This window comes from Labrys sp. LIt4 (assembly GCF_017813775.1).
Lineage (GTDB): Bacteria > Pseudomonadota > Alphaproteobacteria > Rhizobiales > Labraceae > Labrys > Labrys okinawensis_A.
The window spans coordinates 1-56073 of the sequence record NZ_JAGIPY010000022.1; the positions used below are offsets into that span (position 1 = coordinate 1).

The window sequence follows — 56073 nt, forward strand, 5'->3', positions numbered from 1 at the left end:
TCCGGCAAACGCGAATACTTGCCTGGCTAAAAAACTAACGCTGAATCAGCAGCTTGCGAGTTCTTCACGGACGACTTTGTGGGGAAGGAGGCGATCAACCAGTTCTTCGACACGACTGGCGAACCATTGCTTTTCGACATGATGCCGCTCGCTATAGCGCCAACTCGTGTCCGGGTAGACGCCCGGCAGTGGCGCGCCTTTTGGCGTCTTACGCGCATCTCCAACCCGACTCTGGATTTTCGGCTCAAGTCCGACCGCAGCCGTGATTTCCGCTGGATCGATGCTTGGATGTTTGATGAAGAGTTGGAGCTCGAACCGCCGTTGCGTCTCTCCTTCAGAGTCCGCTCCGTCTTGCTTTCTCCCACCGAAGGGCACGATGTTAGACACTGTCCGCCCCTTCGAGCCTCAGCTCTTGCCGATCTGGCGCGGAACCTGCACGAAATCCTCGAGGTTGAAGCCCTTTTCCGCGAGCAGGGCTTCCAGCACCGGCTGCAGGCGCCCCAGGCTCTCCTGCACGGCATCGCGCACGGTATCGACCACCACCTGGGTGTCGCGCTCGATCTCGATATTGAGTCGGTCGCCGGCCCGCTTGTCCTCGAACACGGTCATGCGACGGGTTTCGGGGATGAGCCAGACTTCGAACCAGCCTTCCTTCTTGTCGACTTCGGACACGGTCAGGCTGGCGCCGTTGATGGCGATATAGCCCTTGGCAAAAACGTAGCGCGCGAAATCCGGCAGGATGGCGATGCGGATGACCTTGTTGCCTTCCGAGGTGCCCACGGATTCGATGGTGGTGGAGAAATCGACATGCCCCGAAATCGGATGGCCGCCGATTTCGGCTCCGTCCTTGGCGGCCCGCTCGACATTCACGCGATCGCCGGCGACATAGTCGGCCAAAGTAGTGATCTTCAGGCTCTGCAGCATCACATCGAAGGTTGCCGTCTGCGCCGAGAGCAATTCAGTCACCGTCAGGCAGACACCGTCCACCGAGACGCTGGCGCCAATGGCGAGCCCTTCGCTGAAGCCCTCGGGAAAGCGCAGCGTGAAAGTGCGCAAGCCGTCATGGTCCTTGACGGCGTCGATGGTGGCGACGCCCTGAATGATGCCTGTGAACAAAGAAGAGGTCCTGTCAATGAAGCCGGAGGCCAAACGATGTATGGCCGCCTGGCCGGCGATATTTCCGTCATTGCGAGCGTGGCGAAGCAATCCAGAAACCGCCTACCATAAAACTGGATTGCTTCGCTGCGCTCGCAATGACGAGCTTAAATCATAGATAGGCATGGTTGGGAAAGCCGCCAAGCGCGAGCACCTTGCCAAGATGGCTTCCGATGATCTCAGCGGATCGCCAGCTGGCTTGCCGGATCGAAGAAATGCAGGCTGTCGGCCTGGATCCCGATCTTCACGGCATCGCCGGCCTTGCGCCTCGCACTGACGGGCGCGCTGATGCGCATGCGGGTGGAAATTGCGACCGGCGCGCTTTCGTCCAGTTCGTCCAGCCCTGCGCGCCTCTGCTCTGCGTCCGTCCCGGGCTCGACGAGATCGACATGGATGAGCAGGCTCGCCCCCAGATCCTCCTGAAAAGCAATGCGGGCGGAAAGCGCCTCGCCGTCGCTGTCGGTCAGGAACAGGTTCTCCGGCCGGATGCCGACCACCACCTCGCGATCGCCCTGGCTGGCAAGCCCGGGCCTCTCCTGCACGAAAGCAGCCGGCAAGGGCAAAACGAGGCCCGGCAGAGCAACTTCCATCCCCTGACCGCCTCGGCGCAGCCGGCCAGGCAGCAGATTGATCGGCGGCGCCCCGATGAAGGTGGCGACGAACAGATTGACAGGCCGGTCGTAGAGCTCGCGGGGCGGCGCCAATTGCTGCAGCACGCCAGCATTCATCACGGCCACGCGATCGCCCATGGTCATCGCCTCGACCTGGTCATGCGTCACATAGACCGTGGTGACCCCGCTTGCCCGCTGCAGGCGGGCGATCTCGGCGCGCATCTGGCCGCGCAGGCGGGCATCGAGGTTGGACAAGGGCTCGTCCATCAGGAAGGCGGCGGGCTCGCGCACGATCGCCCGCCCCATGGCGACGCGCTGGCGCTGGCCGCCGGACAACTGCCCGGGACGGCGGGAAAGCAGCTTGTCCAGCTCGAGCATGGCGGCGGCGGCCTTCACCTTCTCCTCGATCACCTCGCGCTTCTCGCCGCGCACCTTAAGGGCGAAGCCGACATTGTCGGCGACGGAAAGATGCGGATAGAGCGCATAGCTCTGGAAGATCATCGCCACGTTGCGCTCGCGCGGAGACAGGTCGTTGGCCACCTCCGTGCCGATCGAGAGCGTGCCGCCGGTAATGGTCTCCAAACCGGCGATCATGCGCAAGGCCGTGGACTTGCCGCAGCCCGACGGGCCGACCAGCACCAGGAACTCACCATCGGCGATGTCGAGATCCAGTTTGTTCACGGCCAGATGCCCGTCGGCATAGGCTTTGCTGACCTGGGAAAAGCTGATTGCGGCCATGGCAGAACCTTCAATGGGCCGACTTGGTCAGGCCCTGCACGAAATAGCGGTTGAGCAGGATCATCATCAAGACGATGGGAAGAGTGGAGAAATGCGCCAGCGCGCCGAGCATGCCCCAGGAAATGTCCTTGGTGCCATAGGCCGAGAGCAGCGCCACCGAGATCGGCTTGCTGTCGGCCCGGGTCAGGAACATCGAATAGAGGAAGTCGTTCCAGGAGAACATGATGCAGAAGATGGCGCTGGCGATGATGCCGGGCACAACGGACGGCAGGGCCGTGAACAGGAAGGTGCTCCAGTCATTGCTGCCGTCCGTCAGCGCCGCTTCCTCGATCGAGACCGGCGAGGCGCGGAAATAGGAGAACATCATCCACACCACGAAGGCGCTGTTCAGGGCCGTGTTGAGCAGGATCACCGCCCACCAGGTGCCGAGCAGGCCGATATCACGCATCATCAGATAGAAGGGGATCAGGGTTGCCACCGGGGGCACGGTGCGGATGGCCAGGAAGAAATAGGCGAGCCACACAGCTTTCGGATTCTTCGAGCGGGCCAGGGCATAGCCGGCGGGAACGCCCAGCAGCAGCGAAAGCAAGGTCGAGCCGATCGAGATGATCAGGCTCGATTTCACCAGCGACCACAGGTCGAACAGCCGGAAGACGTTTTCGAAATTCGCGAAGGTCGGCTCGAAGAAGGGCTGCGGCGGCGTGGTGAAGATGTCCCTCGCCGGCTTGTAGGCGGTTGCGAACAGCCAGACGATCGGAAAGAGCGCGATGGCGAGAATGACGACCAGGGCGGCGCGCCTTGCCCATAATCCCCTATCGGCAGCGGCCTCACGCATTGCGATTCCTCGCCGGCCTGACCAGGAAGATGAACATCGCCGCCATCACGCCGATGCAGGCGGTGATCAGATTGCTCACGGCCGAAGCACGGCCGATATTGAAGAATTCCAGTCCCTGCTTGACCCCATGAATCATCAGCGTGGTGGTGGCGTCGCCCGGCCCGCCGCTGGTGCTGACATAGATGATGTCGAAGACACGGAAGGCATCCATCATTCTCAGCACCAGGGCCAGGAAGGCCGCCGGGAGCAGGAGCGGCAGGATGATCAGGGCGAAGCGCTGCGCGCTGGTGGCGCCGTCGACCTGCGCCGCCTCGAGGATATCCGTCGGCAGGGACTTGAGGCCCGCCAGCAGGATCAGCGCCATCAGGGGCGTCCATTCCCAGACGTCGACGGCGATCAGGGTCGGCAAAGCGAGCAGCGGATCGGCGAGCAGGCCTCTGGGCCCGGAGATGCCTGCTTCGGCCAGGAAATAACCGAGCACGCCGTAGTCGGCATTGAGCATGGCCTTGAAGATCAGCCCGACGACCAGCGGAGTCACCGTGGCCGGGATCAGCAACAGGCCGAGAACGATGCGGTTGAACAAATCGTCCCGCCAGAGCAGCAGGGCGATGCCGAGCCCGAAGACGAATTCTATCGTCACAGCACCGATGGTGAAGACGAAGGTATTGATCAGCGCCTGGCGGGCGGTCTTGTCGCTCCACAGGGCGATGTAGTTGTCGAGCCCGACGAAACGCCGGCCCGCCGGGCGGACAAGGCTGTATTCCTGGAAGGAGTAGAAGATCCCCTGGGCCATCGGCCAGACGGCGATCGCCAGCACATAGAGTATGGCGGGTGCCGCCAGCAGGATCAGGAAAAGCTGGCGCTTGCGTGCATAGGACAGGCGCCGGGGCCGCGCCCTCGCTGGAGAGCCGCTTCTCGCGAGACTCGTTGAACTGCTTTCCAAATCCAGGCTCTCCGGAATCGTCGGCGACAAGACAGGCGCCAGCATGATCGCGCCGCCCTCGGTGGCAATGCAACCTTGCTTGAACAGGCTGTAAGGGAGTTTTTCCCGGGTGCGCGGAGGTCCCGTCCGCTCTTGAAACCCCTCCGTTTGCGGAAAAGAAGAGGCGGACGGAGCATCCGCGCACCCGGATAACCAGCGGTTCAGAACAGCTTTTCAGCCTGGGCCTGCGCCTCGTCCAGGGCCGCCTTGGGATCGGCATTGCCGACCAGCACGCCGTTGACGGCCGAGCCGATCAGATCCTGCAATTCCGGATATTGCGGAATGCGCGGCCGGAAATCGACATTGCCATGTTCGAAGGAGGTGGCCAGCACGGGCAGGAAGGGGAACTTCGCCAGGAGGTCCTTGTCGGTCATCTCGCTCTTGCGCAGATAGCTGCCGGCGCCGCGCAGATTGAAGTCCTTATGCACGGCCGGGCTGGTGATCCATTTGATGAAGGCCCAGGCCGCCTCCTGCTTGCGCTTGTCGATGTCGGCATTGATGCCGAGCCCCCAGCCGCCGATGCCGTATTCCGGCTGCTTGCCGGTCCGAGCCGGCGTCAGCATGATGCCGACCTTGCCGACCACCTTGGAGATCTCGGGATTGTCGTAGCCGGCGGCGCCGATCGACCAGGTCTGCATGTTCGCAACCATGCCCTGGCGGAAACTCTCCTCGCGCGCGCCCCAGTCATAATCGGCCGCGCCGGGCGGTGCCGCCTTGTCAAACAGCTTCTTGTAATCGATGACGCTCTGCAGGTTGGCCGCCGAATTGAGCGTGGGCTTGCCGTCAGGCCCCAGGATCGAGCCGCCGAGTTGGAAATTGTACTGCATCCAGTCTTGCGCTACGGCGGGGCCCTTCTGACCGTTGGCGACGAAGCCGAAGGTCTTCTTCGCCGGATCGGTCAGCTTGAGCGCAGCGGCGATGTAGTCTTCCATCGTCGCCGGCGGCTTCAGGCCGGCGGCCTCGTAGAGGTCCTTGCGATAGGCGAGCACATTGGCATAGCCGGCGAAAGGAAAGGCGATCTGCTTGCCCTTGTAACCTCCCAGGCCTTTCATCAGGCTGGGATAGATGTCGTCCACCTTGATCTCGGCGGCATCGCGCTTGATCCAGTCGGTGAGGTCGACGGTGTAGCCGGCCTCGGCGAACTGCCCCGACCAGACGATGTCGGTGGTGGCGATGTCGTAGCCCTTGGTATGGCCGACATAATCGGCCGTGATCTTGGTCAGCAATTCCGGATAGCTCAGGATCTCGACATTGACCTTGGCGCCGGTCGCCTTTTCGAAATCCGGCGCCATCGCGGCCAGGATCACCGCGAACTGGTCGTTCTGCGATGCCAGATTGAGCGTGACGCCCTCGAAACGCTCCTGGGCCTGCGCCGCTCCCGCAAACACCAGAAATCCCGCCAGCATGAGAGAGCGGCATTTTGCCGTCATGTTCATCGTGGATCCCCTTCGTTACACCCTCGCAACCGGAAGGCTATCATTGCATTTTTTGCGCGCAATCAGAATGTGAGAAATTCGAGCACACTCAAACATATTTTCGCAACTTGATTAGAGAACAGCCTCAAACACTCGCAATATCGAACAAATTATTACATAATTTTGTTTGGTTTGTTGCATCCAGCCCTTTTCTGCCCCGCGCGGACAGGGTAGATTCCAGCTGCGGCCGCGAGCAACCAAAAGGTTCCTCATGCCCCGCAGAGCAGGACCGGATGGGGAGGGTTCGATGTCGGCACCGCAAGAAGCGGACAGGAAGGACGATGCGCTCGCCCGTGCCATCGGCTGGTCGCAGCAGTGGAGCGCCGAATTCCCCTATAGGCTCGCCAATCATCTGCCGATGATTCTGGTCGCCATGCAGCGCATGGGCGCCGATGACCGGAGACTGGAAGAATTCTGCGAGATCTACCGCGTCCAGAACGGCCTCGTCCCCGTGCCCGCTCCCAAAGAGACGATCTCCCGGGAAAACTGGCGTGACGCCCTGGGTGATCGCGAACGGGAAGGTGACTATCGCAAGTTCTTCCAGGGAGAGGTCCGGCGGCTCGGTGCCACGCCGGCCGCCCGGCTCTATTTGCCGGTCCTGTTCGACGGCTTTGCCGCCAGCGCCATGCATGCCTTCATGCGCATGGCCTACGCCACCTTGACGGACAATGACGAGGAAACCGCCATCGCCCTCGCCTATTGGGCCGCGACCTATCTCGATCTCGGCACGGGCCGGGGTGAAGCCGGTACAACCGATGACCCTGTCGACGTGCTGGCCTACATGTATAGGCCTTCCTCCTTTCGCCATATCGTCACAGAATGCGACCTGCTCTGGCACAATATGCGCGCCGTCGCCGCCAAGCCGGAATTCGCGCCCGTTCACGACATGCTGGCCATCGGCCCCGATACCATGGACCGCTTCGCCCGCCTGTCGCTGGCGCTCTTCGCCGCGACGGGCGATTTTTCCCTCCTGCATGCCCTCACCGGCACGCATTGGCTGCGCATGATGGCGCCGCGGTCGCCAGACCCGACCGTGCCGATGCGGCGCTTCTGGCAGGCCATCGCCTCGCTCATACCGAAGATCGGCTTTCCCGACTTTCCCGCGGCCGAACAGGTCGAAGAATGGCGGCGGCAGAAAGTGCCGGACTGGCCGGAGATTTTCGCCGAAGCCATCAGGCACGACGACGAGCACGATCTCAGCCTCAGTTTCTCCGCCTCCGAGGAATTCAAGCTTTATCGCGATCCCCTCTACAACTACGTTGCCGCTAAACGCCTCGGACTGATGTGATGCTGCTTGCTGACGCCACCCTGCCAGACGGACGCCGGGCGGATGTTCTCATCGCCGACGGGCATATCGCTTCGATCGAGGAGCCCCGCCCCCGATCGAGCGATCCGGATCGGCGCGATCTTGCCGGAGCCCTGCTGCTTCCGGCCTTCATCGATGGCCATATCCACCTCGACAAGACCCATATGGGCGCTCCGCTGGTGCCGCATGTGCCGGGCGAAAGCGTGCGCGAGCGTATCGCCGCCGAACGTGTCGCCCGGCATGCCGTGCCTCTGCCCGTCGAGGCGCGCGCCACCAACCTTCTGCGACGCCTCGTCGCCAACGGCACCACGCGGGTACGCAGCCATGTCGACATCGACAATGACGTGAAACTCGCCAATCTGGAGGCCCTGCTCGCCGTTCGGGAACGATGGAGGCCTTGGGTCGACATGGAGATCGTCGCATTTCCCCAGAGCGGCGTCATGAGCGAGCCCGGTGCAGCCGACCTCCTCGATGCCGCCCTCGCCGCCGGTGCCGACCTGATCGGCGGGCTCGATCCCGCTGGTTTCGACCATGACGTGCCAGGCCAGCTCGACATCGTCTTCGCCCTCGCCGAAAAATACGGCAAGGGGGTCGACATCCATCTGCATGACGGCGGCGAAACCGGTGGCTCCGAGTTGCGCGACATTGCCAGCCGCACCGAGGCGCTCGGCCTGCAGGGGCGCGTCGTGGTGAGCCACGCCTTCGCGCTGGGCGATCTGTCGCCCGAGAGCTTCGCCCGAACCGCCGATGCCTTGGCGCGCGCCGGCGTGGCGATCATGACCTCGAGCCCGGCCGCCGTGCCGGTGCCGCCAGTGAAGGCGCTGCGCAGCCACGGCGTCACCCTTTTCGCCGCGTCCGACAATATCCGCGACTGCTGGTCGCCCTTCGGCAATGGCGACATGCTCGATCGGGCCGCCATCGTCGCGGCCCGGCAGGAATTTTACACCAATCAGGATTTGCGCCTGGCGCTGGACCTCGCCACCCTCGAGCCGGCCAAGGCGCTCGGCATTGCGGGTTACGGCCTGGCACCGGGCGCGCCGGCCGATCTCGTCGTCATCGATACGCCCGGTGCCGAGGAAGCCGTGATCAACCGCCCGCCCCGCAAGCTGGTGCTGCGGGGGGGCGTCGTCGTTGCCGAGAGCGGCGTCGTGGTCGAGGCACTGCCGATCTGATACCGGATCGCCTAAAGCTCGACCCGTCATTTCCGGCCCGGTCCTACATCCGCAGGCGCTGCCGCCTCATTTCCTCGGTTGCGGATGGATCGTCTCGCCGCGCTTGAGCATGGCGACGAAGGTCTCGATCTTTTTCTTCCGCCCGGCCTCGGTCTTGGTGTTGTGCATGCGAAAGGCGAGTGCGAAACGGTTCTGCGCGCTGAGCGTGCCCAGCATCTGCAGCGCATCCGGCTCGGCTTCGATCGCGGCCTGGAGATCGGCGGGAATTCTGAGATGCTTGCCGCTCTCATAGGCCCGATCCCAGCGGCCGTCAGCCTTGGCGGCCTCCACCTGCTTCAGCCCATGTTCGGTCATGCGCCCCTCGGCGACCAGCCGGGCGACATTGTCGACATTGATCCGGCTCCAGATGCTCCTGCGACCGCGCGGCGTATAGCGCTGCAGGAAGCTGCGCTCGTCGAGGGCCTTGCGCACCGCGTCGATCCAGCCCCAGCAGAGCACGACGTCGATCGCCTCCTTGGGCGTGATCGAGGCAAGGCCCGAGCCCACCTTGTGGATCTTGATCCAGACTTCGCTTTCGCTGTCGTGATGGTCGCGGAGCCAGGCGTAGAAGCTCTCGGCATCCGCGAATTCATGGATCTTGGCGGGATCGACGGTGACGGGCGGCATCAGGTTCCTCACGCTGGGTCAATGCAGGAGCGGCTTGGGTTCCAGGAGCGGCCAGCGCTTGATGATGCGATATTCCGTCTTCCCCACCCTGCTGTGAACCAGGCAAAAACTTGCGATGTGAATAGGGATCGGGTCGATCCGCTGTTCCAAAACTGAACGTTCGCCATAGGACAAGGTCAGATGCGGCGTGAAATCCGGAAAGGCGCGGATGCCGACCTTGGTCATGGCCGCGCCTAATGTTTCATGAAGTTCGACCAGACCCGGCCCTTCTCCAAGCAGGACGAGGGGATGGCGCAGGGCCCTGCCCGGCTTCGGGAACGTACCCAAACTCTTGAGTGCGTTGAGGGTTATCTCGAAAGCAGGCAAATGGACGAGTTCGCCGGCCAACTCCGCGGCGTAGCTACGCGATGCCTTGAGACGCTTGAAGTCGCCGATATGGTGGAGCGAGACATGAAAGCGATCCTGTCGCAACATGCTGCCGCGAAAATGGTTCGCTTCGAAAAAACTCCGCCTGAACTGTTCGATCCGGAGAGCGTCCTCCGCGCCGGGAAACACCGCGAAGAACAATCTCTCGCCCCGTACCGGCCCCCGCGGTAGCTCGCCATAGAAGTCAAACGCCAATTGCATGATGACCTCGCGTTCTCGATCGGCACTCTTGGTGCTTAGAACAAAAAGAGAACAATGGTCAACTGCTTCATGATTGGTTGTAAAGCGGCTGATAGCCGTCATCATAACGCTGCGCGGTGTGCCGATCTCTAGATCGGCATTTCCCTTCTGGCAAGCTCGGCGTTTCCACGATGGTCGATCTGGAGATCGACCCACCTGACGAGCGCCACGCTCAGCGCGGCGGCATCTTCTCGAATTTCGGCAGGGTTGGATCGAGATGGTCCCAGGCATAGCCGCCGCTGGTATAGGTCACCGCCTGCGGCTTGTAGCGACCTGGGTCGTCGAGGCTCGCAGCGCGGACTGAAAAGAATTGCGGCATGGACGAGAAGGTCAGATAGACCGGCGATCCGCAGGTAGGGCAGAAATAGCGGGTCTTCCTGACACCGCTGTCGGCCACCATGTCCCAGGGGCAGCCTTCCCCGGACAGGGTCACATTCTGCCGCGGAAAGGTCAGATGGGACTGGTGGCCCGTGCCGCTTTCGCGCTGGCAGTCGCGGCACTGGCAATCATTGCTGAACACCGGTTCGGCGGTGATCTCGTAGCGGATCGCGCCGCAGGCGCATCCGCCGGTATAGGCCTTGCTCATCTCGGTCCCCTCGCCTCAACCCTTGCTGCCGGCCACGACGGTGCCGAGGTTGCGCAGGACCTTCTTCCAGCCCTCGCCCATGTTCCTGAAGGCAGTCTCGTTCCTGGGCATGACGAAGCCGGAATGGACGAGGCGGACCCGCGTTCCGCCCTTGGCGGTCTCCAGCGTCCAGGTCACCACCGTGTCGAGGCGCGATCCGTAGCCAGCATTGCTCTCGTCACCGCCCTGCCAGGCATAGGCGAGGCGTTCGTTCGGCTTTACGTCCAGCACCCTGCAATGGATGACGCCATCCCAGGCGCCGGCCGGCGTGGTGCGAAAGGTAAAACGCTGTCCTTCCACCGCGGCGAAATCGGCGGGCGCCATCATCCAGCGGGCGATGAGATCGCCCGAGGTCAGCGCCTTCCAGATGGTTTCAGGTGCATGCGGGAAGATCTCGTCGACCACGATCGCCTGCGTATCCGGCTTGAGGGCTTGATCATTCACGGATCGATCTCCTTCAAAAGGGTTCTGAGATTGGCGAAGCGCTGGCGCCAGAACAGGCTGTAATGGCTCATCCAGTCGGCCAGCGGTTCGAGGCCGCCGGGCTCGGCGCGGTAATAGACCTTCCGCCCTTCCGGGCGTTCGGCGACGAGCCCCGCCTGTTTCAACGCCTTGAGGTGCTGGGAAACCGCCCCCTGCGTCACGCCGCTGCCCTGCGTCAGTTCCGCGACGGTGATCTCGTCGCATCCGACAATCCGCTCGAACACGGCTCGCCGGGTTGGATCCGCCAGGGCCCGCATCACGGCATCGATGGCAACTGTCTCGGTCATGACCAATCAATTAGCAATAGCTAATGAATTAGTCAATGCTAATATATCAAGGATGCCACGAAAATCCGGCCGTCATGATAGCCGGGACGCAATTCCGTCAGCGCGCCTGCGCAAGAGCCACAGCATCTCTATCGCCGCCGGCTCCCGGCCAGCGACCAGGAAGCAAGCGACTTCCCGATCTGTTGTCAGCGGCTGAGCTTTTTCCGGAAGTGCCGGAGCACGAGGCAACAGCGGAGCTGTTTCTGCCGCTGAAGTAGCGCGACGTTGGGGCCTGTCCATCCGGACGGCCGGCGGTGGACAGGTCGCTGTGCTTAGCGTCCAGTGGCCCCGTCGATGACCGCTATCGCGTCGACCTCTATGAGGTAGCCCGGGGACATCATCGCCACCCCAATCACCACATTCGCAGGCTTGTGATCTCCAAACAATGAAATCTGCGCCTCTTCGATGATCGGCACGTGTTCGTCGCGATTATAGCCGACAATATAGATCGTGATCTTGCAAACCTGCTTCGGCTGAGCGCCTGCAGCACGAAGCGCTCGACCGAGATTGGCGAACGCCAGGCGCGCCTGCGCCGCAAAATCGCCGTGCCCGACGAGCTTGCCCTGTAAGTCTTCGGGCTGCTGACCCGAGATGAAGACCATCCTGGATCCCGTCGCAACGACGACCTGGGTGTACATCTCGGGAACCGGCAGGTCATCCGGGTTGATGAGTTCGAGCGCCATTGGACAATCTCCTGCTTCGTTCGACTGGAATTGACAGTAGGGATCGGCGGGGCGCAGGGGCATGGTCGATGGCGCACATCGGCGAATCCCGCCGGATCTCGAGCGCCGTGCGTCGATACGCCTCTCCGGCTTGAGTACCCTTTGGATCGGCGAGGTGGAGGCGTGACTGAAGGCGCTGCCTTCCCACTAATTTCTAAAGGCCGGCTACGGGAATGTAGCACTCGGCGTGCGGCCAAGTGCTACACACGAAGGCTACAGCAGTGCGGCGCTCTCAGCGTGTTTTAATGGGCTTAGGGTTTCGACAATGGCAGAGTGAACAGCCACTGCTCGTGAATCGCCTCCACTGAGGCCTTTCACGATCTCGCCTAGCAACGCCATATCGAAACGTCGCAATGTCGGCACGAGGTCATCTGGATCGAAGTTCTCAGGTGGATTTGCAAAGAGCTTGATAAGGGCGCCGAATATCGACGCGCCATAGGTAAGAGGACGTCTCTCATAGGCCTCGGCTATGCTTGTAAGGGCAGCAGATACGATCGCCGGACCGTGCCGCCGCAACGCGGCCGCTATGGAGGATGTAAACGCGACCTCTCCGGCCTTCCATGCTGTAGATGACGTGTTGCGGGCCATTTGCAAGCCAGCTTCACTCACCAAGCGTTGAATTTCCATGGCATCTTCATCCGCCGCCGCCAAGGCGGCATGGAAATCGTCCAAACGATTCATAGGCTTCCGGGCTCGATTGGCAACGATGAACATTCGAGCCTCATCTTCGGGGCTGTCATAAGTAAAAAGGCAGCACGGCAAATGCGGCAGGTCGCCTCTTCGCATCGCTGCCGACCAGCGGTGTTGCCCGTCTATGATCACCTTCAATCCATCCGGCCGTCGCGAGACGACAAGCGGAGCACAGAGGCGCCAGTCAAAATTGGCGGCGATGCTTGCTATCAGACGCCTCGATCCTTCGTTGTCGATCGACCGCTGGTATGACTCGTCCACACTTAGCTCTGTGGTATGCAGCCACTCAATGCTCGGCGGTTTCCCGAGGGGGCCCGAAACCCGATCTTGCGCCCGCCCCCGCGCCTTCCTTGCTTTCCGGCTTTGCTCCTCGTTCCAAATTGAGCGTCCTTTCCAGGCCCGATGGCAGCGATAGGCAATGCCCCCTCTGCTTCAAACCCACCGATCAGTTGCGGGAGCTCCTCCGGTGAACGCGACCAGAGGCAACCTTGATACTCAATTACAACGTCGCCCAGATGCACCCGTGCCGTACCAACCGGCGTGGCGATAAGAAATGTTCCGTTGGATGCAGTATCGCCGGACATTTGCATCCGCACCCAATCTGGGATCGACGAACCATCGTTGGTCCAGTTCCGCATAGCTCGAAGCCGGCTGGAAGCGTATTGGAGTATCATTTTACGTCTCCTCTAAAGCCCACAAGCGTCATGCTGGCGAGCAAACCGGAGATACATTCGAACGTATAATCTGGATGGCTTAAGGTTCACCGGCTGTTGGGTAGGATACCGACGCGAAAAGCGAGACCGCGCTAGAATAATTAGGCTCAATACACTATATGACTATCTATATGGTCAGGAGCGCAACATGAATGTGACCACCCTGGCGGAGGCCAAGGCCCACCTGAGCGAACTCATCGACCGGGTTGAGGCAGGCGATTCCATCGACATTACCCGCCGCGGCCAGCCGGTCGCGCGGCTCACCGCTGTGGCTAGGCCGCGCAAGCCGATCGATGCCTCGCTGCTTCAATCCCTGACGGCGACAATGCCCCCCCAGCCTCAGAGCGCCGTCGATCTCGTGCGGTCGATGCGGGATGGCGACCGCTACTGATGCGCTATCTCGATACGTCGTTGATCGTCGCGGCGCTCTCCAATGAAGCGATGACGCCGCGCGTTCAGGCCTGGCTAGCAGAGCAAGACCCAACGCAGCTCCTGATCAGCGACTGGACCATCACCGAGATGTCTTCCGCCATGGCCATCAAGGTGCGGACCGCACAGATCAGCCTGGAACAGCGGGCAGCAGCGCTCTCCATGTTCAACAAACTGGTAGCCGAGAGCTTCACCGTGCTGGACGTGACTGGAAGGCACTTCCGGACAGCGGCCAAGTTTGCCGATCACCATGCTCTCGGGCTTCGTGCGGGGGACGCGCTGCATCTTGCCATCGCGTCGGAGCATGGTGCCACAGTGCATACATTGGACCAACGCCTTGCCGACGCAGGGCCTGCCGTCGGCGTTCCGGCGCGATTGCTGGCATAGTCCAAGCCTTGGCTGCTCTGCCTGAGGCGGTAGCCGCCGCTCAAGGGCGCGTAACCTGCGCCCGCCCCCGCTGCTTGCTCCTGCCGGGAGCTGGCCCGAGATGCTCGATCCGGCTCGCCCCCAACCCGGCCTCAGATGAAAAGTCCTGACGCCCGAACACTGGCGGCCAGGTGATCAATGAAGGCCTTAACGCGTGGCGGCGTTCGACCACCTCCGACATATATGGCATGGACCAGTTCCAGATCGCCTGGGTTGAATGGTTCGAGAAGCGGCACCATGTCGCCTCAAGCGAGATCCTCCGCCACCTGGAATCGCCGAGCCGTACGATCCCCCCCTCTAGCGCCAACTGGCGCAAGGTCTCGCCATTGTTGACGAGCACCGATCCCAGGACGGGTTGCTCGACGACCTCGCTCCCCACCTTCGTGGGCCAGCTGATTCGGCTCTTCCGGAAATTGAATCCGAGGCAGTTGTGGCACCGCAGGTCCGACGGCGATGAAGGCGTACCCTTGCGGTTGAGATAGGACGGCGCGGGCGCAGCACCGAATGATCCGGAATCGACCGAACCTACTCCGGGCCTACCCTCAAGCTTCCTTCCGAAACTCCGCCCGGGCTTTGTCGATCGCCGGGAAGTGCTCGAAGGCCCAGTCCACCATCGCCGAAAGCGGCAAGAGAAAACTGCGCCCCAATGGCGAGAGCTTGTACTCGACGCTTGGCGGGGTGGTCGGGAACACAGTCCGCTCGATCAAGCCGTCGGCCCGCAGGTCGCGTAGCGTCTGAGTGAGCATGCGCTGGGAAATGTCGCCGATATCGCGTCGCAATTCCCCGAAGCGATAAGGCCGTTCCGCCAGCGCCGAGAGGATGAGCACGCTCCACTTGCTGGCGATCTGGTCGAGCACGCCGCGCACGGGGCACTGGCTCGCGTCGGGATAGGTCCGGCGCGCTTCCTGCATGTTCTCCTTGAAGCTGAGCCCTGGCCGCATGGTGGTTCTCCGAAGGTAACTATGGGACCGAAAACTGCCGTCTTGTCTCTTCAGAGATGGTTACTAACCTAAAGCTACTCTCAAAACGAGACAAACAATCAACCTGATTATGGAGTATATGATGTCCCTTCCCACCCTCTTCGTGTCGGGCGCGGGCGGCAAGCTTGGCCGGCTCGTGATCGAGGCGCTGAAAAGCCGCGACTATGCCGGCAAGATCGTCGCCGGCACGCGCGATCCCGCAAAGCTCGCAGGGCTTTCCGGCGTCGAGGTGCGGCATGCGGATTTTACCGACAAATCCGGTCTCGTCGCATCGCTCCGGGGCGTTGACCGCTTCCTCATCATCTCTACCGACCAGATCGGCGACCGCCTCCCGACCCATCTCACTGCCGTGCGAGCGGCTAAGGAAGCGGGCGTGAAGGAAATCTTCTACACCTCGATGCCCAATCCGGAGGCACCCTCCGAGATCCCCTTCGCCCATGAGCACCTCGGCACAGAGGACGCCATCAAGGCCACAGGCATCCCCTACACCATCGTGCGCATGGGCTGGTACATGGAGAACCTCCTGGGCACCCTGCCGAACAATCTCGCATCCGGCCAGTGGTTCACCTCCGCGAATGGCGGCAAGACCAACCATGCGGCCCGTCTCGATTGCGCCCATGCCGCCGCGGGTGCACTGCTCAGGGGCGCCGAGAACAAGACCTACACGGTCACCGGCCCCGAGGCGTTGAGCAATGCCGAGATTGGCGCACTCGCCAGCGAAGTCACCGGCAAGCCGCTGAGCGTGGTCGAAGTAAGCGACGAGCAGCTCGCTGGCGGCGCCAAGGCCGCCGGCGTGCCGGATTTCGTCGTCGACAACTTCCTCTTGCCGTTCGAACGGTTCGCCCGCGCCGGCAAGGCCGCCTTGCTCACCGATACCGTCGAAGCGCTCTGGGGCGGGAAGCCGGTCTCTATGAAAGAATTCCTCAGCGCCAACAAGGCCGCGCTGACGCGCGCCGCCTGATCAGCCAAGCCGGCGCCGCGGCAGCACCATCCCTCTCCATTTGCAGGTGAACTGGATACCGCCGGCAGTGCAAACTGGACACTCCCGGCAGCATAAACTGGGCACCTGCCCCCCCCTCCGAGGGCGCGACTGCACGGTTCAAGGTGCAATGTCGCGCCTCACTTGCTGAACTTTTCCCGGAAAGGGGCGCGGCAAGGAAGTCGGTGCCGGTTTGTCGGAAGGCCCCGCGGGCGGCAGCGGCGGAATAGTCAGAGCCAGCGGCGAACCTCGGTCTTGTAGTGGCGGTAGTCGTCGCCGAACTTCGCTTCGAGATAGCGCTCCTCGCGGGCGATCACCTGCGTCTGGATCGCGATCAGCACCACCGGGAGCAAGGCCAAGGCGATCGGCCCGTCGAAGCCGATCGCAAGGCCAGTATAGATGACCGCCATGCCGAGATACATGGGATTGCGGGTCCACCGATAAGGACCGGTCGTTGCGATGAGGGTCGTTGGCTGCGACGGTCGAACATTGGTGCCCAGCCGCCGGAACAGCCCCGCCGCCGCAAGCATCAACGCCGCGCCTGCAACGAACAACAGCGCGCCCGCCGCGACCAGCAACCGCCAGTCGATGCCGAAAGAGCGCAGGGAGACGAACCGCTCCGCCGCCAGCCCCAACAGCAGCGCTCCCAGATAGACGAAGGGCGGAGGGAAGCGCACGCCCGCACTGTCCGGTTCGACGGCCATGCTCATCCTCCAATCCGCGCTGTCAAACCAGCATCGACTGCTGGGCAGAGATACCCGCCATCGCGCCGTGCGATGATGCCAGGGTGACCGATGGCGGCGTAAGGGGGTTGGCGAGGTCACCGGCGGCGTAGATGCCGGGTATGCTGGTTTCGCGGCGCTCGTCGACCTTGAGGATGATGCCGAGGGGCGTATCGACCGTGGCAAGGCCCAGTGATTGATGCAGGCTTGCTGACGGCTTGTTGCGCGGATGCGCGAACAGGATGTCGACCGCGACATTGGAGCCGGAATCGAGCTTGACGGTGGCGTCATGGCCCCCGTGATTGACGATCTCGATGATCCGGCCATCGACGACTGGTGTGTTGCGGCGCGCCAGGTCGGCCCGGATATCGGGCGGAATGTCATGACCATCGGCGAAGACCGTCAACCTGTCAGTCCAATCGTGGAACAGCCTGACCTGATTGTGCGACTGCCGGCCGGACCAGACGAGGCCCCAATGCTGGCCGGCGACTTCAAAGCCGTCGCAATAGGGGCACGGCACGATCGACTTGCCCCAGCCTTCGGCAAAGCCCGGAACATCAGGCATCTGGTCGGCGACGCCATAGCTCAGGATCAGGCGGCGCGCGCTGAGGCTTTCACCATCGGCAGTGAGGACGGAGAAATCGTCGATGACGCCGGAGATGCCGTCGGCCCGGGCATTGACCAGCTTGATGGTGGGATAGCGCGCCAGCTGCTGCCGCGCCTCGGCCAGGATGTCCAGCGGCGGCTTGTGATCGTGACCGAGGAGGCCATGCGAGCGGCCGGCGAAGCGGTTGCGCGGCAGGCCGGTATCCAGAACGGTGACCTTGCGGCGGGCGCGGCCGAGCTGCAGGGCGGCGGCGAGACCGGCAAAGCTGCCGCCGATGATGATGACGTCATCCATGGTGATCGGCTCCGAGTTGTAGAGGGAGGGGGTCGGGTTGGGCCTGACACGTGATATCGTCGAGCGATACACGCTCGAGACAGGCAGCGAGCAGGGCTTCGGCATCGGCGAGAAAGTCGCCCGTCACTGTGTTGACCGACCGGACGATGCCGCAGTCGATATCGACGGCGTCCCGGATTTGCAGGACATGATTGAAACCCACCTATTGGCTTGCACATTTCAGATACTGCGTGGTATCGTAATGCAAGCATTAGGATACTGTCAAGTACTGGAATTGCCGTGACCAAAAACAGCCAGGGCCGGCGCGGCCGGCCTGCCAACGAGGCGCTTGGCCAAACGATAGTCGACGCAGCGTACGAACTCTTTGTGGAATTGGGTTTTCAAGCGACGACCTTGGACAAGGTCGCCCAGCGGGCGAAGATATCCAAGCTCAGCATCTATCGGCACTTCGAGAACAAGGAGGCGCTGTTCAGCGCGGCCATGGCGGCCCGCTGCCATCAGTTCGCCCCGCAGGCTCTTTTTGAAGGCGTCGAGGGATCGGCCGAAGATCAGCTGATGGCGGCGGGATCATCCCTGCTTCGCACGCTGCTGAGCCCGGACGTCCGCAGTGTCGAAGCCATGGTCATGGCCGACAAGACAAATCAAAAATCGTTAAGCAAGCTCCATTACGAAGCCGGCCCCGCCCATGTCATCGCGCAAATCGAGGCCCTGTTGCGTCAGCTGCACGCGAAGGCGGTTCTGAACGTGCCCGCTCCTCGCCGGTCCGCCCGCTTGTTTGCCGCGCTTTTCAAAGGATCCGATCTCCTGATTATCGCACGCTTCGATGAGGCGAGAGCAGAGGACGACACCGAAATCGAATCCTATTGCCGGTCGGCCGTCGCCATGTTCATCGCCGCGCACGGTGGCAACGGCCACGCAGGCGGATAAGCATTTGATTGCTCCTGGCAGCTCGGCCGGGACCGTCGTCAAGGCACATCATCAAGCGCCTATCACAGCCGCTTCCCCTCACTCCCACTCAATCGTGCCCGGGGGCTTCGACGTCACGTCGTAGACCACGCGGTTGATGCCCTTCACTTCGTTGATGATGCGGGTCGCCGCCCGGCCGAGGAAGTTCATGTCGAAGGGGAAGAAATCGGCGGTCATGCCGTCGACCGAGGTCACGGCGCGCAGGCCGCAGACGCTGTCATAGGTGCGGCCGTCGCCCATCACGCCGACAGTGCGCACCGGCAGCAGCACGGCGAAGGCCTGCCAGATCTTGTCGTAGAGGCCGGCCTTGCGGATCTCGTCGAGATAGATCGCGTCGGCCGCGCGCAGCGTGTCGAGTTTTTCCCGGGTGATCTCGCCGGGAATGCGGATGGCGAGGCCCGGCCCCGGGAAGGGATGGCGCGCGACGAAGGCTTCCGTCAGGCCGAGCTCGCGCCCGAGCGCCCTGACTTCGTCCTTGAAGAGCTCACGCAGCGGCTCCACCAGCTTCATGTTCATGCGCTCGGGCAGGCCGCCGACATTGTGGTGCGACTTGATCGTCACCGAGGGGCCGCCGGAGAAGGAGACGCTCTCGATCACGTCGGGATAGAGCGTGCCCTGGGCCAGGAACTCGGCCGGTCCTTCACCTTTTCCTGCGATCTTGCGGGCCTCCTCCTCGAACACCTCGATGAAGAGGCGGCCGATGGTCTTGCGCTTCACCTCCGGATCGGTGACGCCGGCAAGCTCGCCGAGGAAGCGCTCCGACGCATCCACATGCACCAGGGGAATGTTGTAGTGCTCGCGGAAGAGGCCGACGACCTGTTCGGCTTCCCCGGCCCGCATCAGGCCGTGGTCGACGAAGACGCAGGTGAGCTGGTCGCCGATCGCCTCGTGGATCAGCACGGCCGCCACGGAGGAATCGACGCCGCCCGACAGGCCGCAAAGCACCCTGCCCTTGCCGACCTGCAGCCTGATCTTCTCGATCATCTCGGCCCGATAGGCCGCCATGGTCCAGTCCGACTCGATGCCGACGATCTTCTGCACGAAGTTCTTCAGGAGCTTGCCGCCATCGGGCGTATGCACCACCTCCGGGTGGAACATGGTGGTGTAGTAACGCCGCTCCTCGTTCACCGCGATGGCGAAGGGGGCGTTCTCGGAGGTGCCAACCACCTTGAAACCGGCGGGCAGTTGGGTGACGCGGTCGCCATGGCTCATCCACACCGGATAGCGCTTGCCCGGCTCCCAGAAGCCTTCGAACAGCGGGCTCGCCTCCAGGATCTCGACATCGGCGCGGCCGAATTCGGCGGCATGGCCGCCCTCGACCTGACCGCCGAGCTGGGTCGCCAGAGTCTGCTGGCCATAGCAGATCGCCAGGATCGGCACGCCGGAATCGAACACCGCCTGCGGCGCGCGGGGGCTGCCCTCCGTCGTCACCGAGGCCGGCCCGCCGGAGAAGATCACACCCTTCGGCTTCAGCTTCTCGAAAGCCTCGGCGGCGCTCTGGAAGGGATGGATCTCGCAGTACACCCCGACTTCTCGCACGCGGCGTGCGATCAGCTGGGTGACTTGAGAACCGAAATCGATGATGAGGATGGCGCTGTGTGTCATGGCAGGGAGGTAGTCGACCGGAGCTTTCGATGCAACCGAGGGAATGACGTTTTATTGCGAATTCGCAAAATAATAGAGCTATCAAAGGCGAGTTTTATGCAAAATCGACAGTGAAGATGACTACCATGAGGCTCAGTCCGCGCGGACCTGCCTGGCACATCCCTTCGCTTCCAGGTTCTCGCGCGCCCAGCCTGCATACGCCTCCGGCTGCATGACCTTCACTTCGATGGTCATGGCCTCGAACCCCTTGCCGGAGGTTTTCGTGGCACCTCCCATAAAACGCCCCGGTCTCGAAGTGTCCAGCCTGGCCACGTTCAGCCGGCCGGGAATGCCGTCAACCTCGATCCCGAGAGCCGGAACGCTCCATTCGTGGATGACGTCCTCGGAAGTCACCATGACATCGACGCTCTGCCCGAGCGGCACCGCCAGCGGTCCCGTGACGATGCAGGCCCCGGCCTGTTTCTCCTCAGGGGGTCCGGTATTCATACTGCCAGGCAAACTGCCGCCCGGTCGCGGTGATCGAAAAATCGGCCGCTTCCGCCGTTTCCGAAGCATGAAGCAGTCGGAGGGCCTCCAGAAATTTCAACAACGGCAGAGCGCGGAATTCGCCTATGAGCTTCAACGTGGGCGTCTCACCCGCCGCAGCCGGTTCGTCTGCCTGCGCTTGCCCCCCGTTGCCCGCCCACGCGCTCTGTGCAGCGGCAAACCAAGCAGCGAGCACAAGACCCAGTAAAAAATGGCCAGCCCTGTTTGTCATGCCCACCGCTCCGCCAGTGCACTCACGCCATCTTACGGATCGCGACCAGTCGAACAAGGACGAGACGGTGCCGTGGCGCCCATCTCCCCACCGAGAGATCACTTCCGATGCAGCAGGGCGATGAAGAAGCCATCGGTGCTGGAGCGATGGGGCGAGAGCTGCAGGCCGGTGCCACCCGACGAACCGAAACGCGCGAAGGCCGAGAGCCCGGCGCCCTTGGCCAGTTCCGGCAAAGGCGCGGCAGTGAAATCGGCATGATCGGCCAGGAAGGCCTTCACCGAGGCATCGTTCTCCTCCGGCAGCACGGAGCAGGTAACGAAGACCAGGCGCCCACCCGGTTTCACCGCCCTGGCCCCTGCCCTCAGCACCGCGGCCTGGTCCTTCTGGCGGTCGGCCAGGCTCGAGGGGCGCATGCGCCATTTCGTATCCGGGTTGCGGCGCCAGGTACCGCTTCCCGAGCAGGGCGCATCCACCAGCACCAGATCCATGCGGCCATCGAGGTCGTCGATTGCCAGGCCTCCTCGCGGTGTGCGGACCTGGGCGTTGCGAACGCCCGCCCTGGTCAGCCGATCGTGGATCGGGGCCAGGCGGCGCTTGTCGCTGTCGGTGGCGAAGATCTGGCCCTTGTTCTCCATGGCCGCCGCGAATTCCAGCGTCTTGCCGCCGCCGCCGGCGCACAGATCGAGCACCTGCTCGCCCGGCTTGGCGGCCGCGACGAGGCCGGCCAATTGCGAACCTTCGTCCTGGATCTCGAACCAGCCCTTCTGGAAGCTCTCCTCGGCCTGGATGGCCGGGCTGCGGCCGTCAGGGCCGAGCGGCACGCGTACGCCCCAGCGCGACAGCGGTGTCGCACTGGCGTGGAGCGGCTCGAGTTCGGCGAGGAGCTTGTCGCGGGAAGCCTTCAACGTATTGACGCGCAGATCCACCGGCGCGCGCTCGGCCAAAGCCCGCCCCTCGGCAATGGCGTCCCCGCCGAAGGCCGCCTCGAAGGAAGACCACAGCCAGTTCGGAACATCCGCCTGGATATCGGGCGCCGCCTGCTCGAGCTTGCGTCCGGCCAAGGCCTTGCGCTCGTCCGCCGTCAGCGGCTCCGGTGCAAAGCGCTCGCCGGTGAACAGTGTGTCGAGCGTTTCGACCGTTTCGCCGCGCTGCAGGACCAGCATGCCGATCAGCGAGGCGCGCGGTGTCTCGCTGTCCATCAGCCAGCGTGCCGAAGCGCGGCGGCGCAGGGTGTCATAGACCAGTCCTGCCAGCGCCGCCCTATCGCCCGAACCGGCGAAGCGATGCGAGAGCCCCCAATCCTTGAGCGCATCGGCGGCGGGACGGCGGCGGGCTTCGATATCGGCCAGGATTTCGATGGCGGCGGACAGACGGGCGGAGGGGGTCAAGGATCACCTGGAGCGCGGACTCTTGCCCGCTCTTGGAAACGTGGCGTTTGTAAAAAACAAGAGGCGGACGTCGCCGCCACATTGAACGTGGTTCAATGTGGCTGTTGTCCACGCCCCCGGGAAGGATCAATTCCGTCCCGGATAGTTCGGGCTCTCGCGGGTGATGGTCACGTCATGGACATGGCTTTCGCGCAGGCCCGCATTGGAGATGCGCACGAACTTGGCGCGTTCCTGGAAATCGGTGATCGTCTCGGCGCCGACATAGCCCATCGAGGCGCGTAGGCCGCCGGCGAGCTGGTGCAGCACGGCCGAAACCGGCCCCTTATAGGCAACCTGACCCTCGATGCCCTCCGGCACCAGCTTCATCGAGTCCTTGATGTCGGCCTGAAAATAACGGTCGGCCGAGCCGGCAGACATGGCGCCGATCGAGCCCATGCCGCGATAGGATTTGTAGGAACGGCCCTGGTAGAGATAGACCTCGCCGGGGGTCTCGTCAGTGCCGGCCAGCATCGAGCCAACCATGGCGACGGAGGCGCCGGCGGCGATCGCCTTGGCAAAATCGCCCGAGGTCTTGATGCCGCCATCGGCGATGACAGGCACGTCGTGCTCGCGGGCTGCGTTGGCGGAGTCGATGATGGCGGTGAGCTGCGGCACGCCGACGCCCGCAACGATGCGGGTGGTGCAGATCGAGCCCGGGCCGATGCCGACCTTGATGGAATCGGCGCCTGCCCCGATCAGGGCCCGGGTCGCCTCGCCGGTGGCGACATTGCCGGCCACCACCTGCACGGAATTGGACTGGCGCTTGATACGCGAGACCGCATCCAGCACCTTCTGCGAGTGGCCATGGGCGGTATCGACCACGATCATGTCGACCCCGGCATCGATCAGCATTTCGGAGCGGGCATGACCGCCATCGCCGACGGTGGAGGCGGCGGCGACGCGCAGGCGCCCCTGCTCGTCCTTACAGGCATTGGGGTGGAGCGTGGCCTTCTCGATGTCCTTGACGGTCATCAACCCGACGCAGCGATAATCCTCATCGACCACCAACAGCTTCTCGATGCGATATTGGTGCAGCAGGCGCTTGGCCTCTTCCTGGGCCACGCCCGTCTTCACGGTGACCAGGCGCTCCTTGGTCATCAGTTCGGCCACCGGCTGGTCGAGCTTGTCGGCAAAGCGCACGTCGCGGTTGGTGAGGATGCCGACCAGGATGCCCGGCACGCCCGGTGCCGCGCCGGTGACGACCGGAATGCCGGAGATGCGATGGCGCTTCATCAGGGCGAGCGCATCGGCCAGCGTCGCCTCCGGCGGAATGGTGATCGGGTTCACCACCATGCCGCTCTCGAAACGCTTGACCTGGCGGACCTGCTCGGCCTGCTCTTCGGGGGTAAGATTGCGATGGATCACGCCGATGCCGCCATTCTGCGCCATGGCGATCGCCATGTTCGCCTCGGTGACGGTATCCATCGCCGAAGCCAGAAGCGGCAGGTTGACAGAGATGGAACGGGTGACGCGCGAACGGATGTCGGCCTGGGCCGGGAGCACCTCGGAGTGCCCGGGCGTCAGCAGCACATCGTCAAAGGTGAGCGCTTCAGGGAAAAGCGATGAATCAACGATGCGTGTCATTGCCAACTCTCAATCAGTAAAAGCGGAATCGATCCGGCTTCGGGGGGCTGGAATCCGTGCCGCCGGAGCTGGGTTGGCGCGATCGTTTACCATTTGAAATCGATGAGGGAAAGACAGGCAGTCGTCTTTTTACTGCCTGTCAGCCATGCATTTTTAGGTATCGTTGTGCCGGTCTTCAGACACTGAGCCATAAAACTCGACTTTTTGTCATTGCCGGGCTTCGTCCCGGCAATTCAGAGCCGTAATCTTAGGTGGTAGCGGTATCAGTGGCCCGGGATAAAACCCGGGCATGACAAAGAGAGGGCTCTTCGCTGCTCGGTTTGCCTTTATTGGGTCGGTCTCTTCGGAACGGCCTGGAATCTCACGCTCGGTCAGAAGACCGGCACACCAAAGCACCCGTCATGCCGATTTCGTCAGCGGCAGCACATTGTGCAAAGTCTGGTCGGCACCGTCCATGAATTTGCGGATGTTGCGCGCCGCCTGACGGATGCGCTGCTCGTTCTCAACGAAGGCAATGCGCACGAAATCGTCGCCATGCTCGCCAAAGCCGATTCCCGGCGCCACCGCGACGGACGCCTTCTCGATCAGCAGCTTGGAGAATTCCACCGAGCCCAGCTCCTTGAACTTGGGCGGGATCGGCGCCCATGCGAACATCGAGGCCGGCGGGATCGGCACGTCCCACCCGGCGCGGGCAAAGCTCTCGACCAGCGCGTCGCGGCGCTTGCGATAGGTCTCGCGCATCTCGGCGATGCAGTCCTCGGGTCCGTTCAGCGCCGCGGCGGCAGCGACCTGGATCGGGGTATAGGCGCCGTAATCGAGATAGGACTTCACGCGGGCGAGCGCGGCGCAGAGCCGCTCATTGCCCACCGCAAAGCCCATGCGCCAACCCGCCATCGAGAAGGTCTTGGACAGGGTGGTGAATTCGACGGCGACATCCATCGCCCCGGGAATCTGCAGCACGGACGGTGTCGGCTCCGAGCCGAAATAGATTTCCGAATAGGCAAGGTCCGAGAGCACGAACAAGTCGTTCGCCTTGGCGAAGGCGATCAGGTCCCGATAGAAATCAAGGCTGGCCACGCAGGCCGTCGGGTTGGCGGGATAGGAAACGATCACCGCGATGGGCTTGGGGATCGAATGCTTCACCGCCCGCTCGGCCGAGCGGAAGAAATCCTCGTTCGGCTCGGCCGGCACGGAACGGATGACGCCGCCCGCCATCAGGAAGCCGAAGGCGTGGATCGGGTAGGACGGATTGGGACACAGCACCACGTCGCCGGGCGCAGTGATGGCGGTCGCCATATTGGCGAAGCCTTCCTTGGAGCCGAGCGTGGCGACGACCTGCGTGTCTGGATTGAGTTTCACACCGAAGCGGCGGGCGTAATAATTGGCCTGAGCCTTGCGCAGGCCCGGAATGCCCTTGGACGCCGAATAGCGATTGGTGCGCGGCTTCTGGGCCGTCTCGATCAGCTTGTCGGTGATGAATTTCGGAGTGGGCAGGTCGGGATTGCCCATGCCCAGATCGATGATGTCTGCCCCCTGCCCGCGTGCTGCCGCCTTCACCCGGTTGACCTGCTCGAAGACATAGGGCGGCAAACGTCGGGTTGAGTAAAAGTCGGACATGACGGTGCTTTCGCGCGACGGCGCATTCAGGGTTGCGGGGACCGAACCTCTAAATCATTTCGATGAATGATGGCAAAAGAAATGCCAAAAATCTGCGCCCGCCCCGAAAAATCGATCTACGGCAACGCGATACCAATCATTGCGGCGGGAAGAAGCCGACATGCTTGCGCTGGGATGGCGGCACGCGCTTCTGGGCCACCTTGCGATTGGCTTGCGCACGCGCCTTGAGTTCCTCGGGACTCGGCTGCCGCCCTGGCGTCGCCAGCAGGCTGGCCTCCAGCGCCTTGCGCTCGCTCATGGAGAGAATCTGGTCGCTGCGCGGCGGCGGCAGAGCGCCGATCCGCGGATAGACATTGGGCTGACTCGCGCGGGATTGCGTCACGAAGGGTTGAGGTGTCGGCAAGGGACCCGATGTCAGCCCGAAGCGCTTGCTGGTCTGGCCGGAGCCTCCGGCACAGCTGGCAAGCCCGATGCCGGCCAATGCGGCGACGACGAGGAAGGAATGGATCCGCATGACGTTCTCGCAATTTCTCCCCCCTCTTATAGAGCGCCGGCCCATCGGCAAACAGGGAAAATCGATGAAATCGACGGCATGGTTCACAAAGCGATGCGAAGAAGCATTCACAGGAGGGAAAAACATGTTCTAATGAAGGGCCCTAAGAGCCAAGATCGGATGCGATGAAGAACGAAAAAAACTCCAACCCGCTTCTCTCGGCTGAGTCCCTGGCATCCTTCGGCCCGGTCGATATCGAGGCGCTCGCCCGCAATATGGGTCGCGCGGTGGAGGAAGGCGGCAAGGCTCTCGCGGCCTATCTGCGCCCGCGGGAGGATGGCAGGGTCAAGAGCGACATCAGCGAGGAAGTCGCCGACGCGGTCAATTCCATCGGTCACCTGGCCCAGTATTGGCTGTCCGATCCGCAGCGCGCCCTGCAGGCCCAGACCAGCCTCGCCAGCGGTTTCATGTCCCTCTGGGCCTCCTCGCTGCAGCGCATGGCCGGCGAGGACGCCAAGCCTGTGGCGGAACCCGACCCCAAGGATGCCCGCTTCCGGGATCCCGAATGGAGCCAGAACCAGTATTTCGACCTGCTCAAGCAGGCCTATCTGATCACCAGCCGCTGGGCGGAAAAGCTGGTGCACGATGCCGACGGACTCGAGCCTCGTATGCGCCACAAGGCCGATTTCTACGTGCGGCAGGTCTCGGCCGCGATTTCGCCGAGCAATTTCATCGCCACCAATCCTTCGCTCATTCGCGACACGCTGGCCGAGAATGGCGAAAATCTGGTGCGCGGCCTGGAGATGCTGAAGGAGGACATCGATGCCGGCGAAGGCGAGCTGAAGATCCGCCAGTCCGACACCTCGAAATTCGAGGTGGGCGTCAATCTCGCCACCACGCCGGGCAAGGTGGTGTTCCGCAACGCCACCATGGAGCTGCTGCAATATACACCGACGACGTCCAGCGTGCTGAAGCGGCCCATCCTGATCTGCCCGCCCTGGATCAACAAATTCTACGTGCTCGATCTGACGCCCGAAAAGAGCTTCATCAAATGGTGCGTCGACCAGGGCCTGACCGTCTTCGTCATCTCCTGGGTCAACCCGGACGAGAAGCAGCGCAACAAGGGCTTCTTCGAATATATGAAGGAAGGCCCGATCGCGGCGCTCGACGAAATCGGCAAGATCACCGGCGAGAAGGAAGTCTCCGCCATCGGCTATTGCGTCGGCGGCACGCTGCTCGCGGTAACGCTGGCCTGGCTGGCCGCCAAGGGCGACACGCGCATCACCTCGGCCACCCTGTTCGCCACGCAGGTCGATTTCGAGAAGGCCGGCGATCTCAAGGTCTTCGCCGACGAGGATCATATCCAGTGGATCGAGAAGATGATGGCCGAGCACGGCTATTTTCCCGGTTCCAAGATGGCCGCCGCCTTCAACATGCTGCGCAGCCAGGAATTGATCTGGCCCTATCTCGTCAACAATTACATGCGCGGCAAGCAGCCCACGCCCTTCGACCTGCTCTATTGGAATGCGGATGCCACCCGCATGCCCGAGAAGAACCACTCGTTCTATCTGCGCAACTGTTATCTGGAGAACAATCTCACGCGCGGTCAGATGGTGGTCGGCGACGAGACCCTCGATCTGAAGAAGGTGACGATCCCGATCTATGAACTGGCGACGCGCGAGGACCACATCGCCCCGCCCAATTCCGTCTTCACTGGAGCCCAGGCCTTTGGGGGGCCGGTGCGCTATGTCCTGTCCGGCTCCGGGCACATTGCCGGCGTGGTAAATCCACCTGCCCGCAAGAAGTATCAATATTGGCTCGGCGGCCCTCCGACGGGCCGCTATGAGGACTGGCTGGAGGCTGCCACCGAACATCCCGGCTCCTGGTGGCCGGACTGGCTGACCTGGCTCAAGAAGCAGGCGCCGGAGGAGGTCCCCGCCGACAAGCGCAAACCCGGCGGGCGCCGCAAGCCCCTCGGCGACGCACCGGGCAGCTATGTGCGCGTGAAGTCTTAGGACTGAACGGCCGCACGGCCCTGCGTAGATGGGCAGGGCCGCATCCGAGCACCTATCTTGATTTTCCGGTCAAATCGGCCGAACTTCCGCGTGGCATACCCAACGATAAAAGTCGTCATCGGGAAGCCATCACATGTGGAACCAGACTTACAACCCTCTCGACAACGAAGTACTGTCCACCATCGCAGCCGCCATCCCTGCGGTAACTTTGCTAGTTCTGATCGCGAGCGGCAAGGTCAAGGCTCATATCGCGGCGGTGATCGCGCTCATCGTCGCAAATCTCATCACGATATTCATCTTTACCATGCCCGCGGGCCTGTCGATCCGGGCGTCCCTGCTCGGCGTCGTCACCGGTTTCTTCCCGATCGGCTGGATCGTTCTCAACGTGATCTATCTTTACCGCATCACCGTCGAGAGCGGCCGCTTCGAATTGCTGCAACGGGCGATCGGCGGCGTCACCGAAGACAGGCGCCTGCAATTGCTGCTGATCGCCTTCTCCTTCGGCGCCTTTTTTGAAGGAGCTTCCGGCTTCGGCACGCCCGTCGCCATCACCGGAGCGATCCTGATCGGCCTCGGCTTCTCGCCACTCGCGGCTTCCGGCCTTTCTCTGATCGCCAACACCGCACCGGTCGCCTATGGCGCCCTGGGCACGCCGATCCAGGGCCTTGCGTCGGTGACCGGGCTCGATCCCTATGTGCTCGGGGCCATGGTCGGCCGGCAATTGCCGCTGTTTTCGTTGATCGTCCCTTTCTGGGTGATCGGCGCCTTCGCGGGCTGGCGCGGCATGATCGGGGTGTGGCCCGCTATCCTGGTCACGGGCATCTCTTTCGCCGTGCCGCAATTCCTGATTTCCAACTATATCAATCCCTGGATCGTCGATATCGGGGCTTCGCTCGTTTCGATGGGCTCGCTGATCCTCTTCCTGAAGATCTGGCAGCCGAGGGAGCTGTGGCTGTCGCCGGCGCTGCGCAGCAACGATCCGTCGGCGAGCCTTGCAAAGGCCCGTACGGAGGCCGATCGCAAGCCCTTGACGCAGGCCCAGCTCTGGGGCGCCCTGCTTCCCTGGATCCTGGTGTGCATCTTCATGCTGGTCTGGGGCACCGGCGCCTTCAAGACCTGGGCCAACGCCATCTTCTCCTGGAATTACCAGGTGCCGGAGCTGCACAACCAGATCAACAAGGTCGCCCCCGTAGTGGCCAAGCCCACGCCCGAAAGCGCGGTGTTCGCCTTCACCTATCTCTCCTTCACCGGCACGGGCATGCTGCTGGCCGCCATCGTGTCCGGCCTGCTGATGGGGTTCTCGCCCGCCCGGCTGATCGTCGAATATGGCCGTACCATCAAGGTGTGCTCGATCTCGCTGATCACCATCTCGGCCATGCTCGCCATCGGCACGCTGACGCGCCTGTCCGGCGTCGACGCCACCCTCGGCCTCGCCTTCGCGGCCACAGGCGTGTTCTATCCCTTCTTCGGAACGCTGCTCGGCTGGCTCGGGGTGGCGCTGACAGGATCGGACACCTCCTCCAACGTACTGTTCGGCAATCTGCAGAAGATCACCTCGCAGCAATTGGGCCTGTCACCCGTGCTGATGGCCGCCGCCAACTCCTCCGGCGGCGTCATGGGCAAGATGATCGATGCGCAGTCGATCGTCGTGGCCTCAACTGCCACCAACTGGTACGGCCATGAAGGCACGATCCTGCGCTATGTATTCCTGCACTCGATCATCCTGGCCTGCCTGGTCGGCCTTTTCGTGACCCTGCAGGCCTATGTCTATCCCTTCACCGCCATGGTGCTCGGGTAACATTCGGTCCAGGCCGCAGCAGCAAGCGGCCTGGATCTGCCTTCAACCAAGCACTTGCGCGAGAGCCGGATAGATCGCCGGCCCTCCCGCGATGATGGCATTGCCCTTCACCAGGCCGTCATCCACGAGGAAATCATTGGTCTGGCCGCCGGCCGCACGGATGATGGCGATGGCGCCGAGGCAATCCCAGGAATTGATGTGGGATTCGACATAGCCGAGCAGGCGCCCGCAGGCCACGTAGCACAGGCACAGCGCGCCCGAACCGTTGCGCTGGTACATGCCACCGGCCTCAAGCAGCCGCGCCAGCACCGCCAGCACCTCGCTGGGCTCGATGCGGTTGTTGTAGCCCACACTGACCACGCCATCGCTGAGCGCGCTGCCCTTGTGAGGGGCGATCGGCCTGCCGTTGAGCGTGGCCGGTGCCATCAATCCGCCGGCGAAAAGCTCGTCGTCCTTGGGCGCATAGACGAGACCGAATTGCAGCTCGCCATCATAGACGAACGCAATCGACACGCACCAGCACGACATGCCGCTCAGGAAGGGCTGGGTGCCGTCGATAGGATCGACGACCCAGATGCCGCGCTTGTCGCCGATGCCGCTCGGCCCGGTCTCCTCGCCGAAAAAACCATCGTCGGCATAGGATTCGGCGATGCGTTTCTTGATCAGCAGTTCGGTTTGCAAATCGGCTTCGCTGACGACATCCTGCAAGCCTTTGCTCTTCACCGTCAGGCTGTCCAGCTCGTTGAAATAGCCGAGCGCCAGGGCACCGGCCTCCTTGATCAGGCCGTGAGCGAAGGAATAGCGCTGATAGATCGGATCCGAACTCATTGGCAACATGCTCATGTCAAAAGGAAAAGCCGGGGCGGCCCCTAATGCGGTTCACTTAAGCAGGAACCGCTCCGAATTTGTCATAGCCGGGCTTGACCCGGCTACCCAGAAGCCGCACGGACGAACCGTCGGGGAGCTGGATTGCCGGGTCAAGCCCGGCAATGACAAAGGTCGAGCACCCCGAAACGCTTAAGTGAACCGCATTAGGGGCGGCCCCGGCTTTCCGCTAGTCGATGTCCTCGACCGCATCGGGCCCGCCGCCATAGACGCGCTGGGCCAGGGCGGCCTTCATGAAGTCGTCGAGGTCGCCATCCAGCACATCGCCGGGCGTGCCCGACGTGTAGCCGGTGCGGGTGTCCTTCACCATCTGATAGGGCTGCAGGACATAGGAACGGATCTGGTGGCCCCAGCCGATATCGGTCTTGCCGGCATGGGTCGCCATCGCCGCTTCTTCGCGCTTCTTGAGCTCCGCCTCGTAGAGGCGGGCCTTCAGCATGGCCCAGGCCGTGGCACGGTTCTTGTGCTGAGAGCGGTCCTGCTGGCACGCCACCACGATGCCCGAGGGCATATGGGTGATACGCACGGCCGAATCCGTCCGGTTGACGTGCTGGCCGCCGGCGCCGGAAGCGCGGTAGGTATCGATACGGCAATCGGATTCATTGATCTCGATGTTGATCGAGTCGTCGATCACCGGATAGACCCAGACGCTGGCGAAAGAGGTGTGCCGGCGGGCGTTGGAATCATAGGGCGAGATGCGCACGAGGCGGTGCACGCCCGATTCTACCTTGGCCCAGCCATAGGCCTTGTTGCCTTTGAGCAGGATGGTAGCCGACTTGATGCCGGCGGTTTCGCCGTCCGTGAAATCGATCAGCTCGACTTTGAAACGGTGCCGCTCGCCCCAGCGCGTATACATGCGCAGCAGCATATTGGCCCAGTCCTGGCTCTCGGTGCCGCCGGCACCGGAGTTGATTTCGATATAGGTGTCGTTGTTGTCGGCCTCGCCGGAGAACAACGCCTCGAACTGTCGTTCGACGACCTCGTCCTTGAGCCGGGCCAAGGCGCCTTGCGCCTCGTCGACGATCGACTCATCGCCATCGGCCTCGCCGAGTTCGGCGAGCTCGAGGGTCTCCTCCAGGTCCTTTTCGATACGCACGAGCGAGGACAGCCGATCGTCGAGATCGGTGCGCTCACGCATCAGCTTCTGGGCCTTCTCGGCATCGTTCCAGAAGTCGGGCTGTTCGGAGAGGTGGTTCAGTTCTTGCAGGCGGGCGTAGGAAGTATCCCAGTCAAAGATGCCTCCTCAGCAGTCCCGCAGACTGCTTGATGTCGTCCGCCAGGGACAGGATTTCAGCGCGCATGAATGAATCGCCCGTTCGAGGTTGACCAGAGCATCTTCAAGGAAGCCGATAGGCTTCCCGGTCAAGAAAATGCGTCAAAACAATAAGTTAGAGAAAAGGCGCGATTCGAAGAAACCGCACTTTGCTCTTGCCGGGCTTCATATAGGCAAGCCGGCCGGCCAGGGGAAGGACAATCAGTAGAGATCACCCGTTCCCATGGAGACGGGGCCGCCACCGCCGCCCCCTTCGGAGCCGCCGCCGGAACCGATGACGGTGTAGTTGTCGGGCGGTGCCGTGCCAGGCTTGAAGGCTTCCAGAATGGCGCCGCTGCCCTCCGAACGCATGCCGGTCTTGCGGTCGATACGGATCAGCTTGATGCCAGGCGGAACGCGGAACGGCACCGGCGCCTTATCGGCCAGGGCCGTCTTCATGAAAGTGCCGAAGATCGGCGCCGCCAGGCTGCCGCCCGTGACCTTGTTGCCGATGTGGCGCGGTGTGTCGTAGCCGACATAGAGGCCGCAGACGAGATCGGGCGAATAGCCGATGAACCAGGCGTCCTTCTCGTCGCTGGTGGTGCCGGTCTTGCCGGCGATCGGGCGGTTGAGCGAGCGCAGGGTCTGGGCCGAACCGTGCTGGATCACGCCCTCGAGCATGGAGGTGACCTGATAGGCCGTCATCGGGTCGAGAACCTGCTCGCGCGGGTCGAGCAGGCGCGGTTCGTCCTGGCTGTTCCAGTCATCGGCATTGCAGCCTTGGCAGATCCGCTCGTCATGCTTGTAGATGGTCTTGCCCCAGCGGTCCTGGATGCGGTCGATCAAGGTCGGCTTGATCAGGCGTCCGCCGTTTTCCAGCATGCCGTAACCGGCGACCATGCGCATCACGGTGGTGGTGCCGGCACCGAGCGCGCCCGAGAGATAGGAGGGCAGATCATCGTAAACGCCGAAACGACGGGCATATTCCGCGATCAGCGGCATGCCCACGTCCTGGGCGAGCCGCACCGTCATGACGTTACGCGAATATTCGATGCCGAAACGCAGCGTCTGCGGGCCGTAGAACTTGTTGGAGTAGTTGGCCGGCCGCCAGGTCTCGCCATTGCCCTGGTTGATCTCGATCGGCGCGTCCATGACCACGGAGGCCGGCGTATAGCCATTGTCGATGGCGGTGGCGTAGACGAAAGGCTTGAAGGAGGAGCCGGGCTGGCGCTGCGCCTGGGTCGCGCGGTTGAACTCACTCTGGTCGAATGAGAAACCTCCCACCATGGCGAGCACGCGGCCCGTATAGGGATCCATTACCACCATGGCGCCGGAGATTTCGGGGATCTGCCGCAGGCGGTAGGTGCCATCGGTTTTGGGCTCGACATAGATGATGTCGCCGACCTTCAGGATCTGGCTGACCTTGCCGACCCGGCTGCGCGCCCATTTCACACCGTCCAGATTGATGGTGCCGGTCGGGCGTTCGGTTGAAATCGAGCCGAACCGGTCCAGCGGGGGCTGCAGTCCGATGCGGGCGGAGTTGTCGCTCGAATCGAGCACGATGGCGAGCTGCCAGGGCTTGATGTCGCTCAGGCGTTTCTCCGCGCCGAGAGTCAGGCCCCAATCCTCACCGAGATCGACATTCTTGACCGGCCCGCGGAAACCACCGCGCTCGTCAAAACGCACGAGTCCCTGTACCATGGCATCGCGCGCCAGGCGCTGGAGCTTGGGATCGAGCGTGGTGCGCACGGACAGGCCGCCCTCATAGAGCTTGTCCTCGCCATAGCGCTCGGCGATCTCGCGCCGGACTTCCTCCGTGAAATAATTGGCCGCGTAGCTCTGGGCGCCTTCGAAGGAACGCGGCGTCACGGCCAGAGGCTCGGCCTGGGCCTTTCTCCCCTCCTCCTTGGAGATGTAGCCATTGGAGACCATCTGGTCGATCACCCAATTGCGTCGACCGACGGCCGCATCGTGATTGCGGATCGGATTGTAGTTGTTGGGGCCCTTCGGCAGGGCGGCGAGATAGGCAACCTGGGCGACGCCGAGCTCGTCGACAGACTTGCCGAAATAATTCAGGGCAGCGGCGGCCACGCCGTAATTGCCCATGCCCAGATAGATCTCGTTCAGATAGAGCTCGAGGATCTTATCCTTCGAATAGGTCTGCTCCATCCGCAGGGCCAGGATGGCTTCCTTGATCTTGCGCACGATGTTCTGGTCGGGCGCGAGGAAGAAATTCTTGGCGACCTGCTGCGTGATGGTCGATGCGCCCTGCTGGCGGCGGCCCTTATGCGTGACATTGGCGATCAGTGCGCGCAGCACGCCCTTGGGATCGATGCCGACATGATTGTAGAAATCATTGTCTTCCGCCGACATGAAGGCGTGGATCAGGAGCGGCGGCATCACTTCGATCGGCAGATAGAGGCGACGCTGGCGGGCATATTCGGCCAGAAGCGCGCCGTCGCCCGCATGCACGCGCGTCATCACCGGTGGTTCGTAGTCCTTGAGCGCTGCGGTATCGGGCAGGTCGCGCGTGTTGGCCCAGACATAAAGGGCCAGGAACGATCCCCCGACAAGGAACAACATCGATGCCGTTGTGAACAAAAATCCAAGGAACCGAACGAAAAGTCTCATCACAACGCTTTCATCGGCAATATCTTCCCCGCCCTGCCGTCGCTAGGTGTGGGCCGAAGCCGTTCGTTTTCATGCCGGCAGCCCCGGCTCGTTTCGTTGACATCTAACATGCCGGGCCGGCCGAACCCAAGGGCGGCAACTGCACCTCGACGCTTTTGCAGGGCTTTTGTGGAGAAACTGCGGCTCCCCGGCAACATGCCTGTGCATGACGCCTGCAGGCGCGCCTTTCGAGAGAGCCGCGGCATGCAGGCGTTCTCCTGTCTCCGGAGCTCGTTTCGATGCCTCTTTGCGAAATCGGGCGAGGCCGGGAGCGAGAGGCCTCAGGGGGTTGCCGGCACCGAACCGCTGGCTGCCGCGGGCTGGTTGGCGCGGCGCTGCTGGAAGAAAGCGTCGATCGCCGTCACCACCGCATCGGAGGCGCGGTTGCGCCAGTCGTCCGACGTCAGCAGCTTCACGTCGTCCCGGCTCGATAGATAACCGAGTTCCAGCAGCACCGAGGGAATGTCGGGTGCGGTCAGCACCTTGAAGCCGGCCGAACGATGCGGGTTCTTGTTGAGCGTGGCAGCGGCCTGGAACTGGTCGATGAGAACCTTGGCGAAACCGTTGGAGAAGGATTTGGTTTCGCGCCGCGTGAGGTCGATCAGGATATCGGCGACATCACCGGGCTCCGAGGCCAGGTCCACGCCCGCGATCGCGTCCGCCTTGTTCTCCTGCTCGGCATAACGAGCCGATTCGGCATCCGAAGCCCGGTCCGAGAGCGTGTAGATCGTCGCTCCCCTCACGCCGAACGGATCGTGCAGCGTATCGGCATGCACCGAGATGAACAGCGAGGCGCGGTTTGCGCGCGCGAACTGCACGCGACCGGCCAAGGAGATGAAAGTATCGCCGTCACGGGTCAGCACGGCCCGGTAGCGCCCCGTCTCGTTGATCTTGTCGGCGAGCCGCTTGGCGAATTCGAGCACGATGGTCTTTTCCTGCTCGCCGGATTTGGAGGTTGCGCCCATGTCAATGCCGCCATGGCCGGGATCGACCACGACCACCGGTCGTCCGGGCTGGCTTTCCGGCAGAAGCGGCGGCGAGGACGGCGGCGGCTGCGGGTGCGCGCTCATGTCCGAACTCTTCTGGCTCGCGGCGGTGCGCATGAAGGCAGCCCTGTCCGTCTTGACGAGATCGATCACCAGCCGCGCCGGTTGATCGTCCAGCGCATCCAGAAGGAAGGATTTGTCCACCGCTACCGGCTCAGTCAGGTCCAGGACGATGCGAGACTTGCCGGGCGCGATCAGGCCAAACCGATAGGCGCTCACCACGCCGCGCCCGTGCTTGCCGGTCTCCGGCGGCATGCCGAATTCTATTTGCGGCAGGTCGACCACGACGCGATAGGGATCAGGCAGCACGAAGACGCGAAAATTCAGGTCGCTCACGGAACCGTGAAGATCAACGATCAGGCGCGTTCGCCTGTCGTCGCCCGCCAGCCTTGCGTCACTGGCCGTCAGGGTGGACGGCGCCATTGTCGCGGGGGGCTGCGTCTCCACGGGGTCGGCCGTAACCGGAGGGGCGACGGGGCCCTGGGCGGCACGGGCCATCTGCGCCTGCCCTATCCCCAACAAGACCAGCATGCCTATCGCGGCGAGCCTCATTCCGCCCATCATCTCCAATTATTCCGTCGAACGCCCCCGTCGCACATATCCGTGCCGAAGCGTTGCAATTCCGCGCGGGGATTGCCGGCACGTCCCGACGGTTGCAATGCAGGGACCGGCGCGAAACCCGATCCTGCCAATATCCGCTTGGAAGTGGCGAAACAATGATGAAGGCTCCGAAGGGTGTCTCCGGCGTTAACACAGGCCAGACATTGTCCGTGTCCTTCCTGCAACAGCCAACGGAAATCCTTGCCAAATCGAACAAGAACTCGATAAAACAAATTCGCTCTCGAATGGTTCTCCGACCATGCCGAATTCGAGCATCAGAATGGTCCCTGCAGACCGGTTGCGCCGTGAAAGCGTGACGATCGTATGCGGTGCCGGCCAAGCCGAGGTTATCCGGCTGCTGATGTGTCCTTAGAGGATAAGGAGAATCACGGGTGGCGTGCGGATCGCCAGCGATCCGGATTGGCGCGAGCGCCAGTCGGACATTCCGTCCCGCCCATCGACCGAGAGCGCCGTCGCGGGATTCGTCCCGAGACCCGAACCCGGTGATGGAGCGATGCAAATAACAGCATCCCCCGGACGTCGAGAAGTGAAGCAGCGTGCACTCCCCGAGCGGTTTGCACGAACACTGCCGCTTTCGGCTTCGGGACATACCATTCGCCCCTCATCGAGCCTTGTCCCAGCCAACAGAGCAAGCGCCTGCCGCATCGGCAGGGCTGTATCGGTGTTCGTCGCCTGCAGCCCCGCGCATGACCCCGGCCGCGCTTGCCAGAGAGAAAATAATAATGGCCAACAAAATGTTGATCGATGCCGCCCACCCGGAGGAAACCCGGGTCGTGGTGGTCCGCGGCAATCGCGTCGAGGAGTTTGACTTCGAGGCAGCCAATCGCAAGCAGCTGCGCGGCAATATCTATCTCGCCAAGGTCACCCGAGTCGAACCGTCTCTTCAGGCGGCCTTCGTGGAATATGGCGGCAATCGCCACGGCTTCCTCGCCTTTTCGGAAATCCACCCTGACTACTATCAGATCCCCGTCGCCGATCGCCTGGCCTTGCTGGCCGAGGAGCAGCGCTCGCATCGCGACGAGGAAGACGACGAGGAAAACGGCAACGCCAATGGCGCGAGCGAGGGTCGCCGGGGCGGCTCGCGCCGTCGTCGCGGCCGCGGGCAGAACCGCACCGAGGCTGCGGAAGCCGAAACGGCCGCTGTCGTCGCTTCGGCTCCCGAACCTGAAGCAACCGATGACAGCGCCGGTGAGGAAGGCGGCTCCGGCGGCATCGTCGAGGTCGGCTCCGGTTCCGACGAGGAGCATGTCGAGGCACTCGGCGGCGGCGATGTCGCCGACGACATCCCAGAGCGCGTCGCCCGCCCGCGCAAGCAGTACAAGATCCAGGAAGTGATCAAGCGCCGCCAGGTGCTGCTGGTTCAGGTCGTCAAGGAAGAGCGCGGCAACAAGGGCGCGGCCCTGACCACCTATCTGTCGCTGGCCGGTCGTTATTCGGTGCTGATGCCCAACACCGCCCGGGGCGGCGGCATTTCCCGCAAGATCACCAATGCCGTCGACCGCAAGCGTCTCAAGGCCGTGGCCGGCGAACTCGACGTGCCGGACGGCATGGGCGTGATCCTGCGCACGGCCGGTGCTTCGCGCACCAAGGTCGAGATCAAGCGCGACTTCGAATATCTGCTGCGCCTGTGGGAGAACGTGCGCGATCTCACCCTGAAATCCGCGGCTCCGACGCTCGTCTATGAAGAAGGCTCGCTGATCAAGCGCTCGATCCGCGACCTCTACAACAAGGACATCGACGAGGTGATCGTCGCCGGCGACGAGGGTTATCGCGAGGCCAAGGACTTCATGCGCATGCTCATGCCGAGCCATGCCAAGAACGTCCAGGCCTATCGCGAGGCGGCTCCGCTGTTCCAGCGCTTCGGCGTGGAAGCCCAACTCGACGCGATGTTCTCGCCCTCGGTCAGCCTGAAATCAGGCGGCTATATCGTCATCAATCAGACCGAGGCGCTGGTTTCGATCGACGTCAACTCCGGCCGCGCCACGCGCGAGCACAACATCGAGGACACTGCCCTCAAGACCAATCTCGAGGCTGCGGAGGAAATCTCCCGCCAGTTGCGCCTGCGCGACCTTGCCGGCCTGATCGTCATCGATTTCATCGATATGGACGAGAGCCGCAACAACCGCTCGGTCGAGCGCAAGCTCAAGGATTGCCTGAAGAACGACAGGGCGCGTATCCAGGTCGGCCGCATCTCGCATTTCGGCCTGATGGAGATGTCGCGCCAGCGCATCCGCACCGGCGTGCTGGAATCCTCCACCGAGGTGTGCGCCCATTGCGGCGGCAGCGGCCATGTCCGTTCCGTCACCTCCGTGGCCCTGCATATCCTGCGCGCCCTCGAGGACCAGCTTCTCAAGAGCGCCACGCATAATCTGGTGCTGCGCACCCGGACGGCCACCGCGCTCTATGTGCTCAACCACAAGCGCGGCCATCTCTATGCGCTGGAAGCCCGGTTCGGCGTTTCCATCACCGTGAGCGCCGACGAGACCATCGTGGGTAGCCAGAACTACCTGATCGAACGCGGCGATATCGCGACACCGCAGGAACCGCGCCCGGTGGCGACCACCGTCCAGGTCGACTCCTTCCCGCCGGCCGAAGAAGTGGCCGAGGTCGAGACCGACGTCGAGGAAGAGGAAGAAAAGGAAATCGAGGGTGGCCGCAAGTCGCGCCATCAAGCCGCGGATGGCGAAGCCGAAACCGGGGAAGGCGGCCGCAAACGCCGCCGTCGCCGTCGTCGTCGCCGGGGCAATGGCCCGGGTGGCGAAGCCGATGCGCAGAACGCCGCAGCCAATGAAAACGAAGGTGACAGCGAAGGTGAAGGCGAGGATGCCGCGCCCGCCGCCGAGCAGGCTGCAGCCGAGCCGTCCACGGCCGAGGATGTGACACCGCCTGCGGTCGCCGAAGCCGTCGCCGCGAGCGAGGACGAAGGCGCGGATGCCGGCAAGCGTCGCCGCCGCGGGCGTCGTGGCGGCCGCCGCGAGGCCGAAGCCGAAACGCCGGCGGTTGCGGCTTCCGCCCCCGCAACCGCCCCGATCGAGACCGCTGCGGCGGAAGCTGCCGAAGTAGCGGCTGTCGCCGAGGCCGTCCCCGAGATAGCCGCGGAAGAAAAGCCGAAGCCCAAGCGCCGCGGACGCAAGCAGGTGGCGATCAAGACAGAAGCGGAGAGCGAGCCCACGCCGGCCCCTGCCCCGGAAGCCGAACCGGTCCAAGCCGAGACGGTCCAAGCTGAGACGGTCCAGGCCGAGCAGCCTCCGGCACCGGCTCCCGCCGCCGAGTCGGAACCCGAGCCGGGTCAGGAAGCTGTGGCATCCGCCACGGTGCGCGAAGTCGTGGTGTCCAACCCCTCGGCCTATGTCTATGTCGACGCCGTCGATCCAGCCAAGCCGAAGAAGGCCGGATGGTGGTCCAAGAAATGATGTGATCCACTCGAGCAAAGGGCGTTCGCGGTTGAACGCTCCCTTGCTAAAGTTCTTCTTTCCAGATCAATCGCCGCCCAGGGGCGGCTCATGCGTCTTGCGTTTCGAGACGCTTCGGGATCTTGAAGACGCCGTGCTGATCGTCAGTGCGGCGTTTTCTCATGCAGGCTCATGCGCCGGGAGCCGCGCCTTTGCCCCTCGGCGTTTCTCTCCACCGCACGACGCTTTGGGCATTGGCAGTCGCCGATTTTTCGCGATAGGCTGTCATCGGGCATGCGTCGCCTGCCTCATCCATCGACCCGGGCATGCCCTGGTCCAGCGAACATTCCCATTGCGATTCCATTCGTGACCAGCAAACACCATTTCGAGAAGATCGCCTTCGTGGCCACGGCCACCGCTTCGGCGCGCAAGGCGCTCAAATCGCTCACGGCACACTATGGCGACGTCCCGATCGAGGAAGCCGACGTGGTCGTCGCTCTCGGCGGGGACGGTCTCATGCTGCAGACGCTGCACAAGCTGATGGGCCGCAAGCTTCCCATCTATGGCATGAATCGCGGCTCGGTCGGCTTCCTGATGAACGAGTTCCGCGAAAACGACCTGCATGACCGCCTGGCCAAGGCCCGGCGTAGCGTGGTGCACCCGCTCGCGATGTGCGCAGTCGATACACGCGGCCATAAATCGAAGTCCTACGCCATCAACGAGGTTTCGCTGCTGCGCGCCCGTTTCCAGGCGGCCAAGCTCAAGATCTCGATCGACGAGCATGTCCGGCTGGAGAGCCTGATCTGCGATGGCCTGATCGTGGCGACCCCTGCCGGATCGACCGCCTATAACCTGTCGGCGAATGGTCCGATCCTGCCCCTCGAGGCGCCTTTGCTGGCACTCACCCCGATTTCGGCCTTTCGGCCGAGGCGTTGGCGCGGTGCCATCCTGCCGCAGCGCGCCCGTGTCACCGTCGACGTGCTGGAAGCGAGCAAGCGGCCGGTCAATGCGGTCGGCGACAATGTCGAGGTCAAGGATGTACAGCGCGTCGAGATAGCCATGGATTTGTCGCAAGACCTCGTCATGCTGCACGACCCTGGGCACTCGCTCGACGAGCGCATCCTGCGCGAGCAATTCGATTGGTAGCCACCATGCACGCCCACACCGTCAGGCACTTCGCCCGCCGTCTATGTCTTGCTTCCAGCCTGGCTCTATCGGCGTGTTTCCTGTCCGGCTCCGCCGGCGCGAGCGACGACCAGGTCAAGCTGACCGCGCCGATGGTGGAGAAATTCATCGCCGCACGTGGGGAGTTGGCGGTCCTCGCCGCCGATCTCACCAAGAAATATGGCGATCGTTCCGACACGCCCGGCGATGATCCCGTGGCCTCCCTGCCGGCATTCCAGGATATCGCCGAGGCCAAGACGCGCACCGATGCAATCCTGACCAAATATGATTTCAAGGATCTCGACACGCTCGATATCGTCACCAATTCGGTGATGCTGGCCTATCAGGCCGATGTCCCCGACAATAGCGGTGGCAATGCGGCCGAGAACGCTCAGAACGATCCCGAAGCAGAGAAGGCCAAGGCACGGGCCGAGATCGAGGCGGATCAGAGCCTCACTCCCGAGAAGAGAAAGGAAGCGCTGCAGCAGCTCGACGAACAGTTCGCGTCCCTGCAAGCCTTGACACCGCTTCCCGGCAATGCGGAGGTGGTGAAACCCTTCCTCGACAGGCTCAAACCCATAGCCGAAGCCAATTGATGGACCGGACGACGACCGGTGGATTTGTGAATGAACCACGACAGCTATTCTGATGACTATATCGGCGGCATCCTGCGCAAGGTTCACAGCATCGCCATGGTCGGCGCTTCGGCCAATGAAGTCCGGCCGAGTTATTTCGTCCTGAAGTACCTCAAGTTGCGCGGCTATCAGATGTTCCCGATCAATCCGGGCCTTGCGGGCAAGACCATCCTGGATCTGCCGGTTTATGCGAGCCTGGTAGCCCTGCCCGGCCCGGTCGACATGGTCGACATCTTCCGCAATTCCGAGGCGGCCGGCGCTGTCGTTGACGAGATCCTGGCCCTGCCGGTGCTGCCCAAGGTGATCTGGATGCAGTTGACGGTGCGCAACGATGCCGCGGCTGCGAAAGCGGAAGCCGCCGGCATCGAGGTGGTGATGAACCGCTGCCCCAAGATCGAGTATGGCCGGCTTTCCGGCGAAATCGGCTGGGCCGGCGTCAATTCCGGCGCGATTTCCTCCAAGCGGGCGACCCGAGACAATCGTGGATTCCAACGCCTCGGCCTGCGCCGGTAGGCTGCTGATACCATCAGTCTTTGCGAGCGCAGCGAAGCAATCCAGAGGCCTCCTACAAAAACTGGATTGCTTCGCTGCGCTCGCAATGACACCAATTCACCGACGCCGCGCGATCGCGGCCAAGCATTCCACAAGACCATCCAAGGAGGATCATGATGTCGGCTGGGCAACAACCAGGGTTTTCAACGCTTGCCGTTCACGCAGGCGCGCAGCCCGACCCGACCACCGGCGCCCGCGCCACCCCGATCTATCAGACGACATCCTTCGTCTTCGACGATGTCGATCACGCCGCCTCGCTGTTCGGGCTGCAGGCTTTCGGCAATATCTATTCGCGCATCACCAATCCCACCAATGCGGTGCTGGAGGAGCGTGTCGCCGCCCTGGAAGGCGGCACCGCCGCCCTGGCGGTCGCCTCGGGACACGCCGCGCAGATGCTGGTGTTCCACACCTTGCTGCAGCCGGGCGACGAGTTCATCGCCTCCAACAAGCTCTATGGCGGCTCGATCAACCAGTTCAACCATTCCTTCCGCTCGTTCGACTGGAATGTGCGCTGGGCCGATGCCAACGATCCCGCCAGCTTCGCCGCCGCGGTGACCCCCAAGACCAAGGCGATCTTCATCGAATCCATCGCCAATCCCGGCGGCATCATCACGGATATCGCCGCCATCGCCGCCATTGCCAAGAAGGCCGGCGTGCCGCTGATCGTCGACAACACCCTCGCCTCGCCCTATCTCACCCGACCGATCGATTTCGGCGCCGACATCGTGGTCCATTCGGCCACCAAATTCCTGGGCGGGCATGGCAACTCGATCGGTGGTGTGATCGTCGACGGCGGCAAGTTCGACTGGCTTTCCTCAGGGCGCTATCCCTTCCTGTCGGCGCCGCGCCCGGAATATAACGGCATCGTCATCGGCGAGACCTTCGGCAACTTCGCTTTCGCCATCGCCGCGCGCGTGCTCGGTCTGCGCGACCTCGGCCCGGCGCTGTCGCCCTTCAACGCCTTCCTGATCCTGACCGGTATCGAGACACTGCCGCTGCGCATGCAGAAGCATTCGGACAATGCCTTGGCCGTCGCGCAATATTTGGCCGAGCATCCGGGGGTGGCCTGGGTGTCCTATCCCGGTCTCGATGCCGACCGCTACAATGCCCTCGCCCGCAAATATTGCCCCAAGGGCGCCGGGGCCGTGTTCACCTTCGGCCTGAAGGGCGGCAACGAGGCGGGCATCCAGCTGGTGTCGAACGTCAAATTGTTCTCGCATCTCGCCAATGTCGGCGACACCCGCTCGCTGATCATCCACCCGGCCTCCACCACCCACCGGCAATTGTCCGATGAGCAGAAGAAGGCAGCGGGCGCGGGCCCCGACGTGGTGCGCATCTCGGTCGGAATCGAGGACGTCAAGGACATCATCGCCGACCTCGATCAGGCCCTCGCCGCCAGCTGAGGCGCAGAACCTGCGGCCAGCCGCTGCGCGTGCACCGTCGCAGCGGTGAGCAGCAGGACGCCGCCGAGCTGATGCAGGATACCGGCCCAGAGCGGCACGACCAGCACGAGCGTGATGATGCCGATGGCGGCCTGGGCCAGCGCCACGGCCGCGAGCAGCAAGGCCCGGCCACGCGCCGGGCCGTTCCCGCCCCGCATGGCCAGCCAGGCCTGGAGCAAGGCCAGCGCCACGATGAGATAGGCCACCATCCGGTGCTGGAACTGCACTGTCAGCGCATTCTCGAAATGGTTCACCCAGGTGGGGGCCATGATGTAGAGATTGTTCAGCGCCGGGATGAAATGGCCGTCCATCAGCGGCCAGGTGTTGTAGGCCATGCCGGCCCTCAGGCCCGCCACCAGCCCCCCCATGAAGATCTGCACCAGGACGAGCGGCACCAGGAGATAGGCAATCGCCCGCGCAGTTCCCGGCACGGCTCCGCTGAAGCGTTCCTCCTTGAGCGAGGATGCCACCCAGACGATCGCCGTGAGAATGAGACAGGCCAGGGTGAGGTGCATGGCCAGGCGATATTCGGAGACCTCCGTCCGATCGGCCAGGCCCGATTTCACCATCCACCAGCCCAGCAATCCCTGGCTGCCGCCGAGCGCCAGCAGACCGACTAGCTTCACGGTGAGCCTGGCCGTCAGCCAGCCACGCAGCCAGAAGATCAGGAAAGGCACGGCAAAGACGATGCCGATCAGGCGGCCCAGCAGGCGGTGGCTCCACTCCCACCAATAGATGAACTTGAACTCCTCGAGCGACATGCCGAGGTTCAGCTTCACATATTGCGGGATCTGTTTGTATTTCTCGAACTCGGCCGCCCATTCGTCGGCGGAGAGCGGCGGGATGGTGCCCTTGATTGGCTTCCATTCGGTGATCGAGAGCCCGGATTCGGTCAGGCGCGTGGCGCCGCCCACCACCACCATGGCAATCACCAGTACGGCTACGACGACGAGCCAGGCGCGGATAGCCGCAAGATGGCCGCGGCTCATGCCGCTGGTGGCGGGATTGTCTGCAATGGCGGCCACGTGGATTGCCTTTCCTGGTCGGCCGGCTCGCATCGCGTGCTTTGCGACATCTGGAACGCGCTGCGAAACACGAAGCCGGGAGAAAGAAGCGTTTCCGTCGAAACGCTCTTTGTTCTAAAGCGTTTTGCGATTACATGGAATCACCTTGAATCGCAAAGACGCGTCGAAACAAGGAGTTAGAGCAAACAAGCATTCGTTCACGAACGCGCTTTGCTCTAGGGCGCACAGATATAGAAATCGCTTGGCTGGAGCAACGCGCGCTCGCGTCGCACTTCAAAGGCAATACGCCTCGCCGCCGCGTGCCGGCGCTGGCTACGGAGTTCGAGATCATGGCCCAGGACTACAAGGCCCCGTCCCTGCGCAAACTGGTCGGTTCGCTGGCGATGCTGGTGCTGGTCGTGGTCTACGCCCTCCTCGCCATGGCCCTGGCGGAAGGCCGCATCACCGACGCCCCCGCCTGGCTGCAACCCATTCTCTATGCCATTCTGGGCCTTGCCTGGATCTTCCCGGCCATGCTCATCATCAAATGGATGGAAAAGCCCGGGAGCAAGCCGAAGGACAGAAGCTAACGCTCGCCATCACCCAATTGGACGCCGATCGCCTGCGCCAGGATATCGACGACAGGGTCCAGCAAGCGAAGATGCGGCGAGCGTTGCATCTGGACATCGAGAACCAGGCGGAGATCATCGGCATCCTCGAGCGCGGCAATCCCCGGAATGGCGGCTCGTTCCAGGAACCGCCGCGGCAGCAGGCTGAGCCCGAGTCCCTCCCGCACCAGGGCCAGTTGCAGGCCTGAATCCTGAACTTCGGCGACCACCTGCAACGCCTGCCCCCGCCGGACCATTGCCGAAGCCAGGAGCCGGCGGGCATCGCATGGTTCGGGGCTGAGAATCCAGCCGGCCTCGGCGATCGAACCATCCGCTTTCCCGGCAGTTTCGGCGCTCGCAGTGATGATCGACAGATACTCCTTTCCCAGGATGCTCAAACGATGGCTGACAACCTCGGCAGAGAGCAGCACGGCGGCATCGAGATTGCCGCGGGCAAGCTGCTCGGACAGAGGTTGGCTCCAGCCCGTGATCAGGCGCAGCATCACGTTCGGAAATCGTCGGCGCAGATCGCGAATGATCGGCGCGAGGGCGCTGCCGGCAATACCATGGGCGACACCAAGCCTGAGCATGCCTTCGGGTTCGCGCTGCCTTGCCATCTGCGTGAACTCGTCATAGGCGGCCAGCACCTTTCGACACCGGGCAAGCGCCTCGGTAGCCAGCGGCGCCAGGGTTGGCGGCTTTAAGCGACGGTCGAGCAATTCGAAGCCGAGGAGCCGTTCGAGCCGCTGGATCTGCCGGGTGACCGCCGGCTGCGTCAGGGGCAGGCGCTCGGCTACCCGTTGGATCGAACCTTCTTCGGCGAACAGAACGAAAGTCCGCATCTCGCTCAACATTATACATTCCTTGCATATTGATTTTGATAATTATGAATTTGAACATTATGTGCCGCGCCCGCATCCTTGCCAAGCCCAATGGGCAAGGAGACAAGAATGAAAGCCATCGTCATCGAAGGCGAGCCGGGCATCGGCAATCTGCGACTGGTCGAGCGGCCGATGCCGACCCCGCGACGCCAGGAAGTAATCGTGCGCATCAGGGCGACAGCTCTCAACTACCGCGATCTCGAGATCATCCGCGGCAGCTATCACACCCGCTTCCCCCTGCCGCTGATCCCGATCTCGGACGGCGTCGGCGAAGTGGTGGCGATCGGGGAGGAGGTCAGCCGCGTGGCGATCGGCGACAGGGTCTGCAGCACCTTCTGGCAGCGCTGGGTCGGCGGCAGTTTCGATATGGCCGAGCCGAGCTACCAGCGCGGCGGTCCCCTGGACGGGCTGCTGACCGAATATGCCGCCCTCGACGAACAGGCTGTCGTGCCAGCACCCGCCCACCTTACCGACCTCGAAGCAGCCACCCTGCCCTGCGCCGGCGTGACGGCATGGCACAGTCTGGTCACCGAGGGCCGCCTCCATGCGGGCGACACCATCCTCGTGCTCGGTACCGGTGGTGTTTCGATCTTCGCCCTGCAATTTGCCGTCAATGCCGGCGCCCGCGTCATCGTTACATCGAGCAGCGACGAAAAGATCGAGCGCGCCAGGGCGCTCGGGGCGGCGGCCGGAGTGAACTATCGCAGGCACCCGCAATGGGCCGACGCCGTGATCGAGCTCACGCAGGGGCGAGGTGTCGACCATGTCCTGGAGGTCGGTGGTCCCGACAGTTTCGCACGGTCGCTGAAGGCCGTACGCCGCGGCGGCCAGATCAGTGTGATCGGCTATCTCGGCGGCACCGAGGGAACCATCAATCCGCTCGATATCTTCCGGCGCCAGGTGACGGTGCGGGGCATTCCAGTGGGTTCACGCGCCTCCTTCGAGGCGATGGCGCGGGCCATCGACGCCGGCCGGATCCGGCCCGTGATCGATCGCTGCTATCCCTGGATGGATATCGGCGAAGCCTTGCGCCATCTCGCTGGCGGCACGCATTTCGGCAAGATCGTGCTGCAGCATTGAGGTGCCGCGGCAGCGGGTTCAGTTTCGGTTTTCTGCAGCAGCCAGCAGCGCCGCATGCAGCCCGCGGAGGTCGCGGCGGCCATCATGACGAACGCCATTGATGAACAGAGTCGGCGTCGCATTCACGCCGCTGGCGATGCCGCTCTGGAAATCGAGCTCGATCCTGGCGGCGTAGCGCCCGCCCAGGGCAGCCTCGACGGCGTCCTGGCCAAGACCGAGCCGGCGTCCGTAGCTGCGCAGGGCCCTGTCATCAAGCGCATGCTGGTTGTCGTAGAGGATGCGATGCGCCTCCCAGAATCGGCCGACTTCGGCCGCCGCCTCGGCCAGGCCGGCGGCATGCAAGGCAAAGGGATGTGGCTCGACCAAGGGGAAATGGCGGAAGACATAGCGCAGCCTGTCGCCCATCAAACGCTGCACGCCGTCGATCACGCCAACGGTCTCCCCGCAATAGGGGCATTCGAAATCGCCATATTCGACCAGGGTGACCGGGGCGTCGGCAGGCCCCTTCACATGATCCTGCGGGCCGACATCGCGTGAGAGCACAGCCATTATTGCTTCAGGTCCGGTACGATGTCGAAGATCTGGTGCGGCATCCAATGTTTCGACACGACGAGATAGACGCAGATGAAGATCGCCACGGCGATCACCGTCGTGATGCCCGCCTTCTTCAGCAGCATCGGCCTTTGCGGCGCCCCGGCCTCGGTGCCCGGCACCACCTCGCCGCCTTCGAACTGGCTCTTCACGCCAAGCGGCAGCACGGCGAACAAGGTCATCCACCAGATGACGAAGAACAGGGCGATCGAGAGCACGATGGACATGGCAATGGTCCGATATCGACGAAAAGGAGGGCACTCACGCGGGCTGCGGCGCGCTCTTCCTGGAACGTTTTGCTTTAGACGCCCGCTTCGGCGCGCGCAAGGACGCAGCCAAACCCAGACGGCCCCACTTCAGGGCTTCGTCCGGATCGTCGAGTGCAGCGTCCGGCAAGCTCCAATAAGGCAGCTGCACGTCGCGGTTCTTGCCCCGATAGCGAAAGGGTCGCGAACCCGCCTGCTCGAACAAGGGCTGGACCTCGGCATCCACCTTGATCCAGATCTCATCGAAAGCGCCGAGCGCGAAGACCACGCCGTCGGAATAAAGGCCGACCCCACCGAACATGCGGCGGATGGATAGACGCGGCATGCCGGCGAAGAGGTCGCGCAGATGCTCGTGATCCATGCGCCGACGGTCTCAGGCCGTCGCTTCCAGCGCGCCACTCGATGCCGGCGTGATCGCGACCGACTCGCCGCAGCCGCAGGCCGAGGTCTGGTTCGGGTTGTTGAAGACGAACTGCGCCGACAGCTTGTCGGTCTTGTAGTCCATCTCGGTGCCGAGCAGGAACAGCACGGCCTTGGGATCGATCAGGACCTTGACGCCCTTGTCCTCGACCACTTCGTCGAGCGGGTTGGCGGCTTCAGCATATTCCATCGTGTAGGACATGCCGGCACAACCACCATTCTTGACGCCGACGCGCACACCTTCATAGGGCCGCTCAGCAGCGGCCATGATGGCCTTGATCTTCTCGGCCGCGGCATCGGTCAGCGAAACGACCTTGAACTTCGGACGGATCTTGTTCACTGGAACACTCCAACAACACCGGGTTCAAGGCCCGGCGCTCGGTTTACCCGACGAATATAAGCGCGACTCGGCTCGAATGCGAGAGGGTTGGGGGACGGGTCTTCAGACCCGCTTAGCCTCTTTAACACGCATGGCGTTTCAGGCTGGTCTGAAGACCAGCCCACCGATCACCACATGTCCAGCGCGACCCGCGCCTCGTCGGACATGCGCGACTGGTCCCACGGCGGATCGAAGACCATCTTCACCTGGACTTCGGAAACGCCGGGAACGCTTCCGACGGCATTCTCGACCCAGCCGGGCATTTCGCCCGCGACGGGGCAGCCGGGCGCCGTCAGCGTCATGTCGATGCTGACCTTGCGATCATCGCCGATCTCGACACGGTAGATCAGGCCAAGTTCGTAGATGTCGGCCGGGATTTCCGGATCGTACACCGTCTTGAGAGCAGCCACGATTGCGTCGGTCAACCGGTCGATCTCTTCCGGCGGCAAGGCTGTCGCCCCTGCGACAGCCGGTTCATTGGGCCGGGTCTCGGCCAGATTTCCGTCGGCCATCACTGCCTCCGTCATGCGAAAAAGCTCTGCGCCTTGATCAGCGCCTCGACCAGTGCATCTACCTCGTCGAGCGTATTGTAAAGCCCGAAGGATGCGCGGCAGGTCGAAGTTACGCCATATCGCGCCAAAAGCGGCTGAGCGCAATGCGTTCCTGCGCGCACCGCGATACCATAGCGGTCCAGCACGGTCGCCACGTCGTGGGCATGGGCGTTCTTCAACTCGAAGGAGACGATACCGCCCTTGCCCGGCGCCTCGCCGAAAATCCGGATCGAATTCAGCTTGGACAGTCGCTCCTGGGCATAATGGAGAAGCTTCTCCTCGTGAGCCCGGATATTGTCCCGCCCAAGCGCCATCATATAGTCCAGGGCTGCACCCAGGCCGATCGCCTGCACGATCGGGGGCGTGCCGGCCTCGAAGCGATGGGGCGGCGTGGCATAGGTGATGTTGTCCTCGGTCACCTCGCCGATCATCTCGCCACCACCGTTGAAGGGCGGCATCCGCTCCAGCCATTCCTTCTTGCCGTAGAGCACGCCGATGCCGGTCGGGCCATAGACCTTGTGGCCGGTGAAGGCATAGAAATCGACGTCGAGATCCTGCACGTCGACGTCGAGATGCACGGCGCCCTGGCTGCCGTCGGCCAATACCGGAATGCCGCGGGCATGGGCCAGGGCGACGATGTCCTTGAGCGGGGTCACCGTGCCCAGCACGTTCGACATATGGGTGATCGCCACCATCTTGGTGCGCGGCCCCAAGAGTTTTTCGAAAGCCTCGAGATCGAAGGAGCCGTCCTCGCGGATCGGCGCCCATTTCAGCACGGCGCCGGCCCGTTCGCGATGGAAGTGCCAGGGCACGATGTTGGAATGATGCTCCATGATCGAGAGCACGATCTCGTCCCCCTCGCCGATCTCGAGCAGCCGCCCCATGGAGGCGGCGACCAGATTGAGCGATTCCGTGGCCGAGCGCGAGAAGACGATCTGCTCGACCGAGGGGGCGTTGAGGAATTTGCGTACACTCTCGCGTCCAGCCTCATAGGCCTCCGTCGCCGCATTTGCCAGATAGTGCAAGCCCCTGTGAACATTCGCATATTCATGGGTATAGGCGTGCATCATGCGATCGAGAACCGCCTGGGGCTTCTGCGCGGAGGCACCATTGTCGAGATAGACCAGAGGCTTGCCGTGAACCTGCAGCGACAGGGCCGGAAAGTCGGCACGGACCTTGGTCAGGTCATAAGGAAGTGCGGCGACGGGCTTGTTCACGGCAAGAGTTCCTCTTTGGGAGTGGCGCCCTGGCCCCATCGGTCGACGGAGCGAGGCCGCCATGTTTTCCTTCAAGAACATGGCAGAGAATGCCGACCAGAGGTCGACACTCCGGTCAGACCCGCTTGTCGAGCCAGGCCAGCGTGAGCGCATTGAGGCGATCGCGCAGGTCCTCGTTCTCCACCGTCTCGATGGCCTCGCCGACGAAAGCCTGGACGAGGATCGCCTCGGCCTCCTTCTGCGGGATGCCGCGGGCCTTGCAATAGAACAGGAGATCCTCGTCCAGGGCGCCGCAGGTTGCGCCATGGGCGCACACCACGTCGTCGGCAAAGATTTCGAGTTCCGGCTTGGCGTTGGCCTCTGCCGTTTCAGACAGCAGCAGCGACCGGCTCATCATGCGGCCGTCGGTCTTCTGCGCGCCGGGGCGAACCACGATCTTGCCCTGGAACACCGAGCGGGCCTCGTCGTCGATCACCGCGTGGAAAAGCTCGCGGCTCTCACCGCCAAGTGCCGTATGATCCACCACCAAAGTGGTGTCGGCATGGCGCTTGCCGGCCAGCAGCGTGGCGCCCGACAGCACGATCTTGGCATCGTCGCCCCGATAGGTGACGAAGAGCTGGTTGCGTGCAACGGCGGCCCCCGCCTCCAGGGCGAAGCTCTGCAACACGGCTTCCTTGCCGAGCGAGGCCAGCACGGTGGAGATATGCTGCGCTTCCAGCCCCTGAACCTGGAAGCTGATGCGCTGCAGCTCGGCCCCGTCGCCAACCTTGACGGCAAGGGCCGCATTGGTCTGATGGGCGACGCCCTCCGGCCCCTCATAGCTGTCGATCAGCGTCAGCTTGGCGCCGGCGCCCAGCACCACGAGCGAGCGCGTGAAGGTCGCCTGCGGCACGGCACCGGTATGACGGGTCTCGATGGCGACCGGCAGACCGATCTCGACGCCTGCCTCGACGCTCACCACCACGCCGTCGCTCATGAAGGCGGTGTTGAGATCGAGCACCGCGTTGTCAGGCGCTCCGGCACTGAGATCGGCGATGAGCGCATCGTCGGTCGAGGCGAGCGCCTCGGCGAGGGAAGTCACCTTCAGCCCGGCCGGCAGTGCGGCAATGTTCGACAGCGTCGGGGAATAGGCACCGTCGACGACGACCAGGCGAATATGGTCGAGCCCGGCGAGAAAATCCTCCGCCCGGCCGGCCGCAGCAGGCGTGCCCTGCGGGCTGGTCGCGACGGGATTGGCGTCGCGCATCAGGTTACGCAGATCGGTATATTTCCATTCCTCGACCCGGCGATGGGGCAAGCCGCTCTCGCGGAAACGGGCAATGGCCCCGTCGCGCAGGCCACGCACAGCCGCGGCGCCGGGCAGCGCCTCGCGCAGGCCACCGAAGGCCTCGTCCAATGCCGTCTCGGCCGAAGTTTTCACAGCAACGATATTGGCCATGGTTACGCAGCTTCCTCGTAGTCGCGATAGCCGTTGGCTTCGAGCTCGAGCGCCAGTTCCTTGCCGCCCGACTTCACGATGCGGCCCTTGGAGAGGACATGCACGCTATCGGGGACGATGTGGTTGAGCAGGCGCTGATAGTGGGTGATGACGATGAAGGAGCGCTTGGGCGAGCGCAGCGCATTGACGCCGTCGGCCACGATGCGCAGCGCGTCGATGTCGAGGCCGGAATCGGTCTCGTCGAGCACCGCGAGGCTCGGCTGCAGCAGCGCCATCTGCAGGATCTCCATGCGCTTCTTTTCGCCGCCGGAGAAGCCGACATTGAAGGCGCGGCGGAGCATTTCCTTCGAGATCTTAAGCTCATCGGCCGCACTGTTCACGCGCTTGATGAAGTCCGGCGTCGAGAGTTCGGCCTCGCTGCGCGCCTTGCGCTGGGCGTTCAAGGCGGCCTTCAGGAAGGTCATGGTTGCAACGCCCGGAATTTCGAGCGGGTACTGGAAGGCCAGGAAGACGCCGCGCGCGGCGCGCTCCTCGACCGGGATCTCGAGGATGTTCTCGCCGTCGAGCAGGATCTCGCCCTCGGTAACCTCATAGTCTTCCTTGCCGGCCAGGATATAGGACAGCGTCGACTTGCCGGAGCCGTTCGGGCCCATGATCGCCGCGACTTCGCCATCCTTCACCGTGAGGCTCAGCCCCTGGATGATCGGCTTGCCGTCGATTTCGGCATGGAGGTTCTTGATTTCGAGCATCGTAGAGTTCCTAGAAATAGTGACGCCGCAGCGTGAAAGATGGGATGCGCCGGCTCAGCCGACACTGCCTTCGAGGCTGATGGAAATGAGCTTCTGCGCTTCGACCGCGAATTCCATCGGCAGGTGCTGAAGCACGTCCTTGACGAAACCGTTGACGATCAGCGCCGTGGCCTCCTCGGCCGACAGGCCGCGCTGGAGGCAGTAGAACAGCTGGTCGTCGGAGATCTTCGAGGTGGTGGCCTCATGCTCGAACACGGCGGTCGAGTTCTTCGACTCGATATAGGGCACGGTGTGCGCCCCGCAGTGCTCGCCGATCAGCAGCGAATCGCAATTGGTGAAGTTGCGGGCGCCCGTTGCCTTGCGATGGGCCGAGACGAGGCCGCGATAGGTGTTGTTGGAGTGGCCGGCCGAAATGCCCTTGGAGATGATCCGGCTCTTGGTGTTCTTGCCCAGATGGATCATCTTGGTGCCGCTATCGACCTGCTGGCGGCCATTCGACACGGCGATCGAATAGAACTCGCCCTGGGAGCCCTCGCCGCGCAGGATGCAGGATGGATACTTCCAGGTGATGGCGGAGCCGGTCTCGACCTGCGTCCAGGAGATCTTAGAGCGCGCGCCGCGGCAATCGCCGCGCTTGGTTACGAAATTGTAGATGCCGCCCTTGCCCTCGGAGTCGCCCGGATACCAGTTCTGCACCGTGGAATATTTGATCTCCGCGTCATCGAGCGCGATCAGCTCGACCACGGCGGCGTGCAACTGGTTTTCGTCCCGGCGCGGTGCCGTGCAGCCTTCGAGATAGGAGACATAGGCGCCCTTGTCGGCAATGATCAAAGTGCGCTCGAACTGGCCGGTCTTTTCCTCGTTGATGCGGAAATAAGTCGACAACTCCATCGGGCAGCGCACGCCCGGCGGCACATAGACGAAGGAACCGTCCGAGAACACGGCCGAGTTCAGCGTCGCGTAGAAATTGTCGGTGGTCGGCACGACAGTGCCGAGATATTTCTTCACCAGGTCCGGATGCTCGCGCAGCGCCTCGGAGATCGAGCAGAAGATCACACCGGCCTTCTTCAATTCCTCCTTGAAGGTGGTGACGACGGACACCGAGTCGAACACCGCATCGACGGCAATGCGGTTGGCCGGCGCCACGCCTTCGAGGATCTCGACCTCGCGCAGGGGAATGCCGAGCTTCTCATAGGTCTTGAGGATGGCCGGATCGATCTCGTCGAGCGATTTCGGCGCGGCGTTCTGCTTGGGCGCCGCATAGTAGTAGAGATCCTGGAAATCGATCGGCGGATATTCGACACGGGCCCAGGTCGGCTCCTGCATGGTGATCCAGCGCCGGTAAGCGTCAAGGCGCCATTCGGTCATCCAGTCAGGCTCGCCCTTCTTGGCCGAGATGTAACGTACGATCTCTTCGGACAGGCCTTTGGGCGCAAGCTCCATCTCGATGTCCGTGACGAAGCCATATTTATACTGGTCGACGTCGATCGCCCGGACCTGTTCGACGGTTTCCTGGACTGCAGGCATGTTGGTCTCCTGGCGCTGCTCGAAAGCAGCAAATTTTACAGATCGGACAGGGATTTAAGCCGCCCGATGCCTTCTGTCATGTAAGTTCTTGCGCAGCCTTTTCCAGGCCGCGGCGAAAAACTCGATCTCTTGGACTGTGGTTTCCCGTCCCAGCGACACGCGCAAGGCGCAACCGGCCAGCGCCGGCGCCACGCCCATCGCCGTCAGCACATGGCTGACCTTCACCTTGCCCGACGAGCAGGCAGATCCCGAGGAGACGGAAATACCCTCAAGATCCAGCGCGATCAATGTCGTTTCCGCCGCCATCCCCGGCTCGGCGAAGTTGAGCGTGTTGGGCAGGCGCCGCGCCCCTCCGCCGAACACGACCAAATCGGGCGAGATTTCGCGCAGGGCCTGCTCCAGGCGGGAACGCAGCACAAGGCTGGCCTCGCCATAATGGGCGAGATCGCGCGCCGCAGCGCGCGCCGCAGCGCCGAATCCGGCCAGCGCCGGCACGTTCTCGGTCCCGGCCCGCAATCCCTTCTCCTGGCCGCCGCCGCGGATGAGGGCATTGGGCTGGTGCAAACCATCACTGCCCAGCACCAGAGCACCGGCGCCGAGGGGGCCACCGAGCTTATGGCTCGAAATCGTTAGAAGATCGGCCCCGATCTCATTGATTGAAAATGAAATCTTTCCCGCCGCCTGCGCGGCGTCGCAATGAAACAGACCGCCAGCTTCACGCACGCGAGCGGCAATCTCGGCCACCGGTTGCACCACGCCGGTCTCGTTATTGGCCAGCATCACCGAAACGAGACCCGTCTCTCCGCGTTCGCGCCAGGCGTCAAGCCGGGCCTCGAGCGCGCGGAGGTCGAGTACTCCATTCCCGTCAACCGGAAGCAGGTCGAGTTCCGTGTTCTGCGGATGCACGCCACTCAACACGCTGGCATGCTCCACGCTGGACACAGCCATGCGCCGAAGGGGAGGCTTGCCGGGGCGTTGCCAGTCGAGATTGAGGGCCAGATTGTTGGCTTCCGTCGCGGAGGCGCAAAAAACCACATTCTTGGGCAACGCACCGACCAGATCGGCGACGTCATGACGCGCCGCCTCCACCACCTTGCGTACCGCGCGGCCATCCGCATGGACGGAAGACGGCGCACCGCAAAGATCCAGCGCGGACAGCATGGCGGCGCGAGCCTCCTGCCGCAACGGCGTGGTTGCATTGTGGTCCAGATAGGTGCGCGACCTGGTCAAACCTCAAAAATCCGTTGTTTTGCCGCTCTGCCAATGCGGAAAAGCTTGCAAAACGCCCTGCTCTTCGTGTTAAGAAGCGCTACCCGAACGCGGGCTGGGTGCAATGCGTCCTCATCGGCGCATGGATCAGAGCGCATCGCATCAAAGCGATGAGCTACTTTAGAGCGATTCTAAGCCATTAGAATTATTCTAAAGTCATACTCCTGCCTCCCTCAGCCGTCAAGGCCAGTCATCGGAGCCGGAGCGCGAATCCCAGGCGGGACTTCGTGGTCCGTCCCAGGGAGGGCCCGGATATCTGCGAGGTTTCGAAGTTCTCGCGAAACTCGACTGATGAGAACCGTTCGGATCAACCGAGCTCTGCTCTGGCACACGAAAAAGGCAACTCAATATATGCCCGAAGTTACGTTCACCGGCCCGGCAGGCCGCATCGAAGGCCGCTTCCAGCCGTCCAAGCAGCGTGGAGCCCCCATTGCGATCGTCCTGCATCCGCATCCGCAATTTGGCGGGACGATGAACAACAAGATCGTCTACGATCTGTTCTATGCCTTCGTGCAGCGCGGTTTTTCGGCCCTGCGCTTCAACTTCCGCGGCGTTGGGCGCAGCCAGGGC

56 protein-coding genes and 1 pseudogene (1 of these 57 only partly in view) are annotated in these 56073 nt (G+C 63.1%); 18 read left to right on the forward strand and 39 right to left on the reverse strand.

Features of this window, described 5'->3' with window-relative positions; genetic code table 11:
- Positions 1–45 precede the first annotated feature (45 nt).
- The 6 genes from J8I29_RS30135 to J8I29_RS26610 form a co-directional block, all read right to left on the reverse strand.
- Positions 46–387 carry a DUF4279 domain-containing protein gene (locus J8I29_RS30135; RefSeq protein ID WP_209433965.1) on the reverse strand — a complete coding sequence of 114 codons (342 nt, stop codon included), beginning with the start codon at positions 385–387 and terminating at the stop codon, positions 46–48.
- Between the two features lie 18 nt (positions 388–405).
- A complete protein-coding gene (locus J8I29_RS26590; protein WP_209433966.1) occupies positions 406–1116 on the reverse strand; it encodes a riboflavin synthase subunit alpha in 711 nt (236 codons plus the stop codon).
- Between the two features lie 218 nt (positions 1117–1334).
- Positions 1335–2504, reverse strand: coding sequence for a sn-glycerol-3-phosphate ABC transporter ATP-binding protein UgpC (gene ugpC / locus J8I29_RS26595; RefSeq protein ID WP_209433967.1), 1170 nt, complete (start codon positions 2502–2504; stop codon positions 1335–1337).
- Positions 2505–2514: 10 nt separating this feature from the next.
- Complete coding sequence (locus tag J8I29_RS26600; protein WP_209433968.1) at positions 2515–3339, reverse strand: carbohydrate ABC transporter permease; 825 nt, start codon at positions 3337–3339, stop codon at positions 2515–2517.
- On the reverse strand, positions 3332–4219 hold the full coding sequence (locus tag J8I29_RS26605; protein WP_245197404.1) for a sugar ABC transporter permease: 888 nt from the start codon (positions 4217–4219) through the stop codon (positions 3332–3334). The genes J8I29_RS26600 and J8I29_RS26605 overlap by 8 nt, the downstream gene beginning before the upstream one ends.
- 263 nt (positions 4220–4482) lie before the next feature.
- Positions 4483–5757 carry a sugar ABC transporter substrate-binding protein gene (locus J8I29_RS26610; protein ID WP_209433970.1) on the reverse strand — a complete coding sequence of 425 codons (1275 nt, stop codon included), beginning with the start codon at positions 5755–5757 and terminating at the stop codon, positions 4483–4485.
- 286 nt (positions 5758–6043) lie between these two features.
- Between J8I29_RS26610 and J8I29_RS26615 the strand changes: the two genes are divergently transcribed.
- Together J8I29_RS26615 and J8I29_RS26620 are read left to right on the forward strand one after the other, a co-directional pair.
- A complete protein-coding gene (locus J8I29_RS26615; RefSeq protein ID WP_209433971.1) occupies positions 6044–7084 on the forward strand; it encodes a questin oxidase family protein in 1041 nt (346 codons plus the stop codon).
- Entirely contained in the window at positions 7084–8274 is a 1191-nt protein-coding gene (locus J8I29_RS26620; RefSeq protein ID WP_209433972.1) for an amidohydrolase, read from the forward strand. Before J8I29_RS26615 ends, J8I29_RS26620 begins: the two co-directional genes overlap by 1 nt.
- Positions 8275–8340: 66 nt before the next feature.
- Here J8I29_RS26620 and J8I29_RS26625 read toward each other — a convergent pair whose 3' ends face one another.
- The 5 genes from J8I29_RS26625 to J8I29_RS26645 all read right to left on the reverse strand — a co-directional run bounded on the left by J8I29_RS26625 (position 8341) and on the right by J8I29_RS26645 (position 11001).
- Positions 8341–8940: a YdeI/OmpD-associated family protein gene (locus tag J8I29_RS26625; RefSeq protein WP_209433973.1), complete on the reverse strand. Its 600-nt coding sequence runs from the start codon at positions 8938–8940 to the stop codon at positions 8341–8343.
- A gap of 18 nt (positions 8941–8958) precedes the next feature.
- Positions 8959–9669 (reverse strand): 2'-5' RNA ligase family protein, encoded by a 711-nt coding sequence (locus J8I29_RS26630; protein WP_209433974.1) that lies wholly within the window; start codon positions 9667–9669, stop codon positions 8959–8961.
- Between the two features lie 109 nt (positions 9670–9778).
- The gene (locus J8I29_RS26635; RefSeq protein ID WP_209433975.1) at positions 9779–10192 is read right to left on the reverse strand and encodes a GFA family protein; all 414 of its coding nucleotides are present in this window, start codon (positions 10190–10192) and stop codon (positions 9779–9781) included.
- A gap of 15 nt (positions 10193–10207) precedes the next feature.
- Positions 10208–10675 carry an SRPBCC domain-containing protein gene (locus J8I29_RS26640; protein ID WP_209433976.1) on the reverse strand — a complete coding sequence of 156 codons (468 nt, stop codon included), beginning with the start codon at positions 10673–10675 and terminating at the stop codon, positions 10208–10210.
- On the reverse strand, positions 10672–11001 hold the full coding sequence (locus J8I29_RS26645; protein ID WP_209433977.1) for a metalloregulator ArsR/SmtB family transcription factor: 330 nt from the start codon (positions 10999–11001) through the stop codon (positions 10672–10674). Before J8I29_RS26645 ends, J8I29_RS26640 begins: the two co-directional genes overlap by 4 nt.
- Before the next feature lie 123 nt (positions 11002–11124).
- Here J8I29_RS26645 and J8I29_RS26650 point away from each other — a divergent pair.
- A pseudogene (locus tag J8I29_RS26650) lies at positions 11125–11258 on the forward strand (AraC family transcriptional regulator); the annotation flags it as partial.
- A 54-nt stretch (positions 11259–11312) separates the two neighbouring features.
- On the opposite strand, the gene J8I29_RS26655 reads toward J8I29_RS26650, so the two are convergent.
- A complete protein-coding gene (locus J8I29_RS26655; protein WP_209433978.1) occupies positions 11313–11723 on the reverse strand; it encodes a RidA family protein in 411 nt (136 codons plus the stop codon).
- A gap of 252 nt (positions 11724–11975) precedes the next feature.
- Positions 11976–12872, reverse strand: coding sequence for a DUF6551 family protein (locus J8I29_RS30485; protein ID WP_348536183.1), 897 nt, complete (start codon positions 12870–12872; stop codon positions 11976–11978).
- Between the two features lie 441 nt (positions 12873–13313).
- Here J8I29_RS30485 and J8I29_RS26665 point away from each other — a divergent pair, with 441 nt between their 5' ends.
- Together J8I29_RS26665 and J8I29_RS26670 are read left to right on the forward strand one after the other, a co-directional pair.
- Positions 13314–13556, forward strand: a complete 243-nt coding sequence (locus J8I29_RS26665) for a type II toxin-antitoxin system prevent-host-death family antitoxin (RefSeq protein ID WP_209433980.1) — start codon at positions 13314–13316, stop codon at positions 13554–13556.
- Positions 13556–13981, forward strand: a complete 426-nt coding sequence (locus tag J8I29_RS26670; protein WP_209433981.1) for a type II toxin-antitoxin system VapC family toxin — start codon at positions 13556–13558, stop codon at positions 13979–13981. The genes J8I29_RS26665 and J8I29_RS26670 overlap by 1 nt, the downstream gene beginning before the upstream one ends.
- Before the next feature lie 581 nt (positions 13982–14562).
- On the opposite strand, the gene J8I29_RS26675 is transcribed toward J8I29_RS26670, so the two are convergent.
- Positions 14563–14931, reverse strand: coding sequence for a helix-turn-helix domain-containing protein (locus tag J8I29_RS26675; protein ID WP_245197405.1), 369 nt, complete (start codon positions 14929–14931; stop codon positions 14563–14565).
- 151 nt (positions 14932–15082) lie between these two features.
- On the opposite strand from J8I29_RS26675, the gene J8I29_RS26680 reads away from it, so the two are divergent.
- Positions 15083–15961, forward strand: coding sequence for an SDR family oxidoreductase (locus J8I29_RS26680; RefSeq protein WP_209433983.1), 879 nt, complete (start codon positions 15083–15085; stop codon positions 15959–15961).
- A gap of 248 nt (positions 15962–16209) precedes the next feature.
- Here the strand turns inward: J8I29_RS26680 and J8I29_RS26685 are convergent, their stop codons facing one another.
- Both J8I29_RS26685 and J8I29_RS26690 read right to left on the reverse strand, forming a co-directional pair.
- Positions 16210–16683, reverse strand: coding sequence for an isoprenylcysteine carboxylmethyltransferase family protein (locus J8I29_RS26685; RefSeq protein WP_209433984.1), 474 nt, complete (start codon positions 16681–16683; stop codon positions 16210–16212).
- 22 nt (positions 16684–16705) lie between these two features.
- Positions 16706–17602, reverse strand: coding sequence for an NAD(P)/FAD-dependent oxidoreductase (locus J8I29_RS26690; RefSeq protein ID WP_209433985.1), 897 nt, complete (start codon positions 17600–17602; stop codon positions 16706–16708).
- 37 nt (positions 17603–17639) lie between these two features.
- On the opposite strand from J8I29_RS26690, the gene J8I29_RS26695 reads away from it, so the two are divergent.
- Together J8I29_RS26695 and J8I29_RS26700 are read left to right on the forward strand one after the other, a co-directional pair.
- Positions 17640–17885: a hypothetical protein gene (locus J8I29_RS26695; protein WP_209433986.1), complete on the forward strand. Its 246-nt coding sequence runs from the start codon at positions 17640–17642 to the stop codon at positions 17883–17885.
- The gene (locus J8I29_RS26700; RefSeq protein WP_209433987.1) at positions 17882–18529 is read left to right on the forward strand and encodes a TetR/AcrR family transcriptional regulator; all 648 of its coding nucleotides are present in this window, start codon (positions 17882–17884) and stop codon (positions 18527–18529) included. Before J8I29_RS26695 ends, J8I29_RS26700 begins: the two co-directional genes overlap by 4 nt.
- A gap of 78 nt (positions 18530–18607) precedes the next feature.
- On the opposite strand, the gene guaA is transcribed toward J8I29_RS26700, so the two are convergent.
- The 7 genes from guaA to J8I29_RS26735 form a co-directional block, all read right to left on the reverse strand.
- The gene (gene guaA, locus J8I29_RS26705; protein WP_209433988.1) at positions 18608–20173 is read right to left on the reverse strand and encodes a glutamine-hydrolyzing GMP synthase; all 1566 of its coding nucleotides are present in this window, start codon (positions 20171–20173) and stop codon (positions 18608–18610) included.
- A gap of 132 nt (positions 20174–20305) precedes the next feature.
- A complete protein-coding gene (locus J8I29_RS26710) occupies positions 20306–20659 on the reverse strand; it encodes a hypothetical protein (RefSeq protein WP_209433989.1) in 354 nt (117 codons plus the stop codon).
- On the reverse strand, positions 20640–20930 hold the full coding sequence (locus J8I29_RS26715) for a hypothetical protein (protein WP_209433990.1): 291 nt from the start codon (positions 20928–20930) through the stop codon (positions 20640–20642). Before J8I29_RS26715 ends, J8I29_RS26710 begins: the two co-directional genes overlap by 20 nt.
- 98 nt (positions 20931–21028) lie before the next feature.
- On the reverse strand, positions 21029–22318 hold the full coding sequence (locus J8I29_RS26720) for an RsmB/NOP family class I SAM-dependent RNA methyltransferase (RefSeq protein ID WP_209433991.1): 1290 nt from the start codon (positions 22316–22318) through the stop codon (positions 21029–21031).
- 126 nt (positions 22319–22444) lie between these two features.
- Positions 22445–23941, reverse strand: coding sequence for an IMP dehydrogenase (guaB, locus tag J8I29_RS26725; protein ID WP_105862989.1), 1497 nt, complete (start codon positions 23939–23941; stop codon positions 22445–22447).
- A gap of 399 nt (positions 23942–24340) precedes the next feature.
- Positions 24341–25558 carry an LL-diaminopimelate aminotransferase gene (locus J8I29_RS26730; RefSeq protein WP_105862988.1) on the reverse strand — a complete coding sequence of 406 codons (1218 nt, stop codon included), beginning with the start codon at positions 25556–25558 and terminating at the stop codon, positions 24341–24343.
- 136 nt (positions 25559–25694) lie between these two features.
- On the reverse strand, positions 25695–26072 hold the full coding sequence (locus tag J8I29_RS26735) for a hypothetical protein (protein WP_105862987.1): 378 nt from the start codon (positions 26070–26072) through the stop codon (positions 25695–25697).
- Positions 26073–26236: 164 nt separating this feature from the next.
- Here J8I29_RS26735 and phaC point away from each other — a divergent pair, with 164 nt between their 5' ends.
- Both phaC and J8I29_RS26745 read left to right on the forward strand, forming a co-directional pair.
- On the forward strand, positions 26237–28066 hold the full coding sequence (gene phaC, locus J8I29_RS26740) for a class I poly(R)-hydroxyalkanoic acid synthase (RefSeq protein ID WP_209433992.1): 1830 nt from the start codon (positions 26237–26239) through the stop codon (positions 28064–28066).
- A gap of 133 nt (positions 28067–28199) precedes the next feature.
- Positions 28200–29864, forward strand: a complete 1665-nt coding sequence (locus J8I29_RS26745) for an L-lactate permease (protein ID WP_209433993.1) — start codon at positions 28200–28202, stop codon at positions 29862–29864.
- A gap of 42 nt (positions 29865–29906) precedes the next feature.
- Here J8I29_RS26745 and J8I29_RS26750 read toward each other — a convergent pair whose 3' ends face one another.
- The 4 genes from J8I29_RS26750 to J8I29_RS26765 form a co-directional block, all read right to left on the reverse strand.
- A complete protein-coding gene (locus J8I29_RS26750) occupies positions 29907–30692 on the reverse strand; it encodes an inositol monophosphatase (protein WP_209433994.1) in 786 nt (261 codons plus the stop codon).
- Positions 30693–30918: 226 nt separating this feature from the next.
- A protein-coding gene (gene prfB / locus J8I29_RS26755; RefSeq protein WP_105862983.1) for a peptide chain release factor 2 occupies positions 30919–32050 on the reverse strand; the annotation gives its coding sequence in 2 pieces (ribosomal slippage) (positions 30919–31980 and positions 31982–32050; 1131 coding nt in all).
- A gap of 173 nt (positions 32051–32223) precedes the next feature.
- Positions 32224–34632, reverse strand: coding sequence for a penicillin-binding protein 1A (locus J8I29_RS26760; RefSeq protein ID WP_105862982.1), 2409 nt, complete (start codon positions 34630–34632; stop codon positions 32224–32226).
- A gap of 320 nt (positions 34633–34952) precedes the next feature.
- A complete protein-coding gene (locus J8I29_RS26765; protein ID WP_245197402.1) occupies positions 34953–36215 on the reverse strand; it encodes an N-acetylmuramoyl-L-alanine amidase in 1263 nt (420 codons plus the stop codon).
- Between the two features lie 845 nt (positions 36216–37060).
- On the opposite strand from J8I29_RS26765, the gene J8I29_RS26770 reads away from it, so the two are divergent.
- The 5 genes from J8I29_RS26770 (at position 37061) to J8I29_RS26790 (ending at position 43484) form a co-directional block, all read left to right on the forward strand.
- Positions 37061–39751 (forward strand): ribonuclease E/G, encoded by a 2691-nt coding sequence (locus J8I29_RS26770; protein ID WP_209433995.1) that lies wholly within the window; start codon positions 37061–37063, stop codon positions 39749–39751.
- A gap of 345 nt (positions 39752–40096) precedes the next feature.
- Positions 40097–40876 carry an NAD kinase gene (locus J8I29_RS26775; RefSeq protein ID WP_348536179.1) on the forward strand — a complete coding sequence of 260 codons (780 nt, stop codon included), beginning with the start codon at positions 40097–40099 and terminating at the stop codon, positions 40874–40876.
- Positions 40877–40881: 5 nt separating this feature from the next.
- Positions 40882–41490 carry a hypothetical protein gene (locus tag J8I29_RS26780; protein ID WP_105862978.1) on the forward strand — a complete coding sequence of 203 codons (609 nt, stop codon included), beginning with the start codon at positions 40882–40884 and terminating at the stop codon, positions 41488–41490.
- Positions 41491–41520: 30 nt separating this feature from the next.
- Positions 41521–42042, forward strand: coding sequence for a CoA-binding protein (locus tag J8I29_RS26785; RefSeq protein ID WP_209433997.1), 522 nt, complete (start codon positions 41521–41523; stop codon positions 42040–42042).
- A gap of 155 nt (positions 42043–42197) precedes the next feature.
- A complete protein-coding gene (locus J8I29_RS26790) occupies positions 42198–43484 on the forward strand; it encodes an O-acetylhomoserine aminocarboxypropyltransferase (protein WP_105862976.1) in 1287 nt (428 codons plus the stop codon).
- Here the strand turns inward: J8I29_RS26790 and J8I29_RS26795 are convergent.
- The gene (locus J8I29_RS26795) at positions 43463–44548 is read right to left on the reverse strand and encodes a COX15/CtaA family protein (RefSeq protein ID WP_348536180.1); all 1086 of its coding nucleotides are present in this window, start codon (positions 44546–44548) and stop codon (positions 43463–43465) included. The two genes, J8I29_RS26790 and J8I29_RS26795, sit on opposite strands and share 22 nt — an antisense overlap.
- A gap of 329 nt (positions 44549–44877) precedes the next feature.
- On the opposite strand from J8I29_RS26795, the gene J8I29_RS26800 reads away from it, so the two are divergent.
- Entirely contained in the window at positions 44878–45117 is a 240-nt protein-coding gene (locus J8I29_RS26800) for a DUF2842 domain-containing protein (RefSeq protein ID WP_105863244.1), read from the forward strand.
- On the opposite strand, the gene J8I29_RS26805 is transcribed toward J8I29_RS26800, so the two are convergent.
- Positions 45114–45989 (reverse strand): LysR family transcriptional regulator, encoded by an 876-nt coding sequence (locus J8I29_RS26805; protein ID WP_209433998.1) that lies wholly within the window; start codon positions 45987–45989, stop codon positions 45114–45116. The two genes, J8I29_RS26800 and J8I29_RS26805, sit on opposite strands and share 4 nt — an antisense overlap.
- Positions 45990–46085: 96 nt before the next feature.
- Between J8I29_RS26805 and J8I29_RS26810 the strand changes: the two genes are divergently transcribed.
- A complete protein-coding gene (locus tag J8I29_RS26810) occupies positions 46086–47096 on the forward strand; it encodes an NAD(P)-dependent alcohol dehydrogenase (protein WP_209433999.1) in 1011 nt (336 codons plus the stop codon).
- An 18-nt stretch (positions 47097–47114) separates the two neighbouring features.
- Here the strand turns inward: J8I29_RS26810 and J8I29_RS26815 are convergent, their stop codons facing one another.
- From J8I29_RS26815 to J8I29_RS26860, 10 genes are all read right to left on the reverse strand, one after another.
- Positions 47115–47645: a thioredoxin domain-containing protein gene (locus J8I29_RS26815; protein WP_209434000.1), complete on the reverse strand. Its 531-nt coding sequence runs from the start codon at positions 47643–47645 to the stop codon at positions 47115–47117.
- On the reverse strand, positions 47645–47914 hold the full coding sequence (locus tag J8I29_RS26820) for a DUF1467 family protein (RefSeq protein ID WP_209434001.1): 270 nt from the start codon (positions 47912–47914) through the stop codon (positions 47645–47647). The genes J8I29_RS26815 and J8I29_RS26820 overlap by 1 nt, the downstream gene beginning before the upstream one ends.
- Positions 47915–47948: 34 nt before the next feature.
- On the reverse strand, positions 47949–48314 hold the full coding sequence (locus tag J8I29_RS26825) for a TfoX/Sxy family protein (RefSeq protein WP_105862972.1): 366 nt from the start codon (positions 48312–48314) through the stop codon (positions 47949–47951).
- Positions 48315–48326: 12 nt separating this feature from the next.
- Complete coding sequence (locus J8I29_RS26830; protein ID WP_209434024.1) at positions 48327–48704, reverse strand: iron-sulfur cluster assembly accessory protein; 378 nt, start codon at positions 48702–48704, stop codon at positions 48327–48329.
- 176 nt (positions 48705–48880) lie between these two features.
- Entirely contained in the window at positions 48881–49264 is a 384-nt protein-coding gene (locus J8I29_RS26835) for an SUF system Fe-S cluster assembly protein (protein WP_105862971.1), read from the reverse strand.
- An 11-nt stretch (positions 49265–49275) separates the two neighbouring features.
- Positions 49276–50520 (reverse strand): cysteine desulfurase, encoded by a 1245-nt coding sequence (locus tag J8I29_RS26840; RefSeq protein ID WP_245443402.1) that lies wholly within the window; start codon positions 50518–50520, stop codon positions 49276–49278.
- Positions 50521–50635: 115 nt separating this feature from the next.
- Complete coding sequence (gene sufD / locus J8I29_RS26845) at positions 50636–51958, reverse strand: Fe-S cluster assembly protein SufD (protein WP_105862969.1); 1323 nt, start codon at positions 51956–51958, stop codon at positions 50636–50638.
- 2 nt (positions 51959–51960) lie between these two features.
- Positions 51961–52707: a Fe-S cluster assembly ATPase SufC gene (gene sufC / locus J8I29_RS26850; RefSeq protein ID WP_209434002.1), complete on the reverse strand. Its 747-nt coding sequence runs from the start codon at positions 52705–52707 to the stop codon at positions 51961–51963.
- 54 nt (positions 52708–52761) lie between these two features.
- Positions 52762–54234, reverse strand: coding sequence for a Fe-S cluster assembly protein SufB (sufB, locus tag J8I29_RS26855; RefSeq protein WP_209434003.1), 1473 nt, complete (start codon positions 54232–54234; stop codon positions 52762–52764).
- A 54-nt stretch (positions 54235–54288) separates the two neighbouring features.
- Positions 54289–55464 (reverse strand): cysteine desulfurase family protein, encoded by a 1176-nt coding sequence (locus J8I29_RS26860; RefSeq protein WP_209434004.1) that lies wholly within the window; start codon positions 55462–55464, stop codon positions 54289–54291.
- A 390-nt stretch (positions 55465–55854) separates the two neighbouring features.
- Between J8I29_RS26860 and J8I29_RS26865 the strand changes: the two genes are divergently transcribed.
- A protein-coding gene (locus J8I29_RS26865; protein WP_105862965.1) for an alpha/beta hydrolase crosses the window boundary here: on the forward strand, positions 55855–56073 show its 5' portion. The gene runs 441 nt beyond the window's last position; 219 of the gene's 660 nt are visible here — the first part of the coding sequence; it begins with the start codon at positions 55855–55857; the stop codon falls past the right edge of the window.

Excerpts from the sequence above, each read along its gene's own strand:
- ugpC (WP_209433967.1), bottom strand. The coding sequence starts at position 2,504 with ATGGCCGCAATCAGCTTTTCCCAGGTCAGCAAAGCCTATGCCGACGGG.
- J8I29_RS26600 (WP_209433968.1), bottom strand. The coding sequence starts at position 3,339 with ATGCGTGAGGCCGCTGCCGATAGGGGATTATGGGCAAGGCGCGCCGCC.
- J8I29_RS26610 (WP_209433970.1), bottom strand. The coding sequence starts at position 5,757 with ATGAACATGACGGCAAAATGCCGCTCTCTCATGCTGGCGGGATTTCTG.
- J8I29_RS26615 (WP_209433971.1), top strand. The coding sequence starts at position 6,044 with ATGTCGGCACCGCAAGAAGCGGACAGGAAGGACGATGCGCTCGCCCGT.
- J8I29_RS26620 (WP_209433972.1), top strand. The coding sequence starts at position 7,084 with ATGCTGCTTGCTGACGCCACCCTGCCAGACGGACGCCGGGCGGATGTT.
- J8I29_RS26625 (WP_209433973.1), bottom strand. The coding sequence starts at position 8,940 with ATGCCGCCCGTCACCGTCGATCCCGCCAAGATCCATGAATTCGCGGAT.
- J8I29_RS26630 (WP_209433974.1), bottom strand. The coding sequence starts at position 9,669 with ATGACGGCTATCAGCCGCTTTACAACCAATCATGAAGCAGTTGACCAT.
- J8I29_RS26635 (WP_209433975.1), bottom strand. The coding sequence starts at position 10,192 with ATGAGCAAGGCCTATACCGGCGGATGCGCCTGCGGCGCGATCCGCTAC.
- J8I29_RS26645 (WP_209433977.1), bottom strand. The coding sequence starts at position 11,001 with ATGACCGAGACAGTTGCCATCGATGCCGTGATGCGGGCCCTGGCGGAT.
- J8I29_RS26655 (WP_209433978.1), bottom strand. The coding sequence starts at position 11,723 with ATGGCGCTCGAACTCATCAACCCGGATGACCTGCCGGTTCCCGAGATG.
- J8I29_RS26665 (WP_209433980.1), top strand. The coding sequence starts at position 13,314 with ATGAATGTGACCACCCTGGCGGAGGCCAAGGCCCACCTGAGCGAACTC.
- J8I29_RS26670 (WP_209433981.1), top strand. The coding sequence starts at position 13,556 with ATGCGCTATCTCGATACGTCGTTGATCGTCGCGGCGCTCTCCAATGAA.
- J8I29_RS26675 (WP_245197405.1), bottom strand. The coding sequence starts at position 14,931 with ATGCAGGAAGCGCGCCGGACCTATCCCGACGCGAGCCAGTGCCCCGTG.
- J8I29_RS26680 (WP_209433983.1), top strand. The coding sequence starts at position 15,083 with ATGTCCCTTCCCACCCTCTTCGTGTCGGGCGCGGGCGGCAAGCTTGGC.
- J8I29_RS26685 (WP_209433984.1), bottom strand. The coding sequence starts at position 16,683 with ATGGCCGTCGAACCGGACAGTGCGGGCGTGCGCTTCCCTCCGCCCTTC.
- J8I29_RS26690 (WP_209433985.1), bottom strand. The coding sequence starts at position 17,602 with ATGGATGACGTCATCATCATCGGCGGCAGCTTTGCCGGTCTCGCCGCC.
- guaA (WP_209433988.1), bottom strand. The coding sequence starts at position 20,173 with ATGACACACAGCGCCATCCTCATCATCGATTTCGGTTCTCAAGTCACC.
- J8I29_RS26710 (WP_209433989.1), bottom strand. The coding sequence starts at position 20,659 with ATGAATACCGGACCCCCTGAGGAGAAACAGGCCGGGGCCTGCATCGTC.
- J8I29_RS26715 (WP_209433990.1), bottom strand. The coding sequence starts at position 20,930 with ATGACAAACAGGGCTGGCCATTTTTTACTGGGTCTTGTGCTCGCTGCT.
- guaB (WP_105862989.1), bottom strand. The coding sequence starts at position 23,941 with ATGACACGCATCGTTGATTCATCGCTTTTCCCTGAAGCGCTCACCTTT.
- J8I29_RS26730 (WP_105862988.1), bottom strand. The coding sequence starts at position 25,558 with ATGTCCGACTTTTACTCAACCCGACGTTTGCCGCCCTATGTCTTCGAG.
- J8I29_RS26735 (WP_105862987.1), bottom strand. The coding sequence starts at position 26,072 with ATGCGGATCCATTCCTTCCTCGTCGTCGCCGCATTGGCCGGCATCGGG.
- phaC (WP_209433992.1), top strand. The coding sequence starts at position 26,237 with ATGAAGAACGAAAAAAACTCCAACCCGCTTCTCTCGGCTGAGTCCCTG.
- J8I29_RS26745 (WP_209433993.1), top strand. The coding sequence starts at position 28,200 with ATGTGGAACCAGACTTACAACCCTCTCGACAACGAAGTACTGTCCACC.
- J8I29_RS26750 (WP_209433994.1), bottom strand. The coding sequence starts at position 30,692 with ATGAGTTCGGATCCGATCTATCAGCGCTATTCCTTCGCTCACGGCCTG.
- J8I29_RS26760 (WP_105862982.1), bottom strand. The coding sequence starts at position 34,632 with ATGAGACTTTTCGTTCGGTTCCTTGGATTTTTGTTCACAACGGCATCG.
- J8I29_RS26765 (WP_245197402.1), bottom strand. The coding sequence starts at position 36,215 with ATGGCCCGTGCCGCCCAGGGCCCCGTCGCCCCTCCGGTTACGGCCGAC.
- J8I29_RS26770 (WP_209433995.1), top strand. The coding sequence starts at position 37,061 with ATGGCCAACAAAATGTTGATCGATGCCGCCCACCCGGAGGAAACCCGG.
- J8I29_RS26780 (WP_105862978.1), top strand. The coding sequence starts at position 40,882 with ATGCACGCCCACACCGTCAGGCACTTCGCCCGCCGTCTATGTCTTGCT.
- J8I29_RS26785 (WP_209433997.1), top strand. The coding sequence starts at position 41,521 with ATGAACCACGACAGCTATTCTGATGACTATATCGGCGGCATCCTGCGC.
- J8I29_RS26790 (WP_105862976.1), top strand. The coding sequence starts at position 42,198 with ATGTCGGCTGGGCAACAACCAGGGTTTTCAACGCTTGCCGTTCACGCA.
- J8I29_RS26800 (WP_105863244.1), top strand. The coding sequence starts at position 44,878 with ATGGCCCAGGACTACAAGGCCCCGTCCCTGCGCAAACTGGTCGGTTCG.
- J8I29_RS26805 (WP_209433998.1), bottom strand. The coding sequence starts at position 45,989 with ATGTTGAGCGAGATGCGGACTTTCGTTCTGTTCGCCGAAGAAGGTTCG.
- J8I29_RS26810 (WP_209433999.1), top strand. The coding sequence starts at position 46,086 with ATGAAAGCCATCGTCATCGAAGGCGAGCCGGGCATCGGCAATCTGCGA.
- J8I29_RS26815 (WP_209434000.1), bottom strand. The coding sequence starts at position 47,645 with ATGGCTGTGCTCTCACGCGATGTCGGCCCGCAGGATCATGTGAAGGGG.
- J8I29_RS26820 (WP_209434001.1), bottom strand. The coding sequence starts at position 47,914 with ATGTCCATCGTGCTCTCGATCGCCCTGTTCTTCGTCATCTGGTGGATG.
- J8I29_RS26825 (WP_105862972.1), bottom strand. The coding sequence starts at position 48,314 with ATGGATCACGAGCATCTGCGCGACCTCTTCGCCGGCATGCCGCGTCTA.
- J8I29_RS26835 (WP_105862971.1), bottom strand. The coding sequence starts at position 49,264 with ATGGCCGACGGAAATCTGGCCGAGACCCGGCCCAATGAACCGGCTGTC.
- sufD (WP_105862969.1), bottom strand. The coding sequence starts at position 51,958 with ATGGCCAATATCGTTGCTGTGAAAACTTCGGCCGAGACGGCATTGGAC.
- sufC (WP_209434002.1), bottom strand. The coding sequence starts at position 52,707 with ATGCTCGAAATCAAGAACCTCCATGCCGAAATCGACGGCAAGCCGATC.
- sufB (WP_209434003.1), bottom strand. The coding sequence starts at position 54,234 with ATGCCTGCAGTCCAGGAAACCGTCGAACAGGTCCGGGCGATCGACGTC.